At 55.6% G+C, this 56,622-nt stretch carries 59 protein-coding genes and 1 riboswitch (2 of these 60 cut by a window edge); of the genes, 26 read left to right on the forward strand and 33 right to left on the reverse strand.

The genetic code is table 11. The annotated features are described in order from the left end of the window. The 4 genes from pabB to FHW74_RS02040 all read left to right on the forward strand — a co-directional run. A protein-coding gene (gene pabB / locus FHW74_RS02025) for an aminodeoxychorismate synthase component 1 (protein WP_183168915.1) crosses the window boundary here: on the forward strand, window positions 1-297 show its final stretch. The gene continues 1,068 nt to the left of window position 1, outside the view; the window shows 297 of its 1,365 coding nt (coding positions 1,069-1,365); its start codon lies beyond the left edge, outside the window; its stop codon occupies window positions 295-297. A gap of 9 nt (window positions 298-306) precedes the next feature. Next, window positions 307-885, forward strand: a complete 579-nt coding sequence (locus tag FHW74_RS02030; protein WP_183168916.1) for a CoA pyrophosphatase — start codon at window positions 307-309, stop codon at window positions 883-885. Window positions 886-1,065: 180 nt separating this feature from the next. After that, window positions 1,066-2,430 (forward strand): L-serine ammonia-lyase, encoded by a 1,365-nt coding sequence (gene sdaA, locus FHW74_RS02035; RefSeq protein WP_183168917.1) that lies wholly within the window; start codon window positions 1,066-1,068, stop codon window positions 2,428-2,430. A 121-nt stretch (window positions 2,431-2,551) separates the two neighbouring features. Next, window positions 2,552-4,150, forward strand: a complete 1,599-nt coding sequence (locus FHW74_RS02040) for an EAL domain-containing protein (protein ID WP_183168918.1) — start codon at window positions 2,552-2,554, stop codon at window positions 4,148-4,150. On the opposite strand, the gene yoaE is transcribed toward FHW74_RS02040, so the two are convergent. Then, on the reverse strand, window positions 4,151-5,710 hold the full coding sequence (gene yoaE, locus FHW74_RS02045; protein ID WP_183168919.1) for a CNNM family cation transport protein YoaE: 1,560 nt from the start codon (window positions 5,708-5,710) through the stop codon (window positions 4,151-4,153). Window positions 5,711-6,174: 464 nt separating this feature from the next. On the opposite strand from yoaE, the gene manX reads away from it, so the two are divergent. From manX to mntP, 5 genes are all read left to right on the forward strand, one after another. Next, window positions 6,175-7,155 (forward strand): PTS mannose transporter subunit IIAB, encoded by a 981-nt coding sequence (gene manX / locus FHW74_RS02050; RefSeq protein ID WP_183168920.1) that lies wholly within the window; start codon window positions 6,175-6,177, stop codon window positions 7,153-7,155. Between the two features lie 67 nt (window positions 7,156-7,222). Continuing rightward, entirely contained in the window at window positions 7,223-8,023 is an 801-nt protein-coding gene (locus FHW74_RS02055) for a PTS mannose/fructose/sorbose transporter subunit IIC (RefSeq protein ID WP_183168921.1), read from the forward strand. 12 nt (window positions 8,024-8,035) lie between these two features. Next, window positions 8,036-8,896 carry a PTS mannose transporter subunit IID gene (locus FHW74_RS02060; RefSeq protein WP_167509382.1) on the forward strand — a complete coding sequence of 287 codons (861 nt, stop codon included), beginning with the start codon at window positions 8,036-8,038 and terminating at the stop codon, window positions 8,894-8,896. 63 nt (window positions 8,897-8,959) lie between these two features. Further along, complete coding sequence (locus FHW74_RS02065; RefSeq protein WP_183168922.1) at window positions 8,960-9,418, forward strand: DUF986 family protein; 459 nt, start codon at window positions 8,960-8,962, stop codon at window positions 9,416-9,418. A 198-nt stretch (window positions 9,419-9,616) separates the two neighbouring features. Beyond that, window positions 9,617-9,800, forward strand: a riboswitch (yybP-ykoY riboswitch). 1 nt (window position 9,801) lies between these two features. Beyond that, complete coding sequence (gene mntP / locus FHW74_RS02070) at window positions 9,802-10,365, forward strand: manganese efflux pump MntP (RefSeq protein WP_183168923.1); 564 nt, start codon at window positions 9,802-9,804, stop codon at window positions 10,363-10,365. Here mntP and rlmA read toward each other — a convergent pair. The 6 genes from rlmA to mgrB form a co-directional block, all read right to left on the reverse strand. After that, complete coding sequence (gene rlmA, locus FHW74_RS02075) at window positions 10,362-11,174, reverse strand: 23S rRNA (guanine(745)-N(1))-methyltransferase (protein ID WP_183168924.1); 813 nt, start codon at window positions 11,172-11,174, stop codon at window positions 10,362-10,364. The genes mntP and rlmA overlap by 4 nt on opposite strands. A gap of 135 nt (window positions 11,175-11,309) precedes the next feature. Beyond that, complete coding sequence (cspE, locus tag FHW74_RS02080) at window positions 11,310-11,519, reverse strand: transcription antiterminator/RNA stability regulator CspE (RefSeq protein WP_001062678.1); 210 nt, start codon at window positions 11,517-11,519, stop codon at window positions 11,310-11,312. A 39-nt stretch (window positions 11,520-11,558) separates the two neighbouring features. After that, on the reverse strand, window positions 11,559-11,675 hold the full coding sequence (locus FHW74_RS02085) for a DUF2627 domain-containing protein (protein WP_161659985.1): 117 nt from the start codon (window positions 11,673-11,675) through the stop codon (window positions 11,559-11,561). Between the two features lie 510 nt (window positions 11,676-12,185). Next, window positions 12,186-13,181, reverse strand: coding sequence for an MBL fold metallo-hydrolase (locus FHW74_RS02090; protein WP_183168925.1), 996 nt, complete (start codon window positions 13,179-13,181; stop codon window positions 12,186-12,188). 32 nt (window positions 13,182-13,213) lie between these two features. Beyond that, window positions 13,214-13,501, reverse strand: a complete 288-nt coding sequence (locus FHW74_RS02095) for a YebO family protein (protein ID WP_183168926.1) — start codon at window positions 13,499-13,501, stop codon at window positions 13,214-13,216. 72 nt (window positions 13,502-13,573) lie between these two features. Beyond that, complete coding sequence (gene mgrB / locus FHW74_RS02100) at window positions 13,574-13,717, reverse strand: PhoP/PhoQ regulator MgrB (protein WP_183168927.1); 144 nt, start codon at window positions 13,715-13,717, stop codon at window positions 13,574-13,576. Between the two features lie 156 nt (window positions 13,718-13,873). On the opposite strand from mgrB, the gene FHW74_RS02105 reads away from it, so the two are divergent. Beyond that, window positions 13,874-14,110 carry a YobH family protein gene (locus FHW74_RS02105; RefSeq protein ID WP_183168928.1) on the forward strand — a complete coding sequence of 79 codons (237 nt, stop codon included), beginning with the start codon at window positions 13,874-13,876 and terminating at the stop codon, window positions 14,108-14,110. A gap of 30 nt (window positions 14,111-14,140) precedes the next feature. Here FHW74_RS02105 and kdgR read toward each other — a convergent pair whose 3' ends face one another. Beyond that, window positions 14,141-14,932, reverse strand: a complete 792-nt coding sequence (gene kdgR / locus FHW74_RS02110; protein ID WP_183168929.1) for a DNA-binding transcriptional regulator KdgR — start codon at window positions 14,930-14,932, stop codon at window positions 14,141-14,143. A 195-nt stretch (window positions 14,933-15,127) separates the two neighbouring features. Between kdgR and FHW74_RS02115 the strand changes: the two genes are divergently transcribed. Further along, window positions 15,128-16,498, forward strand: coding sequence for an MFS transporter (locus FHW74_RS02115; protein ID WP_183168930.1), 1,371 nt, complete (start codon window positions 15,128-15,130; stop codon window positions 16,496-16,498). Window positions 16,499-16,538: 40 nt separating this feature from the next. On the opposite strand, the gene htpX is transcribed toward FHW74_RS02115, so the two are convergent. The 4 genes from htpX to FHW74_RS02135 form a co-directional block, all read right to left on the reverse strand. Next, on the reverse strand, window positions 16,539-17,420 hold the full coding sequence (htpX, locus tag FHW74_RS02120; protein WP_183168931.1) for a protease HtpX: 882 nt from the start codon (window positions 17,418-17,420) through the stop codon (window positions 16,539-16,541). Window positions 17,421-17,612: 192 nt separating this feature from the next. Then, window positions 17,613-19,658 (reverse strand): carboxy terminal-processing peptidase, encoded by a 2,046-nt coding sequence (prc, locus tag FHW74_RS02125; RefSeq protein WP_183168932.1) that lies wholly within the window; start codon window positions 19,656-19,658, stop codon window positions 17,613-17,615. A gap of 19 nt (window positions 19,659-19,677) precedes the next feature. Further along, the gene (proQ, locus tag FHW74_RS02130) at window positions 19,678-20,364 is read right to left on the reverse strand and encodes an RNA chaperone ProQ (protein WP_183168933.1); all 687 of its coding nucleotides are present in this window, start codon (window positions 20,362-20,364) and stop codon (window positions 19,678-19,680) included. 97 nt (window positions 20,365-20,461) lie between these two features. Next, entirely contained in the window at window positions 20,462-20,959 is a 498-nt protein-coding gene (locus FHW74_RS02135) for a GAF domain-containing protein (RefSeq protein ID WP_183168934.1), read from the reverse strand. Between the two features lie 127 nt (window positions 20,960-21,086). On the opposite strand from FHW74_RS02135, the gene yebS reads away from it, so the two are divergent. The 5 genes from yebS to FHW74_RS02160 all read left to right on the forward strand — a co-directional run bounded on the left by yebS (window position 21,087) and on the right by FHW74_RS02160 (window position 27,139). Next, complete coding sequence (gene yebS / locus FHW74_RS02140; RefSeq protein WP_183168935.1) at window positions 21,087-22,370, forward strand: membrane integrity lipid transport subunit YebS; 1,284 nt, start codon at window positions 21,087-21,089, stop codon at window positions 22,368-22,370. Then, window positions 22,339-24,972: a PqiB family protein gene (locus tag FHW74_RS02145; RefSeq protein WP_183168936.1), complete on the forward strand. Its 2,634-nt coding sequence runs from the start codon at window positions 22,339-22,341 to the stop codon at window positions 24,970-24,972. The genes yebS and FHW74_RS02145 overlap by 32 nt, the downstream gene beginning before the upstream one ends. A 77-nt stretch (window positions 24,973-25,049) precedes the next feature. Beyond that, window positions 25,050-26,486: a 16S rRNA (cytosine(1407)-C(5))-methyltransferase RsmF gene (gene rsmF / locus FHW74_RS02150; RefSeq protein ID WP_183168937.1), complete on the forward strand. Its 1,437-nt coding sequence runs from the start codon at window positions 25,050-25,052 to the stop codon at window positions 26,484-26,486. A 114-nt stretch (window positions 26,487-26,600) separates the two neighbouring features. Continuing rightward, window positions 26,601-26,840, forward strand: coding sequence for a YebV family protein (locus FHW74_RS02155; protein ID WP_125291932.1), 240 nt, complete (start codon window positions 26,601-26,603; stop codon window positions 26,838-26,840). Between the two features lie 107 nt (window positions 26,841-26,947). Further along, on the forward strand, window positions 26,948-27,139 hold the full coding sequence (locus FHW74_RS02160) for a YebW family protein (protein ID WP_183168938.1): 192 nt from the start codon (window positions 26,948-26,950) through the stop codon (window positions 27,137-27,139). On the opposite strand, the gene FHW74_RS02165 is transcribed toward FHW74_RS02160, so the two are convergent. The 4 genes from FHW74_RS02165 to yobA all read right to left on the reverse strand — a co-directional run bounded on the left by FHW74_RS02165 (window position 27,140) and on the right by yobA (window position 30,145). Next, a complete protein-coding gene (locus FHW74_RS02165) occupies window positions 27,140-27,784 on the reverse strand; it encodes a metallophosphoesterase (RefSeq protein WP_183168939.1) in 645 nt (214 codons plus the stop codon). A gap of 745 nt (window positions 27,785-28,529) precedes the next feature. Then, window positions 28,530-28,868, reverse strand: coding sequence for a YebY family protein (locus FHW74_RS02170; protein ID WP_183168940.1), 339 nt, complete (start codon window positions 28,866-28,868; stop codon window positions 28,530-28,532). 25 nt (window positions 28,869-28,893) lie between these two features. Next, the gene (gene copD, locus FHW74_RS02175; RefSeq protein ID WP_183168941.1) at window positions 28,894-29,769 is read right to left on the reverse strand and encodes a copper homeostasis membrane protein CopD; all 876 of its coding nucleotides are present in this window, start codon (window positions 29,767-29,769) and stop codon (window positions 28,894-28,896) included. A 1-nt stretch (window position 29,770) separates the two neighbouring features. After that, entirely contained in the window at window positions 29,771-30,145 is a 375-nt protein-coding gene (yobA, locus tag FHW74_RS02180; protein ID WP_183168942.1) for a CopC domain-containing protein YobA, read from the reverse strand. A 150-nt stretch (window positions 30,146-30,295) separates the two neighbouring features. Here yobA and FHW74_RS02185 point away from each other — a divergent pair, with 150 nt between their 5' ends. Further along, a complete protein-coding gene (locus FHW74_RS02185; RefSeq protein ID WP_183168943.1) occupies window positions 30,296-30,526 on the forward strand; it encodes a DNA polymerase III subunit theta in 231 nt (76 codons plus the stop codon). 107 nt (window positions 30,527-30,633) lie between these two features. Then, the gene (exoX, locus tag FHW74_RS02190) at window positions 30,634-31,302 is read left to right on the forward strand and encodes an exodeoxyribonuclease X (RefSeq protein WP_183168944.1); all 669 of its coding nucleotides are present in this window, start codon (window positions 30,634-30,636) and stop codon (window positions 31,300-31,302) included. Here exoX and ptrB read toward each other — a convergent pair. From ptrB to FHW74_RS02210, 4 genes are all read right to left on the reverse strand, one after another. Next, window positions 31,299-33,359: an oligopeptidase B gene (ptrB, locus tag FHW74_RS02195; RefSeq protein WP_183168945.1), complete on the reverse strand. Its 2,061-nt coding sequence runs from the start codon at window positions 33,357-33,359 to the stop codon at window positions 31,299-31,301. The genes exoX and ptrB overlap by 4 nt on opposite strands. A gap of 82 nt (window positions 33,360-33,441) precedes the next feature. Further along, complete coding sequence (locus FHW74_RS02200; RefSeq protein WP_183168946.1) at window positions 33,442-34,098, reverse strand: tellurite resistance TerB family protein; 657 nt, start codon at window positions 34,096-34,098, stop codon at window positions 33,442-33,444. Window positions 34,099-34,213: 115 nt separating this feature from the next. After that, a complete protein-coding gene (gene yebF, locus FHW74_RS02205; protein ID WP_269772325.1) occupies window positions 34,214-34,558 on the reverse strand; it encodes a protein YebF in 345 nt (114 codons plus the stop codon). 102 nt (window positions 34,559-34,660) lie between these two features. After that, the gene (locus FHW74_RS02210; RefSeq protein WP_183169430.1) at window positions 34,661-34,978 is read right to left on the reverse strand and encodes a YebG family protein; all 318 of its coding nucleotides are present in this window, start codon (window positions 34,976-34,978) and stop codon (window positions 34,661-34,663) included. Between the two features lie 130 nt (window positions 34,979-35,108). On the opposite strand from FHW74_RS02210, the gene purT reads away from it, so the two are divergent. Then, a complete protein-coding gene (gene purT, locus FHW74_RS02215; protein ID WP_183168947.1) occupies window positions 35,109-36,287 on the forward strand; it encodes a formate-dependent phosphoribosylglycinamide formyltransferase in 1,179 nt (392 codons plus the stop codon). A 46-nt stretch (window positions 36,288-36,333) separates the two neighbouring features. Here purT and FHW74_RS02220 read toward each other — a convergent pair whose 3' ends face one another. From FHW74_RS02220 to zwf, 3 genes are all read right to left on the reverse strand, one after another. Further along, on the reverse strand, window positions 36,334-36,975 hold the full coding sequence (locus tag FHW74_RS02220; protein ID WP_002462902.1) for a bifunctional 4-hydroxy-2-oxoglutarate aldolase/2-dehydro-3-deoxy-phosphogluconate aldolase: 642 nt from the start codon (window positions 36,973-36,975) through the stop codon (window positions 36,334-36,336). 39 nt (window positions 36,976-37,014) lie between these two features. Then, window positions 37,015-38,826 carry a phosphogluconate dehydratase gene (edd, locus tag FHW74_RS02225; protein WP_183168948.1) on the reverse strand — a complete coding sequence of 604 codons (1,812 nt, stop codon included), beginning with the start codon at window positions 38,824-38,826 and terminating at the stop codon, window positions 37,015-37,017. A gap of 225 nt (window positions 38,827-39,051) precedes the next feature. Continuing rightward, window positions 39,052-40,527: a glucose-6-phosphate dehydrogenase gene (gene zwf / locus FHW74_RS02230; protein ID WP_183168949.1), complete on the reverse strand. Its 1,476-nt coding sequence runs from the start codon at window positions 40,525-40,527 to the stop codon at window positions 39,052-39,054. Between the two features lie 346 nt (window positions 40,528-40,873). On the opposite strand from zwf, the gene FHW74_RS02235 reads away from it, so the two are divergent. The 3 genes from FHW74_RS02235 to FHW74_RS02245 all read left to right on the forward strand — a co-directional run bounded on the left by FHW74_RS02235 (window position 40,874) and on the right by FHW74_RS02245 (window position 43,961). After that, entirely contained in the window at window positions 40,874-41,740 is an 867-nt protein-coding gene (locus tag FHW74_RS02235; protein WP_183168950.1) for a MurR/RpiR family transcriptional regulator, read from the forward strand. Between the two features lie 130 nt (window positions 41,741-41,870). Then, entirely contained in the window at window positions 41,871-43,313 is a 1,443-nt protein-coding gene (pyk, locus tag FHW74_RS02240; RefSeq protein WP_183168951.1) for a pyruvate kinase, read from the forward strand. 384 nt (window positions 43,314-43,697) lie between these two features. Continuing rightward, complete coding sequence (locus FHW74_RS02245) at window positions 43,698-43,961, forward strand: monooxygenase (protein WP_183168952.1); 264 nt, start codon at window positions 43,698-43,700, stop codon at window positions 43,959-43,961. 38 nt (window positions 43,962-43,999) lie between these two features. On the opposite strand, the gene FHW74_RS02250 is transcribed toward FHW74_RS02245, so the two are convergent. Beyond that, on the reverse strand, window positions 44,000-44,905 hold the full coding sequence (locus FHW74_RS02250; RefSeq protein ID WP_183168953.1) for a LysR family transcriptional regulator: 906 nt from the start codon (window positions 44,903-44,905) through the stop codon (window positions 44,000-44,002). A gap of 73 nt (window positions 44,906-44,978) precedes the next feature. Here FHW74_RS02250 and FHW74_RS02255 point away from each other — a divergent pair, with 73 nt between their 5' ends. Beyond that, window positions 44,979-45,863, forward strand: coding sequence for an HARLDQ motif MBL-fold protein (locus FHW74_RS02255; RefSeq protein WP_183168954.1), 885 nt, complete (start codon window positions 44,979-44,981; stop codon window positions 45,861-45,863). 51 nt (window positions 45,864-45,914) lie between these two features. Here FHW74_RS02255 and lpxM read toward each other — a convergent pair whose 3' ends face one another. The 3 genes from lpxM to znuA form a co-directional block, all read right to left on the reverse strand. Next, window positions 45,915-46,886, reverse strand: a complete 972-nt coding sequence (lpxM, locus tag FHW74_RS02260; protein ID WP_183168955.1) for a lauroyl-Kdo(2)-lipid IV(A) myristoyltransferase — start codon at window positions 46,884-46,886, stop codon at window positions 45,915-45,917. A gap of 125 nt (window positions 46,887-47,011) precedes the next feature. Next, the gene (gene mepM / locus FHW74_RS02265; RefSeq protein WP_183168956.1) at window positions 47,012-48,334 is read right to left on the reverse strand and encodes a murein DD-endopeptidase MepM; all 1,323 of its coding nucleotides are present in this window, start codon (window positions 48,332-48,334) and stop codon (window positions 47,012-47,014) included. Window positions 48,335-48,349: 15 nt separating this feature from the next. Further along, window positions 48,350-49,294 (reverse strand): zinc ABC transporter substrate-binding protein ZnuA, encoded by a 945-nt coding sequence (gene znuA / locus FHW74_RS02270; RefSeq protein ID WP_183168957.1) that lies wholly within the window; start codon window positions 49,292-49,294, stop codon window positions 48,350-48,352. Between the two features lie 78 nt (window positions 49,295-49,372). Here znuA and znuC point away from each other — a divergent pair, with 78 nt between their 5' ends. Continuing rightward, complete coding sequence (gene znuC, locus FHW74_RS02275; RefSeq protein ID WP_183168958.1) at window positions 49,373-50,128, forward strand: zinc ABC transporter ATP-binding protein ZnuC; 756 nt, start codon at window positions 49,373-49,375, stop codon at window positions 50,126-50,128. Next, complete coding sequence (gene znuB / locus FHW74_RS02280; protein WP_183168959.1) at window positions 50,125-50,910, forward strand: zinc ABC transporter permease subunit ZnuB; 786 nt, start codon at window positions 50,125-50,127, stop codon at window positions 50,908-50,910. Before znuC ends, znuB begins: the two co-directional genes overlap by 4 nt. Before the next feature lie 32 nt (window positions 50,911-50,942). Here the strand turns inward: znuB and ruvB are convergent, their stop codons facing one another. From ruvB to aspS, 6 genes are all read right to left on the reverse strand, one after another. After that, a complete protein-coding gene (gene ruvB / locus FHW74_RS02285) occupies window positions 50,943-51,953 on the reverse strand; it encodes a Holliday junction branch migration DNA helicase RuvB (RefSeq protein WP_183168960.1) in 1,011 nt (336 codons plus the stop codon). Between the two features lie 8 nt (window positions 51,954-51,961). Next, window positions 51,962-52,573, reverse strand: coding sequence for a Holliday junction branch migration protein RuvA (ruvA, locus tag FHW74_RS02290; protein WP_125291908.1), 612 nt, complete (start codon window positions 52,571-52,573; stop codon window positions 51,962-51,964). A gap of 122 nt (window positions 52,574-52,695) precedes the next feature. After that, on the reverse strand, window positions 52,696-53,217 hold the full coding sequence (gene ruvC / locus FHW74_RS02295; RefSeq protein WP_183168961.1) for a crossover junction endodeoxyribonuclease RuvC: 522 nt from the start codon (window positions 53,215-53,217) through the stop codon (window positions 52,696-52,698). Window positions 53,218-53,247: 30 nt separating this feature from the next. After that, window positions 53,248-53,988, reverse strand: a complete 741-nt coding sequence (locus FHW74_RS02300; RefSeq protein WP_183168962.1) for a YebC/PmpR family DNA-binding transcriptional regulator — start codon at window positions 53,986-53,988, stop codon at window positions 53,248-53,250. A gap of 27 nt (window positions 53,989-54,015) precedes the next feature. Continuing rightward, window positions 54,016-54,459 carry a dihydroneopterin triphosphate diphosphatase gene (gene nudB, locus FHW74_RS02305; RefSeq protein WP_183168963.1) on the reverse strand — a complete coding sequence of 148 codons (444 nt, stop codon included), beginning with the start codon at window positions 54,457-54,459 and terminating at the stop codon, window positions 54,016-54,018. Window position 54,460: 1 nt separating this feature from the next. Then, window positions 54,461-56,233, reverse strand: coding sequence for an aspartate--tRNA ligase (gene aspS, locus FHW74_RS02310; RefSeq protein WP_183168964.1), 1,773 nt, complete (start codon window positions 56,231-56,233; stop codon window positions 54,461-54,463). Between the two features lie 253 nt (window positions 56,234-56,486). On the opposite strand from aspS, the gene FHW74_RS02315 reads away from it, so the two are divergent. Beyond that, window positions 56,487-56,622, forward strand: partial view of a hydrolase gene (locus FHW74_RS02315; RefSeq protein ID WP_183168965.1) — the beginning only. Its footprint extends 431 nt past the window's final position; only the first 136 of its 567 coding nucleotides appear in the window; its start codon is at window positions 56,487-56,489; its stop codon lies off the right edge, out of view.

Below are 56,622 nucleotides of genomic sequence, written 5' to 3' on the forward strand. Positions count from 1 at the left end.
GCCACCGACCTGCTGCGCGCCAGTTTCCCCGGCGGCTCGATTACCGGCGCACCCAAAGTCCGGGCGATGGAGATTATTGAAGAGCTGGAGCCCCAGCGGCGTAATGCCTGGTGCGGCAGCATCGGTTACATCAGCTTCTGCGGCAATATGGATACCAGCATTACCATCCGCACCGTGACCGCGCAGCATGGGACGTTGTACTGCTCGGCGGGAGGCGGCATCGTGGCGGACAGTGACGAAGCGGCGGAATATCAGGAAACTTTTGATAAAGTTAATCGTATCCTTAATCACCTGTGAAGGAGCCTCATGAGTAATCCGCCGATGACGCTGGACAGTTTTTTAGCCCGTTTTCAGTTATTACGCCCGGAGATCAGCCGCCATTCGATTAATCAGCGCCAGGCTGCGGTGCTGGTGCCCATTGTCCGCCGCCCGGTTCCCGGTTTGCTGCTCACCCAGCGTTCAACGCGGATGCGCAAACACGCCGGACAGGTGGCCTTCCCCGGCGGCGCGCGCGATCCGCAGGACAGTTCTCTGATTGCCGCCGCGCTGCGCGAAGCCCAGGAAGAGGTGGCGATCCCGCAGGAATTGGTCGAAGTGATTGGCGTATTGCCCACCGTGGACAGCGTCACCGGTTTTCAGGTCACGCCGGTGGTGGGCATTATCCCGCCTGACCTGCCTTATCGCGCCAGCGAAGAGGAAGTGTCTGCGGTATTTGAGATGCCGCTGGATGAGGCGCTGCGCCTTGGTCGCTACCATCCGCTGGATATCCACCGGCGCGGTAACGATCACCGCGTCTGGCTGTCATGGTATGAGCACTACTTTGTCTGGGGCATGACGGCGGGCATTATTCGTGAACTGGCTCTGCAAATCGGCATGAAACCTTAACTATAATAACAGCATAATCCCTGTTTTTTGTGGGGTCTGGCGACACTTTATTAGGGAATATTGTCTGAAGCATTAGTTTTATTCATGTGAATAATTAACTGTGCCGAACAATAAACTCTTAAAATAAGCGTTGTTCTAACATCGTCACCCAAAAGGGTGCCCCTGGCAGGAGTTTTTACTGTGATTAGTATATTCGACATGTTTAAGGTGGGCATTGGCCCCTCCTCTTCCCATACCGTTGGACCGATGAAGGCAGGGAAGCAGTTCGTCGATGATCTGGTCGAAAAAGGATTACTGGAAAACGTGACCCGCGTAGCGGTTGACGTTTACGGCTCGCTTTCTCTTACCGGCAAAGGCCACCATACCGATATCGCTATCATTATGGGCCTGGCGGGTAATCTACCTGATACCGTTGATATTGACAGCATCCCGGCGTTTATCCGCGATGTTGAAACCCGCGAGCGCCTGCTGCTGGCTCAGGGCCGCCACGAAGTGGATTTCCCGAAAGACAACGGCATGCGTTTTCAAAGCGACAACCTGCCGCTGCATGAAAACGCGATGCGCATTACCGCTTATAGCGGCGACAAAGAAATCTACAGCAACACCTACTATTCCATCGGCGGCGGATTTATCGTCGACGAAGCCCACTTCGGTAAAGACGCCAGCGGCGACGTTAGCGTCCCGTATCCGTTTAAATCCGCTCAGGCGCTGCTGGATTACTGCAATGACACCGGTTTGTCTGTCTCCGGCCTGGTGATGAAAAACGAGCTGGCGTTGCATACGAAGCAGGAAATTGAACAGTATTTCGGCAACGTATGGCGCACCATGCAGGCCTGTATCGACCGCGGTATGAATACCGAAGGCGTGCTGCCTGGCCCGCTGCGCGTGCCGCGTCGCGCCTCTGCGCTGCGCAGAATGCTGGTGTCCAGCGATAAGAACAATAAAGACCCGATGACCGTGATCGACTGGGTCAATATGTTCGCGCTGGCGGTAAATGAAGAAAACGCCGCGGGGGGCCGCGTCGTGACCGCGCCGACCAACGGGGCCTGCGGTATCGTTCCGGCGGTGCTGGCTTATTACGATCACTTTATCGAACCGGTGACGCCGGATGTGTATATCCGCTACTTCCTGGCCTCCGGGGCGATTGGCGCGCTGTACAAAATGAACGCGTCAATTTCCGGTGCCGAAGTGGGTTGCCAGGGTGAAGTGGGTGTGGCCTGCTCCATGGCGGCAGCCGGTCTGGCGGAAATTCTCGGCGCCAGCCCGGAACAGGTGTGCGTGGCGGCGGAAATTGGCATGGAGCATAACCTCGGTCTGACCTGCGACCCGGTCGCGGGCCAGGTACAGGTGCCGTGCATTGAGCGTAACGCTATCGCGTCGGTTAAGGCGATTAACGCCTCCCGTATGGCGATGCGCCGCACCAGCGCGCCGCGCGTCTCGCTGGATAAAGTCATCGAGACCATGTACGAAACCGGTAAAGATATGAACGCCAAATACCGCGAAACCTCGCGCGGCGGGCTGGCGATTAAAGTCCAGTGTAACTAAGCATTGAGCGCCGCATTCGCGGCGCTTTTTTTATCTGTCGCGGTTTCGTCATAAATAATCCCCACTACACTTTCAATGTTCACTTCTCCACCCTCTGGGGAAGTCTTGAGAGGCTACGGAGATGCAAACAGCCCAGCGCATCATTTACCATTACCGACGCAGACGTCTGATCCTTTGCATCATTCTGGCCATTCTGACGCTTATCGTGACGCTGGGCCTGCGCTATGTCACCGAGCGCAGCGACAACCGCCAGGAAATTGACGAGTACAGCCAACGCGCCGTTACCTCTCTGGAAAAAGTGCTGGAACCTATCGAGGTGGCGCGCAAATCACTGGTGACCTTGCCCGGCATCCCCTGCGATATGACGCAGTATCAGCTACGCGAGCAGGCGGCGCGCCTGCAAACGGTTCGCTCCATCGCGCTGGTAAAAGAGGGTACCCTGTATTGCTCCAGTATTTTTGGTCAGCGCGATATTCCGATTAATCAATTGCAGCCTAAACTGCCTTCGGTCTACCCGCTGATGACGCTTTCCACCGCCGGATCGCTGTTAAAGGGTTCGCCAATTTTGCTGCTGTGGGAGCCGTCGAGCCTGGACGGGCAAAGCGGCGTCATGCAGGTGGTGAATATTGAGCTGCTGGCAGGGCTGACGCTTCAGCCGCGCCCCCCCTTAATCACCCAGGCGGTGCTGAATGTGGCAAATCAATATCTGGTCGGCCCGACCATTTACGATAACCAACTGCCGCTTGCCAGAGGCCACGTTGAGCATCGCTATCATTCCAGCCGCTACCCGTTTGCGGTGATCGCCACCGGCCCGTCACCGGAGAGCGTCGCGCTACAAAGCCTGCCCGCTCAACTCCCGCTGGCGCTGATGCTCAGCCTGCTGATCGGCTATATCACCTGGCTTGCCAGCGCGACGCGGATGAGTTTTTCCTGGGAAATTAACCTCGGCATCGCCGCCCGGGAGTTTGAAGTATTCTGCCAGCCGCTGGTGCGGGCGCGCGACCGGCACTGCGTCGGCGTGGAGATCCTGCTGCGCTGGAACAATCCGCGCCAGGGATGGATCTCCCCGGACGTGTTTATCCCCCTCGCCGAGCAGCAAGATCTGATCGCGCCGCTTACCCGCTATGTGCTGATGGAAACCGTGCGCCAGCTGCATCTTTTCCCGGCATCGGAGCAGTTTCATATCGGCATTAACGTGGCGGCCAGCCATTTTCATCAGGGGGTGATTGTTGATGATTTGCGCCGCATCTGGTTTGCAAAGCAGCCTAAACAGCAATTGATGCTGGAACTCACGGAACGCGATGCGCTACCGGATATGGATTACCGGGTAGTGCGCGAGCTGCACCAGATGGGCGTGGAGCTGGCGATTGACGATTTCGGTACCGGCCAGAGTTCGCTGGCCTATCTGGAGCGCCTGCACCCCAATGTGCTGAAAATTGATAAAAGCTTTACCGCCGCGATAGGTACCGACGCGGTGAACTCCACGGTGACGGATATTATTATCGCGCTGGGCAAACGGCTGCGAATCAATCTGGTGGCGGAAGGGGTAGAAACAGAACAGCAGGAAGGGTATTTGCGCCGTCACGGCGTGGCGATACTGCAGGGATATTTATACGCAAAGCCGATGCCCATCGCCGATTTCCCGCGCTGGCTGGCAGGTGACTTACCGCCACCTGCCACTCACAACGATCGGCCTGTATCCGCTTTAACGCTGCGCTGATTACTCTTCTTCGTCGTGTTCGGGTTCGTCTTTGACCACCCGGACCAGATCCACGCGATAATCGTTAGCTTCAACGATGGTGATGCGCAGCGGCGCAACGTCCAGCACATCGCCGACGCGCGGGATTTGGCCGTTAACCGCAATCACCAGACCCGCTACGGTGGCAATGTCGTCTTCATCGTTCACCAGCGTAGAAACGTTTACATGCTGCTGTAGCGCGTGCAGATCAGTACCGCCTTTAACCAGCCAACCATCGCCATCCGCCACGATTTCCGGGGTTTCGTCCGCATCCGGGAATTCACCGGCAATCGCTTCCAGCACGTCCAGCGGCGTCACCAGGCCCTGCACCACGCCAAATTCGTTATTAACAATAACGAAGCTGCCGCGGGCGCGACGCAGCACGCCTAACAGGTTGATCGGATCCAGGGTTTCCGGCACCACAATCGCCGGAGACTGCGCCGCGATTGCCGCCACGTCCACGCCCTCTTCCAGCGCCACCAGCAGTTCTTTGGCGCGTACGATGCCGATAACTTCATCCAGCTCGCCACGGCATACCGGGAACAAACTGTGCGGCGAGGACAGGAGCTGCTCGCGGATTTCATCTACGCTCAGTTCCGCATCCACCCAACTGATTTCGCCGCGCGGCGTCATAATGCTGCGCAGGGAACGCGACGCCAGGGTCAGTACGCCGTTAATCATGTAGCGTTCTTCATGGGCGAAGGCTTCTTCCGGGATCGGCACCATGGCCGTCCCTTCCGCTTCCGGCTGAACATTCCCTTTTTTGCTGCCGCCCATCAGGCTCAGGATCGACTGCGCGGTTCGGGCGCGCAGCGGCAGCCGCGACTGGTGCTTAACGAAGTTGCGACGGGCAATCTGGTTAAACAGCTCAATCAGGATTGAGAAGCCGATAGCCGCGTACAGATAGCCTTTCGGAATATGGAAACCGAAACCTTCCGCCACCAGGCTCAGACCGATCATCAGCAGGAAGCTGAGACAGAGCACCACCACCGTCGGATGCTGGTTCACAAATCGCGTCAGCGGTTTAGAGGCCAGCAGCATGACCGCCATGGCAATAATCACCGCCGCCATCATCACCGGCAGATGGTTCACCATCCCCACCGCAGTAATCACCGCGTCGAGAGAGAACACCGCATCAAGGATAACAATCTGCAGCACCACTACCCAGAAGCTGGCGTAGCCTTTGCCATGGGCGCCGTCATGCTGCTTATTCTCCAGCCGTTCGTGCAGTTCGGTGGTGGCCTTAAACAGCAGAAACAGGCCCCCGAGCAGCATAATCAGATCGCGGCCAGAGAAGGTGAAATCCATCACGCTGAACAGCGGGCGCGTCAGCGTAACCATCCAGGAAATTAACGACAACAGGCCCAGACGCATAACCAGCGCCAGTGACAAACCGATTAAACGGGCTTTGTCACGCTGCTTCGGCGGCAGTTTGTCCGCGAGGATGGCGATAAACACCAGGTTATCGATACCAAGAACGATTTCCAGTACCACAAGCGTCAGCAAACCCGCCCAAATCGAGGGGTCCATTAATAATTCCATAGCAAGCTCCAGCTGAAGGAATGACTAAACGGCACCGCACAATTCGCGGGCGCAAGAACAGTAGCTAACATTAGGTGTGATGCGTCGGTATGACGAGTGGCCTGAGAACAGGCGGAAGTGAAGTGACGTCGGTGACGGTCCATACGGTGGGCTGCTGCCCGCTACTCCTGATAGTGAATAAGAAGCATACATTAGCAAAGGGAATCAGCCTTTTGCAAAGATTTACCAGAATTTGCAATTTTGCTGACACAGTTATCGTTGATAGTTTTTTGCAGCCATTTTTACGAACCGGCTTAAGCTAAATTACGGATCTTCATCACATAAATTATTTTTTCACTATCTAAAATAAATCACGGATTAGGCATTTGTCTCAATAAACCCCTTATCTGAATCGATTCGGTAAGCCAGTTATGATTCGCGATGCTCTCGTTACGAGGGTGTTAAAACAATAAAGGAGGTAGCACATGACTATTGCTATTGTCATAGGCACTCACGGTTGGGCCGCTGAGCAACTGCTCAAAACCGCCGAGATGCTGTTGGGCGAGCAAGAAAATGTGGGTTGGATTGATTTTGTTCCCGGTGAGAACGCGGAAACACTGATCGAAAAATACACTGCCCAGTTATCGAAACTCGATACCAGCCAGGGCGTGCTGTTTCTCGTCGATACCTGGGGCGGCAGCCCATTCAACGCCGCCAGCCGTATTGTCGTCGATAAAGAGCACCATGAAGTAATTGCTGGGGTCAACATTCCCATGTTGGTTGAAACCTTAATGGCGCGCGACGATAACCCATCATTCGATGAACTGGTCGCGCTGGCGGTAGAAACCGGCCGCGAAGGCGTGAAAGCGCTGAAAGCGAAACCGGTTGAAAAAGCCGCCCCTGCCGCAGCCCCCACCGCGGCTGCCGCGGCACCGAAAGCCGCGACGCCGGCAAAACCTATGGGCCCGGAAGATTATATGGTGATCGGCCTTGCCCGTATCGATGACCGTTTAATCCACGGCCAGGTCGCCACCCGCTGGACGAAAGAAACCAACGTTTCGCGCATCATCGTAGTCAGTGATGAAGTGGCGGCGGACACGGTGCGTAAAACGTTGCTCACCCAGGTCGCCCCGCCCGGCGTGACCGCCCACGTGGTGGATGTCGCCAAGATGATCCGCGTCTACAACAACCCGAAATACGCGCGGGAACGCGTGATGCTGCTGTTCACCAACCCGACCGACGTGGAGCGCGTGGTGGAAGGCGGCGTAAATATTACTTCGGTGAATATTGGCGGGATGGCCTACCGTCAGGGCAAAACTCAGGTGAATAACGCGGTTTCCGTGGACAGCAAAGATATCGACGCTTTCAACAAACTGAACGCGCGCGGCATTGAGCTTGAAGTCCGCAAAGTCTCCAACGATCAAAAACTGAAAATGATGGATTTACTCCGCAAAGTGACGCCATAACCGCGGAACCCGAATGAGGTTTTTCAGCTTTCACACTTAAGTCTGTCAATGTTATAGGAGAAGTACAATGGAGATTACCACTCTTCAGATTGTGCTGGTGTTCATCGTTGCGTGTATCGCGGGTATGGAGTCGGTACTCGATGAATTTCAGTTTCACCGTCCGCTTATCGCCTGTACCCTCGTCGGGGCCATACTGGGCGATATGAAGACCGGTATCATTATCGGTGGTACCCTGGAAATGATCGCCCTCGGCTGGATGAACATCGGTGCGGCGGTAGCCCCTGATGCCGCGCTGGCGTCCATTATCTCAACCATTCTGGTTATTGCCGGCCATCAAAGCATCGGTGCTGGTATCGCGCTGGCGATCCCGCTGGCGGCGGCAGGCCAGGTATTGACCATTATCGTGCGTACTATCACTGTGGGCTTCCAGCACGCGGCGGACAGCGCGGCGGAAAAAGGCAATCTCACCGCCCTGTCGTGGATCCACGTTTCCTCGCTGTTCCTGCAAGCCATGCGTATCGCTATCCCGGCGGTGATCGTGGCGGTGTCCGTGGGCACCAGCGAAGTGCAGAACATGCTGAACGCCATTCCTGAAGTGGTGACCAGCGGTCTGAACATCGCAGGCGGCATGATTGTGGTAGTAGGTTACGCAATGGTCATCAACATGATGCGCGCGGGCTACCTGATGCCGTTCTTCTATCTTGGCTTCGTCACCGCGGCGTTCACCAACTTCAACCTGGTTGCCCTGGGTGTGATTGGCGCGGTTATGGCCATCCTCTACATCCAACTTAGCCCGAAATACAACCGTTCCGCCGCCGCGCCTGCACCGGCCGCTGGCGCTAACGATCTTGATAACGAACTGGACTAACAGGTGAGCGAAATGGTTGATATGACAAAAAGTACGGCGACTACCGGTGAGAAAAAGCTCACCCAAAGCGATATTCGCGGCGTGTTTATTCGTTCTAACCTGTTCCAGGGTTCATGGAACTTCGAACGTATGCAGGCGCTGGGTTTCTGCTTCTCGATGATCCCGGCGATTAAACGCCTTTACCCGGAAAACAACGAGGCGCGCCGCCAGGCAATTAAGCGCCACCTGGAGTTTTTTAACACCCATCCTTACGTGGCTGCGCCGGTTCTGGGCGTAACCCTGGCGATGGAAGAGCAGCGCGCTAACGGCGCAGAAATTGACGATGGCGCGATTAACGGGATCAAAGTTGGCCTGATGGGGCCGCTGGCGGGGGTTGGCGACCCGATTTTCTGGGGTACGGTGCGTCCGGTATTTGCAGCGCTGGGCGCGGGTATCGCCATGAGCGGCAGCCTGCTGGGGCCGTTGTTGTTCTTTATCCTGTTTAACGCGGTGCGCCTTGCGACGCGCTATTACGGCGTGGCATACGGCTACCGCAAAGGGATCGATATCGTTAAGGATATGGGCGGCGGCTTCCTGCAAAAACTGACCGAGGGGGCGTCAATTCTCGGCCTGTTTGTGATGGGGGCGCTGGTCAACAAATGGACGCATGTGAATATCCCGCTGGTGGTCTCGCGGATCACTGACCAGACCGGCGCGGAAAAGGTCACCACGGTGCAAACCATTCTCGACCAGTTGATGCCAGGCCTGGTGCCGCTGCTGTTGACCTTCGCCTGTATGTGGCTGTTGCGTAAGAAAGTCAACCCGCTGTGGATTATCGTTGGCTTCTTCGTAATCGGTATCGTTGGCTATGCGATCGGGCTGCTTGGGCTGTAAGATACGGTTTTCCTGAGGTTTACAACCGGGAGCTTGCTCCCGGTTTTTTATTAGGGAGTTTGCATGACGCTGACGGACTGGGTTCTGATCCTGTTTATTCTGGTGCTGCTGGCCTTTGCCCTCTATGACGACGTCATTATGGCGAGACGCAAAGGCGCCACGCTGTTAACCATCCCCCTGCTACGCCGCAGCCGCGTCGACGGCGCCATTTTCGTCGGGCTGGTTGGCATACTGATTTATAACAATATTGCCTCACACGGCGCGCCGTTAACCACCTGGCTATTAGGCGCGCTGGCGCTGATGGCGATTTATCTTTTTTGGTTTCGTCAGCCGAAAATTATTTTCAAATCTCACGGCTTTTTCTTCGCCAACGCATGGATAGAATATAACCGTATTAAAGCCATGAATTTATCCGAAGACGGCGTGCTGGTGATGCAATTAGAGCAGCGCCGCCTGCTGATTCGGGTAAAAAATATTGACGATCTTGAGAGAATTTATAAACTTCTCGTTAATATTCAATAGGTTAAATAATAGCCTTATCTATATTATCGGCGGTTATTTAACCACCAATATAGCCATGGCTATATTATTTTGAGCCATTGTTAAAACTATTTATTAACCTTTTGATTACCAATCAACTCAAATGAAAATCGTTATCAATTAATTTGAAAAATAACAACTTTTGTGGGTTGTTTTATATTTCCTGAATATGGTACTGTTGCGCCCGTCATTGGGGAGTAGCTAATTTCCACTGTAGCTGGAAATGTACGTGTCAACATACTCGTTGTAACAACGTGGCGCGTACGGACTGGGAGCCCTCTTAGTCAAGCGAGACCATAGGCACATTCACTGCTGATTACCGGGGCAGTGGTTGTGTATATGGATATCCCGGTCAGGACGCTTTGATGAATCTTTCCGCCACCCTTCTTCTCGCATTCGGCATGTCGATGGACGCTTTCGCCGCATCGATTGGCAAAGGCGCGACCCTTCATAAACCTAAGCTCTCGCAGGCGATACGCATCGGCCTGATATTTGGCGTTATCGAAACCCTCACCCCGCTTATCGGCTGGGCGCTCGGCCTTTTCGCCAGCAAATTTGTGCTTGAGTGGAATCACTGGATCGCCTTCGCCCTGCTGATGTTCCTGGGCGTGCGAATGATCATTGAAGGCGTGCGCGGCGGCTCTGAAGAAGAGGCCACGCAACTGCGCCGCCACAGCGTATGGTTATTAGTCACTACTGCCTTTGCCACCAGCATCGACGCAATGGCCGTCGGCGTTGGTCTGGCGTTTCTAAAGGCTAATATCGTCTATACCGCGCTGGCGATTGGCTGCGCGACGCTGATCATGTCTACGCTGGGCATTATGCTGGGCCGCTTTATCGGCCCGCTGCTGGGCAAACGCGCCGAGATCCTCGGCGGGCTGGTACTGATGGGGATTGGCGCACAGATCCTCTGGAGCCACTTCGCTTAACTGTCGCGCTGCCAGACGCGGATATAAAAATCGGTCTCACAATCAAACGCTTCTACAGCGCTCAACGCCACCCACACCTCCGGGCGCGCTCGCCAGGCAAATGGCGTCATTTGCAACAGCGCGACAGCGTGCTCCGCGTTCAGGGTCATTCCATAAGCAAGCTGGATTTCTTCCGTCAAGGTAAACCCGGCTAACGCTTCCCTCTCGGTGGCGTGCAGTTGGATTTCATCGTAAATCAGCCCTTTCAACTGCATCAAATGACGCGGACCGGGAACCACGGTAATCACACATCCGCCTGGCTTCACGGCTCTTGCCAGTTCCTCCGCTTTGCAGGGAGCGTAAATACGGATGACGGCATCCAGCGAGGCGTCTGCGAAGGGTAAACGGTGGCTGGAGGCGACGCAAAAGGTTACATCGGGGTAGCGTTTCGCCGCGTAGCGAATCGCAATTTTTGAAACATCCAACCCGCAGGTTTTTGCCCCCCGGGCTAACGCCACTTCAGCGAACGCGGCGGTGTAATACCCTTCCCCACAGCCAATATCCACAACAGCGCTGGCTTGTTCAGGAAGAAATTTTTCGAGCAAATCAGCGACCCGCTGGCGCAGCGTCTGATAATGCCCGGCCTCAAGAAACGCGCGACGCGCCTGCATCATCTCGGCATTATCGCCCGGCTGTTTTGAGTGTTTAAACTGCACCGGCAGCAAATTTACATAGCCTTCTTTGGCCTTATCAAACTGGTGCCCCTGCGGGCAGGCGTAACTTTTAGGCTTTTCGCTCAGAGAGGCGTGGCAAAGTGGGCAGGTAAACATAACAACTCCGGGTTTTCTAAAGCGCGCAAGTGTAGCCTGAATTGCCACGCAGCGGTAAGGGCAAGAAACAAAAAAGCCTCGCGTAGCGAGGCTTTTTAGAGAAACGATGCACAAGGCACCGCATCAGATATTCGATCAGATAGCAGTAACGTTAACGGCTGCCGGGCCTTTCTGGCCGTCCTGAATTTCGAACTCTACGTTCTGGCCTTCAGCCAGGGTTTTGAAGCCGTTACCCTGGATGGCAGAGAAGTGTACGAACACGTCTTTGCTGCCGTCAGCCGGAGTAATGAAACCAAAACCTTTAGACTCGTTGAACCACTTAACTTGACCTTTGATCTTTGCCATTTTGCAAATTCCTTAAATTGTATTCTTCGCCCGCAGGCTTCATTGAGATAAAACTGAGACATTACTGCATGAGGCACTAATAAAAGGTTCGGCAGAGAAGCAGTATTCAACGACAACGTGTTTACTCAGGACTTCTATACTGAAAATGCCACACATAAACAGAACTATACCTCGTTTGACCCAAAAAATGTTATCACACACAACGTATATAATGGCAAGCCATTTTTAAACGCGTATCGATCTGCCGCACAAATCAATAAGTGACTACGGGCTGCCCCAGAGGCAACACGTAACACGCTGATATGATAAGCCTTGAACACAGGGTCTTTCGGCAACCACGCAGCGAGCAGACAACCTTTTCAACATAGCTTAAACCTGGAATGTCGTCCACGTTACAGGGCAAAATTTGCCATAAAAAATAGGAATCTTGCGATAGAGAGCCAATTAACGGGTTGTGAACAAAGGGTATTGCCCGTTCTGTGGTAATCATCACAACATTACTCAGATTTGCATTACAATTAAACGTAACGAAAATACGTTAAATAATTGCACCAACATAATGACAGACTAATGACAATGCATGAGGAAAGTGCAGAAATAGTTTCCGTTACTTTCGTCAGGATATATTTTCACTTGAGAAATAACTTAATAATTATTTCTTATATGTTACGCTTCGTTGAAGGGCAAATAGCGACCAATTTTAACCGGCTCGAATTTCCCAGATTTCTCAGCGGCAGCATCCAACGCCATGCGCAAATCTTCAGGCGGGCTGTCCAGCGACTCATCCGCCAGTTCAAACACGCCCCAGTGAATCGGCACCGCCAGCGGCCTGTCGAGGTATTGCCATAGTTTAACGGCGCTACTTGGATCCATATGATGCGGGGCCATAAACCAGCGGGGCTCATAGGCGCCGATAGGGATGGCGGCGAAATCAATAGGCCCAAGGCGTTGAGTAATATCATGCAGGAACGGATGATAGCCGGTATCTCCGCAGAACCAGGCCCGAAACCCGGTATGCTCAATAGCCCAGCCGCACCACAATGAGCGGTTGCGATCCCACAGGGTACGCATACTCCAGTGCTGCGCCGGGACGGCGGTGTACACCAGACCGTTGTGCGTGTGCGCCTGCCACCAGTCAAGTTCAACCACCCGGGTAATTCCGGCCCGGGTAAACCAGGCCTTTAATCCCAGAGGAACAAACCAGGTCGCGTGGGGAGAATGACGGCGTAAAAAGCGGACCGTCGCGCTATCCAGATGATCGTAATGGTTATGAGAGATCAGTACGGTATCGACGGACGGGAGTTCCGCCAGGTTAAATGGCAACGGGGATCTACGCTGGGGACCATAAAAACTAAACGGCGAGGCGCGCTTAAAAAAAACCGGATCGGTTAATACCCGCTGCCCCTGTAAACTAAACAGAAGCGAGGCATGCCCCAACCACCATACCCCATCGCCTTGCTGATTAAATTCCGCAGGTTGCCACCACTGTTCAATAAAACCGGCGTAACCTTTTCGGGGTGGGTGCGGATAGCGGTTAGCTTTGCGCTCTTTTTGCCAGCGCTGATAATCTCCCGCGCGCGGGCCTGCCGGATGCAGATTACGAAAGCCGCCCTCAAGATGATGGGGCTGCGACGGATCGTACCAGGGATTTTTCCAGACCACGCAGCATGACCTTTGGCAATGAAAGGAAAGTCTTAACGTTCCGCGACCAGACGAATAAACCCATCTTCTTCGTCTTTCCGGGACTGTTCCGGCGCCTCTTCGGGTTGCTGTTCCGGTTCATTGGCTTCACAGATTCGGCGTAGCAGCACCGTCTGGCGCTTTTGCTGCTCGAGCAACGCTTCCAGCAGGGCAATCTGCTCATTCGCCTTCACGCTGGCGCGATTGACGAAAAACCACACCACTAACCCAACCACCAGAACCAATAGAGAGAACGCCATCGATGCAAGATTGAGCGCACCGGAATTGATCATGTCATTCATAAAAACCACCTCAGTAAAGCGCAGTAGTGTAGCACCGGACGACCGCGATCACATCGGCAATGCAAAAAACATTTACCAGGGAATATATTTGTTAATCACGCAAATTCCGCTGAAGAACTGAACATCCTGATCGCACATCACATTCAACATTTGCGCCCATAAAATCAGACCCAACAGTAACGCAACGATCAGCAGTGCCCATTTCACTTTTTTCACTGACAACTCCAGTTTGACTCAACTTCCAGCCAGATTAGCATGCGGATCTTAAACCAATCATCACGCTACTAATAACCGGGGCAATTAAGAAACATCATATTGAGAATTGCGCCCGCACTGGCATGCTGGATAACGCACGATAACAAGGAGATGTCTATGCGGTTGATTATCCGCTTGATCGCGGTAGTGGCGATCCTGTGGCTGGCGCTGTTGTTCAGCGGCTACGGGATTTTAATCGGCAGCCATCACAACGTGGCGGGTCTGGGGCTGCAATGCAAATACATGACGGCCAGACAGATCGTGACCACGCAGTTTATTCATTCGGAGAGTGGGATTGTCGGGATTTCGCAGTGCCCATTGCTGCGCAAAAGCGAAACCGTCATTGATAATTAACGAAACCGCAGCCTGAGCTGCGGTTTATCATCAGAACGGGTAGTCGTTGTAACCCAACTGTTCGGAAATTTTCCGCGCCGCGCCGTGCAGCATGGCGACGTACTCGTGCAGACGCTCTTCAGAGAAGCGCAGCGTCGGGAAAGAGATACTCAGGCCGGCAATCACAAAGCCAAAGCGGTCGAACACCGGCACCGCGATGCAGCGCAGCCCTTCTTCCTGCTCTTCATTATCTTCGCCAAAACCCTGTTCGCGTACCTTATCCAGCACCGGTAATAGCGCGTCGGTGCTGGTCACGGTGCGCGGGGTGCTCTGCTTGTATTCAACCTCAGCGAGAATTTGCTTCGTTTCTTCGCGGTCGCGCCACGCCAGCAAGACTTTACCGATAGCGGTGCTGTATAACGGGTTGCGGCGGCCCACGCGGGAATACATGCGCAGGTTATACATTGAGTCGATTTTATGAATGTAGACAATGCTGTCTTCATCCAACGCGCCCAGGTGGATTGTCTCTTTTGTCAGGTTAGACAGTTCACGCATCTGGATATCCGCGCTGCGAATCAGATCGACGTTCTGCAACGCTTTCGCGCCTAACTCAAACAGTTTCAGCGTGAGGGAATATTTTTCGGACTCCCCTTCCTGGGCCACGTATCCTAAGGATTTCATGGTCTGCAAAAAGCGGTAAACCGTGCTTTTTGACATCATTACGCGTTGGGATAACTCGGTGATGCCAATTTCACGCTCTTCGCCCAACGCCTGCAAAATACCGAAAACTTTCAACACAGATGAAACAGAATCAGGCTGTTTATCCAAATCTGCGATTGCCATTCATCACCTCAGATCGCATTTGTTTTATAAAAATTAGAACCGGTTTTTATTATAAGGAGCTGGCCTCGCCGCCGCAATGTATCTATGAGCTAACGTTATAAATCTGCGACGCAACACTTAATTATCCCTTACAACGCTTTTCAGGCTAAAGTAGGCGGTTTATGGCTCCTGAATTTCTTTTGAGCGGCACAGTGAATGGAAAAAACACTTTCTGATGGATTACCCATCCCCCAGCGCTACGGCGCAATTCTGACCATTGCTATTGGGATTATGATGGCGGTGCTTGACGGCACCATCGCGAACGTGGCGCTGCCCACCATCGCTCATGAATTAAAGGCCTCGCCGGCCAGCAGTATCTGGATCATTAACGCCTACCAAATCGCCATCGTCACGTCGCTGCTGACGCTCTCTTTCCTGGGCGATATGTTTGGCTACCGCCGCATTTATCAGTATGGGCTGGTGGTTTTCATCCTTGCCTCGCTGCTGTGCGCGCTGTCGCGCACGCTGGAAATGCTCACCATGATGCGCATCCTGCAGGGTTTTGGCGGCGCGGCGCTGATGAGCGTCAATGTCGCATTGATCCGCATGATTTACCCGCAGCACCAGTTGGGCCGGGGGATGGGCATCAACTCGCTGATCGTGGCCGCCTCTGCCGCAGCCGGGCCGACCATTGCCGCCGCGATTTTATCCGTGGCCACCTGGCACTGGCTGTTCTTAATTAATATCCCGCTCGGCCTGGTTGCGCTGGTGCTGGCGCTGCGCTATTTGCCGGCCAATACCCATAAATCTCAACAGCGTTTCGACCTGCCAAGTGCTGTGATGAACGCCCTCACCTTCGGCTTGCTGATTACCGCGCTGGGTAATTACGCCCAGGGCAATTTCGACTGGCTGCTTGCGGCGCAGCTGGTCGCCGTGCTGGTGATTGGCACGGCATTTGTTCGCCGTCAATTGCGCTTGCCGGTTCCGCTGCTGCCGGTGGATTTATTGCGCATCCCGCTGTTTTCACTGTCTATTGGCACCTCGATTTGCTCGTTCACCGCGCAGATGCTGGCGCTGGTGTCGCTGCCGTTCTTTATGCAATCCACCCTCGGGCTGAGCGAAGTGCAAACCGGTCTGTTGCTGACCCCCTGGCCGCTGGCAACCATGGTGGTCGCGCCACTGTCGGGTTATCTGGTGGAGCGTATTCACGCCGGGCTGCTGGGCGGAATCGGCCTGGCGGTGATGGCGGCGGGCCTGTTTGGCCTGGCGTATATGCCCGCGAATCCGAGCGATCTGGATATCATCTGGCGTATGGTGTTGTGCGGCGCCGGGTTTGGACTGTTCCAGTCCCCCAACAACCACACCATTATCTCCGCCGCGCCGCGTAATCGCAGCGGTGGAGCAAGCGGGATGCTGGGTACTGCGCGCCTGCTGGGGCAGAGCATCGGAGCGGCGCTGGTGGCGTTGATGTTTACCCACTTCAGCGGCAGCGGCGAGCACGCCTCGTTGATGCTGGCCGGAATACTGGCGACGCTGGCCGCGCTGGTGAGTCTGTTACGCATCTCGGCGGGTAGCTCCGCCGCATAAAAAAAGCGTGCCGCGGCACGCTTTTTTACTTTCAGAATGATTAATTCAGATACTGCCCGCTACGCAGGGCTTCAATACGTTTATCCAGCGGCGGGTGGGTCATAAACAGCTCGCTCAGCGATTTTGATTTCCCGTTGATGCAAAATGCCATCATGCTGCTGGCTTCCTGCGGTTCGTAGCTGGTTTTCAGGCGCTGCAGCGCGGCGATCATTTTCTCACGGCCCACCAGTTTCGCGGAGCCCGCATCAGCGTGAAACTCACGGTAGCGGGAGAACCACATGGTGATAATGCTCGCCAGAATACCAAACACCAGTTCCAGCACGGTGGCTACCGCGAAATAGATCAGCGGGTTGCCGTTGCTCTGCTCGCCGTCATCGCGGTTGCCGGACAAAAAGCCCGCCGCGATTTGCGCGATGATACGCGAAATAAAGATAACGAAGGTGTTCACCACGCCCTGGATCAGCGTCATGGTCACCATATCGCCATTAGCGATGTGGCTAATTTCGTGTGCGATAACCGCTTCGGCTTCGTCACGGCTCATGTTTTGCAGCAGACCGGTGCTCACCGCCACCAGCGACGCATCACGACGCGCGCCGGTGGCAAAGGCGTTAATGTCCGGCGCGTGGTAAATCGCTACCTGCGGCATCGCAATACCCGCCTGGCGCGACTGTTGCGCGACGGTATCCATCAGCCAGCGCTCGGTGGCGTTACGGGGTTGCTCAATCACTTCCCCGCCCACAGAACGCAGCGCCATCCACTTCGACATCAACAAGGAAACAAACGAACCACCAAAACCAAATAACAGCGCCATTATCAGCAAGCCCTGAACGCTGCTGGACTGAATCCCTGTCAGGCTGAGCACCAGGCCGAATACGACCATGACCGCCAGGTTAGTTAACAGGAAAAGCGCGATACGCATCATAATTTTCTTTTAACCTCAATTTAACAGTCGCGTTATGCGATTACTCACATCGTATGGCTAAATGTGCTGTTTTCAAGCCTGAAACATCGCCAAGTTACTAAAAATACGTAACTTTACATTTTGTCGCATTCTTCTTACGGGAAACAGAGGCAGGTAAAAAAACAGGCACAATTGCTTGTGCCTGTTGGAGAATTACTTACTTGCGGCGGGCTGTTCAGCGGGTTTCGCTTTATCCAGTTTCGCCAGGTCCAGCGCGATATGGACGGTTTCATCAAGATACGGATCGGGTTCCTGATAATCCTTCGGCAGATCGTCGAGTTTCTTAATCGGCGGTTTGCCTTCACGCTTATAACGATCGTTAATCCGCGCCAGGCGAGTCGCGTCATCTTCGTCGTTCTCTTTTTCACGCTGCAACAGGTTCAAAGAGATGAAGTTGCGCTTCTCCTTCAGGGCATTGTAGCGAGCAATGTCCTTAATGATGTACTGGAATTCAGGATCTTTGGCGATGCGTTCATCGTGCGCCTTGAGCAATTCCGGGCCAAACGGCGTTAAGTCACCGGATTTAACGAAGGTCGCGGCATCAACGCTATCCCACGGCAGCGCATTATCTTCAAACTTCTCGCCGGTTTCGGTCTCTTCATTGCCAGTCGGCATGATGATATCCGGGGTTACGCCCTTACGCTGGGTACTGCCACCATTGACGCGATAGAACTTCTGAATGGTGTACTGCACCGAGCCCAACGCCGGCCATTCCGGACGCAGCATCTGATCGTAAATGCGGTTCAGCGAACGGAATTGCTGAACGGTGCCTTTACCGAAGGTCGGCTCGCCGACAATCAGCGCACGGCCATAATCCTGCATCGCCGCGGCAAAAATTTCCGAGGCCGAGGCGCTAAAGCGGTCAACCATCACCACCAGCGGGCCTTTGTAATAGACTACGCCGTCGGTGTCGCTGTCTTCACGCACTTTGCCGTTGTTATCACGCACCTGCACCACCGGGCCGCTCGGGATAAACAGACCAGAGAGCGATACCGCCTCGGTCAGCGCCCCGCCGCCGTTGGTGCGCAGATCGATAATCACCGCGCTGACGTTCTGTTTCTCAAGCTTCTGCAACTGGACCTTAACGTCATCCGTTAAGCCCACGTAGAACCCGGGAATATCCAGCACGCCGACTTTCTGCTTGCCGACGGTTTTCACGGTCATTTTCACCGCGCGATCTTCCAGACGAATGCGTTCGCGGGTCAGCGTTACGGTGCGGGTTTTGGTGCCTTTGCCCGCAGGTAAAATCTCCAGCCGCACCTTACTACCTTTCGGGCCTTTGATCAGCGCCACAACGTCGTCGAGACGCCAGCCGATCACGTCCTGCATCGCCTGCCCGGTTTGGCCGACGCCGACAATGCGGTCGCCCACGGTAATGGCTTTGCTTTTCGCTGCCGGGCCGCCTGCCACCATGGAGTTGATCACGGTGTAATCGTCGTCCATTTGCAGCACCGCGCCAATCCCTTCCAGAGACAGGCTCATTTCGGTATTGAACTGTTCGGTGTTGCGCGGCGAAAGGTAGTTGGTATGCGGATCGATTTCATGCGCGAAAGCGGTCATCGCCAGCGAAAAGACATCTTCGCTGTTGGTTTGCGCCAGGCGACGAATCGCGAATTTGTACCGCTTGGTCAGGGTTTCGCGGATCTCTTTGTCCGTTTTGCCGGTCAGTTTCAGGCTCAGCTCGTCATATTTGACTTTGCTGTCCCATAACCTGTCGAGCTCCGCTTCGGTTTTTGGCCACGGCGCTTTACTGCGATCGAGCTCGTAAGTGTCGTTGCCGGTAAAATCCATCGGACGTTCAAGCACTTTCAGTGCGTACTGAAAGCGCTCGAAGCGGCGTTTTTGCGCCAGATTATACAGATCGTAAAAAACCGTGAGCTTGCCGGTGCGCAGCTCATCGCCCAGCACATTTTTCTGCTTCGCATACTCTTCGACATCGCTGGCCAGCAGCACGTTATGGCTGTAATCCAGCAAATTCAGATAGCGGTCAAAGATTTTGGCGGAAAATGCGCCGTCCAGATCGAACTGACGATAATGGGAACGGGTGAAGCGCGAGGTGACGCGCTCGCTCACCGTCGCGTGCTGCGTCTCTTCCTTCAACACCGGAATTTGCGACGCGTTGGTGATGTCTTCAACAGCAACCGCATGGCCTGCTAACAATAACAGGCCCGCAGCGGTAAGCTTAAGAAATGTGTTCATGCCCGGGTTGGCCTCCGTATCAGAACAATAAATGTTCTGCGCGTACAAGCATCGACATACCAGAAGTCAACTGTACACGGACGCCATCTTTGGTGATTTCTTGTACAGTGGCATCCATCGCATTATTCCCCGCTTTGACTTTAATCGCCTGGCCTACGGACAGGGCGGTAATGTCGGAAACCGGAGTATGACGCTCTTCACGAACGGCCTGAGGCGCTTTAGCGGCCGGTTTTGCCGGACGCGGTTTGCGATCTGCATTTTCAGCACGACGCGGAGCCGGACGCGGTTTGCGCTCACGGCGCGGGGCTTCAGGCTGCTCGCCGGCGGCAATCGCCGCTTCGCGTTTTTTCGCCTGCTGCTCGGCACGCTGTGCCTGGACGCGCGCTTTGGCTTCTTCAAGCTGTTTGCGCGCATGCTCGACATGCTGTTCGTCAAGCTCGCCGCACGGATTGCCATCCAGATCGACGCGAGTCGCGCCAAGTTTGATGCCGTACAGATAACGCCAGCTTGAGGTGTAAAGACGCAGGGCTGAACGCAGTTGGGTTTTGCTGAGATTCATCTCCCCTTCTACGCGCGCGACCAAATCCTGAAAAATGCCGATTTTCAGCGGACGCGCTTCACCTTCAGCGCTAAAGCACTGGGGAAAACGTTCGGCCAGAAAGGCGATAACTTCTTTACTGCTGTTCAACTTAGGTTGATTTTCCATGAAATTTCCTGATTACAACGGACGTTGCCAACGTGGCGCAGGCATGAACAGGCGTCATTATAATGACGCCATCAGCAATTGCCACGTTATCCGTTGCTTATCCTGCACGAGTCGCAAATAATTTTGTGTAATCCGTCCCGGCGAGCACCGTCTCAAGGCGCTCAACCAGTTCACGCAAACCCTGCTCGTCTTCAGTCTGAAAGCGGCCAAACACGGTGCTGTCGATGTCCAGCACGCCTATGATTTGTTGATTAACGGTGATTGGCAATACGATTTCCGCATTACTCGCGGAATCGCAGGCGATATGGCCGTCAAAGGCATGAACATCTTCCACGCGCTGGATACTGTTGGTAGCGACCGCCGTTCCGCAAACGCCTTTGCCCACGGGAATGCGCACGCAGGCGATTTTTCCCTGGAACGGCCCGAGCACCAGCGTGTCGCCTTCCAGCAGATAAAACCCCGCCCAGTTTACGCCCTCTAATCGTTCAAACAGCAGCGCGCTGGTATTAGCAAGCGTTGCCAGCGCACTGGTTTCCCCTGTCATGAGCGCCTGAAAATCACGGTTAAGATCCGCGTAGAATTGTGTTTTGTTCATTTAATAATCACTTAGCTGATAAATACAATAACCTGCCTGTTAAAATAAGCATTAAATGCGCTTATGCTCAAGATGAATCATTTCATGTTTTAATATAAAGATATCCAAATATAACTCTGACCATTAAATGGCCCTGAAACCTAAAACGGCATTAACCAACGCAAAGCTCACGATTCATGCGATGGGTGAGCCTTTGCCTCAGGCACATTATCAGCGATGTCCGCAGTGCGACACGCTTTTTATGTTGCCGGTTGTGAAGTCAACTCAAAGCGCTTACTGCCCGCGCTGTGATGCAAAACTGCTCGATGGCCGCGACTGGTCGCTCACGCGGCTTGGCGCCATGGCGATTACCATGATCGTGCTGATGCCCTTCGCCTATAGCGAACCGCTGCTGCGCATTATTTTGCTTGGCACCCGCATCGACGCCAGCCTGTTGCAGGGCATCTGGCAGATGGCCAGCCAGGGTGACCCGGTGACGGCGGCGATGGTGTTTTTCTGTACCGTGGGCGCGCCCGGCACGCTGGTGGCCGCCATCGCCTATTTATGGTTCGGCAACATCCTCGGCATGAATTTGCGCCCGGTCTTGCTGATGCTGGAAAGGCTGAAAGAGTGGGTAATGCTGGACATCTACCTGGTGGGCATCGGCGTGGCGTCCATCAAAGTCAGCGATTATGCCTATATGCAGCCCGGTATCGGGCTGGTGGCGTTTTTCCTGTTGATGCTGCTGAGCATTCTGACGTTGATCCACCTTAACGTGGAGCAACTGTGGGAGCGATTTTACCCGACCCGCCCGCCCCGTACGCCCAAAGCCACGCTGCGCGTCTGCCTCGGCTGTCATTTTACCGGCGAAGCGGATGAGCGCGGCCGTTGTCAGCGTTGCCACATTCCGCTGCGCGAGCGCCGTCGTCATAGCCTGCAAAAAACCTGGGCGGCGCTGATTGCGGCGATGGTGTTTCTGCTCCCGGCGAATTTACTGCCGATATCGATTATTTATGTCAACGGCGGCCGCCAGGAGGACACCATCCTCTCGGGGATTGTCTCGCTGGCTAACAGCAATATTGCGGTTGCGGCCATCGTGTTTATCGCCAGTATCGCGGTGCCGTTCGTCAAAGTGCTGGTGATGCTGACGTTGCTTATCAGCATTCACTTTAAATGCGAGCAGGGCCTGCGCACCCGTATCCTGCTGCTGCGCTTTGTGACCTGGATTGGCCGCTGGTCAATGCTGGATTTATTTGTGATTGCGTTAACCATGTCGCTGGTGAACCGCGATCAGCTTTTGGCTTTTACTATGGGACCTGCCGCGTTTTATTTCGGCGCAGCGGTAATATTGACTATTCTTGCTGTTGAATGGCTGGACAGCCGCTTACTTTGGGACGCACATGAGTCAGGAAACGCCCGCTTCGACGACTGAAGCGCGAATTAAAACGAAACGCCGCATTTCCCCGTTCTGGTTACTGCCGATTATCGCCCTGATGATCGCCGGATGGCTTATCTGGACCACCTACCAGGAACGAGGCACCACCGTCACTATCGACTTTGTGTCTGCCGACGGCATCGTCGCAGGACGAACGCCCGTGCGCTATCAGGGCGTGGAAGTCGGTACGGTCCAGGATATTCGCCTGAGCGAAGACCTGAACAAAATCGCCGTGACGGTGAGCATCAAAAGCGATCTGAAAGACGCGTTGCGTACCGATACCCAGTTCTGGCTGGTGACGCCGAAAGCCTCGCTGGCCGGGATTTCCGGGCTGGACGCGCTGGTGGGCGGTAACTATATCGGCATGATGCCAGGCAAAGGCGAGCCGCAGGATCACTTCACCGCCCTGGACACCCAACCCAAATATCGGCTGGATAACGGCGATTTGATGATCCACCTGAAGGCCCCTGATCTCGGCTCGCTCAATACCGGCTCGCTGGTCTATTTCCGTAAAATTCCGGTGGGCAAGGTGTATGACTACACCATCAATAATAATTCTCAGGGTGTCACTATCGACGTGCTGATCGAGCGGCGCTTCACCCACCTGGTGAAAAAAGGCAGCCGCTTCTGGAACGTCTCCGGGGTGAAAACCGATATCAGCCTGAGCGGCGCGCAGGTCCAGCTGGAAAGCCTGGCGGCGCTGGTCAACGGGGCGATCGCCTTTGACTCGCCGGAAGGTTCCAAAGAGGCCGATCAGGAGGACGAATACGGTCTGTATGAAGATCTGGCCCACAGCCAGCGCGGCGTGCTGGTAAAACTGGATTTGCCGAGCGGCGAAGGCTTAAAGGCCGACTCCACCAAACTGATGTACCAGGGGCTGGAAGTCGGCACGCTGACCAAACTCGATCTTAACCCCGGCGGCGCCGTCACCGGGGAAATGACCGTCGACCCTGGCGTGGTGAATTTACTGCGTGAAGGCACGCGCATTGAGCTGCGCAACCCGAAAATTTCCCTCGATAACCCGAGCATCAGCAGTCTGTTGACCGGCAGCACCTTTGAACTGGTCCCCGGGGAAGGGAAACCGCGCAACCATTTTGTCATTCTGCCGGGGGATAAAACGCCGTTGCAGCAGCCGGGCGTGGTCACGGTGGCGCTCACCGCGCCGGAAAGCTACGGCATCGACGCCGGTCAGCCGGTGATCCTGCACGGCATTAAAATCGGCCAGGTGCTGGAACGCAGCTTAACCGCCAAAGGCATTAACTTTGCGGTCGCCATCGACCCGCAATATCGCGAGCTGGTCAAGGGCGACAGTAAATTTGTGGTTAACAGCCGCATCGATGTCAAGGTCGGGCTGGACGGCGTGGAGTTTCTGGGCGCCAGCGCCGGTGAGTGGATCAGCGGCGGTATCCGGGTCCTGCCCGGCAGCAAAGGCGAGCTGAAAGAGAGCTATCCGCTGTTTGCCAATCTGGAAAAAGCGGTAGAAAACAGCCTGAGCGACCTGCCGACCACCACCATGACGCTCAGCGCCGCCAGCCTGCCGGATATTCAGGCCGGTTCAGTGGTGCTGTACCGTAAATTCGAAGTAGGCGAAGTGATTTCAGTGCGTCCGCGCGCCAACGCGTTCGACATCGACGTTCACATCAAGCCGCAATATCAAAATCTGGTCACCAACAACAGCGTGTTCTGGGCTGAAGGCGGCGCGAAAGTGCAGCTTAACGGCAGCGGGCTTACCGTTCAGGCGTCGCCGCTGTCGCGGGCGTTAAAAGGGGCGATCAGCTTCGATAACCTGAGCGGCGCGTCAGCCAATACCGATAAAGGCAGCAAGCGCACGCTCTTTCCGTCGGAAACCGCCGCCCGCGCCGTGGGCAGCCAGGTGACTCTGCACGCCTTTGATGCCGGTAAACTGTCCGCCGGGATGCCCATCCGCTACCTCGGCATCGATATCGGCCAAATTGAATCCCTGAAGCTCATCACCGAACGTAACGAAGTGCAGGCCACTGCGGTGCTGTATCCGGAATACGTGAAGACGTTTGCCCGCAATGGCACCCGCTTCTCGGTGATCACCCCGCAAATTTCCGCCGCCGGGGTGGAGCATCTGGATACCATCCTGCAACCCTATATCAACGTGGAGCCGGGTAAAGGCAATCCGCGCCGCGACTTCGAACTTCAGGAAGCGACGATCACCGATTCTCGCTACCTCGACGGTTTGAGTATCGTCCTGGAAGTGCCGGACGCTGGTTCGCTGGCAATCGGTACGCCGGTGCTGTTCCGCGGTATGGAAGTGGGTATTGTCACCGGCATGGTGCTGGGTAATCTGTCCGACCGCGTGATGGTTGGGCTGCGCATCAGCCAGCGCTATCAGCATCTGGTGCGCAATAATTCGGTATTCTGGCTGGCCTCCGGCTACAGTCTCGACTTCGGCATCATTGGTGGCGTCGTGAAAACCGGGACCTTCAACCAGTTTATCCGCGGCGGCATCGCCTTCGCCACGCCGCCGAGCACGCCATTGTCGCCGAAAGCCCAGGCGGGCAAACACTTCCTGCTACAGGACAGCGAGCCGAAAGAGTGGCGTCAGTGGGGCACCGCCCTGCCGCGTTAATCTCCCCCTGCCCCGGTGCGATGCCGGGGCAGTTATGCTACACTGCGCGCCCTTAATTTTACCCGTGGGGCCAGGCTGTGGCGCAAATCCGTTCCGTTTATCTTCCCGATGAATTTCTTTCCGTCATGCGTGATGCCATGCCCGCCGCGCTGTCCATGGAGAGTTTTATCGCCTCCTGCCAGCGCCCGCTGCGCCGCAGCATTCGCGTCAATACCCTGAAAATCAGCGTCAGCGATTTTCTGGCCTTAGTGGCGCCCTATGACTGGCAGCTCAGCCCCATTCCCTGGTGCGAAGAGGGTTTCTGGATCGAGCGTGATGAAGAAGCGCTGCCGCTGGGCAGCACCGCGGAGCATCTGAGCGGCCTGTTTTACATTCAGGAAGCCAGCTCGATGTTGCCGGTCGCCGCGCTGTTCGCGGATGGCGCGCAGTTCACCCGGGTGATGGACGTCGCCGCCGCGCCAGGCTCTAAAACCACCCAAATCGCAGCGCGCATGGCTAATCACGGCGCAATTCTCGCCAATGAATATGCCGCCAGCCGGGTAAAAGTCCTGGCGGCCAACATCAGCCGCTGCGGCATCCAAAACGTAGCGCTGACCCACTTCGATGGCCGGGTGTTCGGCGCAGCGCTGCCGGAATGCTTCGACGCCATCCTGCTTGACGCCCCCTGCTCCGGCGAAGGCGTGGTGCGTAAAGATCCCGATGCCCTGCGCAACTGGTCTGTTGCCAGCAATCAGGAGATCGCCGCCACCCAGCGCGAACTGATTGACAGCGCGTTTCACGCCCTGCGCCCCGGCGGCACGCTGGTTTACTCCACCTGCACCCTCAACCGTGAAGAGAACGAGCAGGTGTGCCAGTGGCTGCTGGATCGCTATCCTGATGCGGTTTGCGTTGAGCCGCTGGGCGATTTGTTCAACGGGGCGCAGCAGGCGTTAACCGGGGAAGGGTTCCTGCACGTGTTCCCGCAGATTTTCGATTGCGAAGGTTTCTTTGTGGCGCGCCTGCGAAAAACCGCCGCCGTCCCCGCCCTTGACGCGCCGGGCTATAAAACCGGTAAATTCCCCTTCACCCCGATGAAAGCCAAAGAGGCGCAGGAAGTCGTGCGCGCGGCCGCAAGCGTTGGGCTTAGCTGGGATGAGCATCTACACTTATGGCTGCGCGATAAAGAGATCTGGCTATTTCCGGCAGACATCGAGCCGCTGATTGGCCAGGTGCGATTCTCACGCATCGGCCTGAAACTGGCGGAAACCTTCAATAAAGGCTTCCGCTGGCAGCATGAAGCGGTGATTGCCTTAGGCGATATTGCGACTCACGGATTTGCGTTAACCGACCAGCAAGCGCAGGAGTGGTATCGTGGCCGGGATGTCTATCCGCACACCGCGCCGCAAGCGAATGAAGTGATTGTTACCTATCAGGATCAACCGCTGGGGCTGGCGAAAAAGGTCGGCTCACGGTTAAAGAACAGTTATCCGCGCGAACTGGTGCGCGATGGCAAGCTGTTTGCCGATGAGATGTAATTCGCCCAAAAAATAATCGCGATAAACTTGCGCTTTTGCTGTTCCTTGTCCAGGCTAGAAAATGGCGACTTTACTGGTCGTACCACCTGCACTGTAATGATGATGGAGAGCACTATGACCAAGACCAGCGTAAAAATCGGCACCTTTGAGATCGATGATGCGGAACTGAGCGGCGAGCAGCCGGGCGAACGTACCTTAACTATCCCGTGTAAATCTGACCCGGACCTGTGCATGCAGCTTGATGCATGGGATGCGGAAACCAGCATTCCGGCGGTACTTAACGGCGAACACTCTGTGCTTTATCGTAAACACTATGACGAAAATTCTGATGCCTGGGTGATGCGTTTTGCCTGATCCCGACATGAGCCCGTCGCCTGAGACGGGTTATTCTTCCCCGTTTGGTTTGCCCTTCGCGCCCTGTCCCCTACAATTACTCTAAACCTTCTAACATTGGGGATGCGATGTTCGCACTGGTTTTATTTGTTTGTTATCTGGACGGTGGCTGTAACGATATCGTCGTTGACGTTTTTAATACTGAACAACAATGTATGCGCGCGATGGATGAACAACGGCTGCGGCACGGCGGCTGTTTTCCGGTGGAAGATTTTATCGACGGCTTCTGGACCCCGGCTCAGGAGTACAGCGATTTTTAGCTACTGGACCCGCAACAGAGTCAACCGGTTGCCGAACACGGCGCCGGTGTCGATATAGTGCAGGTTCCCGCAATCAAGGCAGTCATTTAACGGCGTATGCCCGAAGTAAAACGCATCCGCCCCGCTGATAGACTCATCATGTCCTTTGATACAACGCGATAGCCGCTCACGGCTCCAGAGCACAGGCGTGCGCTTTACCGGCTGCTGCCAGGCATAATGATCGGCGGGATAGTCCGCGTGGGCGACCACGATGCGCTGGTCCGCGCGTTGCAATTCGATGATCAACGGCAAATCGCGCAGCCGCAGCAGTTGCCCTTCGACGCGCTTGCGCGCCGCGCTGTTGAGCGTCGTGAACCAGTTGCCGCCGTTGAGATACCATAATGCGTAATCCCCAGACTCCAGGGCATCCAGCGCCATGGCCTCATGGTTACCCAGCACGCAACGGAACCAGCGCCGCTCGGTTAACGCCAGGCAGCCGGGACTGTTATCCCCGCGGTCGATAAGGTCGCCAACACCGATCACCAAATCCTGCCACGGGTCGAAATGCGCCTCGCGTAACGCCCGGGCAAATTGTCGCAGGCAGCCGTGTAAATCGCCCACGATGTAAATGGCCCGCCATTCGCTGGCGTCGATACGTTGATACATTTCTCCTCCTGTGAACAGCTAAAGTATAGTGCGGGCAGGAGGGACATCGGCAAAAGAGAGGCCATTCACCCCGGCTTCTGACAGCTTTGCCGGTTTTTCTGGAAATTATTGCTATCTTATCAGTGCTATTCAGACATAAAAAAACCTGCTTTCGCAGGTTTTTTTATGTCCCTTCCGGCGCTTATCTCCGGCGCTCATGGTGATGGCGTTAGCTCTGTAAGGGATGAACCGCACAATAGCCGATAAGATTAATCCGATCAAGTTGGCACCAAATGAAAATTATTGTTATTTGATCCCGATTCCAGAAAATCAGCGCACAATGACAGACTGACAGCATAGTGAAACTTATTGGTATCATTTCACTTACAGATTCTTAAAGACGGCAAAAAAGCTCTGGACGCTGCCGGGGTTGTCTGTGTTATGGTTTAAGGCATTCACAGGTAGCGACATTAACCATGGACAAAGGTGCGCTCGAAAAAGGCTTGTAAATCATAGGGATAAAAAAAGACCGAATACGATTCCTGTATTCGGTCCAGGGAAATGGCTCTTGGGAGAGAGCCGTGCGCTAAAAGTTGGCATTAATGCAGGCTGAAATCGCCTTGCCCTTTAAGAATAGATTACGATGTCAGGTTTTCCAGTCCGCGACAAAAGTGGTCCAAAAAAATTCCTCACGTAACGTAATCACTTAATAAAAAACCGCAGCCCTTATTCCACGGTACTGCGGTTTTTTTATGCCCGTGAACGCTTAGCAGAGCGTTTTGGCTTTCTCGATAAACGGCGCAAGGCTCTTTTTCTCGCCGGGTTTCGCCGGGTCGTCTACCTGTATCACGCTGATGGGCTGGCCCGTAGTTTTTCCGGCTTTAACCTGCGCCATAGCTTCGTCGTTGATCGGGTACTGCATCAGGGTGGCCGGATTAATCACAAACAGCGCATTGCCCGGACGGCAGGTGAGCATCACCTCTTCACGGTTGAAGGCCCAGTTGTCTTTACCCATCTCGAAACGGCTTACCGTAATAATCTGCGGCGCAGCGGCGGCCGTTGTCGCGCACGCCAGTAATAGCAGTGAAAGTACTGTTTTTTTCATCGTAAACTCGCAAACATAATCACGGTTAAACGGGCTCCCAGGTGGCGAACAGGCTGACGCAGGCCACCACCAGTAAGCTCAATATCCATTCTACTTTCGTCAGGATGATAAACTGACGTTGCGCCACGCCCGCGGTCTGGCTAAAACGCGGCACCAGCGCATAGCGGTTATACACGGCAATCGCCACCATCATCGCCACCAGCGCGACTTTTACCCACAGCATGATGAGATAATGCGTGTCTACAGGCCAGGGCAAGCCGGCAATCAGCAACGTATTGACGATCCCCGTCACAATCGCAAGCGCAACGGCCAGATGACCGTAGCGCGAAAAACGCATCATGGCGCGGATCGCGCTCTCCCGCCAGCGCGGTTTGCGCGCCAGCCGCATACAGGCCAGTAACGGCAGTAAGCCGCCCATCCACCAGGCAGCGGCAAGCAGATGAATGGCATGGTTGATTTGCTGGAACGCGCCGCGCGCGCCCTCCGCCATCACCGCATGCCCTACCCCTGCCAGCAGTACCACCTGCCCCATCAGCAGTATCATCAGCAATGCGCCAACGCGGTAAGGTTTAAGCAGCAATACCGCCAACGAAATAACGCTGAGAACGATTTGCCACAGCCATACGCCGCCAAACTGCGTAGTTAATACCGCCTGCCAGATGGCGGGGGAAATGACGTCTGCCCAGCCGCCCGCCATCATTCCGCCCTGGATGGCGAGCATCAAGGTCGCGCTGACCAGACTGGCGACCAGCGCACTGCGCCACCACCGCCAGACGCGGCGCGCCAGCACCGGCTTAAACGCGTCGGGAGCCAGCCAGCAGGTGCTGATTGCACACCCCAGCGCCAGTATCAACGCGACGAAATGGATGAACCGCAGCGTAACCCAGGTGGCAACCAGCATGTTATTTCACGCTAAAATGGTAGCTGCCTTTCGTTTTGTGACCGTCGACGGAAACCACATGCCAGTCGACCTGATACTGCCCGGCAGGCAGCGGCGCGCTGAGCGGCACAATCAACTGTTTATTATCCTCCGCCGCCAGTTTGGCTTTGCCGGTGGCGATTTTTTGCTTTTCCGGGCCGACCAGCGTGATACCGCTGAATGCCGGTTCAATTCCTTCAGAGAAATTCAGGGTCAGAGCCTGAGGCGCAGATTCCATCACGGCATCCGCCGCGGGATATTGGTGTTTAAGATGCGCATGGGCCCAGACGGCAGGCGCGGCAAACAGTGAAGCGGTAACGGTAAGAGCACAAACAAGACGAGATGCGGTGAATGCCATATAAATCATTCCTTTTCGTTATGACTGTGGCGCAAAGAATAACCCCGGTGACTCGTCAAGTCGAGTCAGCATGGCACACAGCGACACAGAAACACTTGTCATCCCGACGATGAGCAAGTACCTTTCCGCCTGTTACCAAAGGAGCCCTCTATGAAGCACAACCTTGCTCAACTTCCTCAGGAAGACATGGACAAAGTGAACGTTGATTTAGCCGCTGCCGGCGTGGCGTTTAAAGAGCGCTATAACATGCCCATTGTGGCCGAAGTGGTTGAACGCGAACAACCGGAAGCGTTGCGCGGCTACTTTCGCGAGCGCCTGATCGCCCATCGCCTGGCTTCCGTCAACTTATCCCGCATGCCCTGGGAACCCAAATCCAAATAAGCTTTGCAGCCCGTGACATTGGCTAAAACTGTAAATGCTAATCTATATGCGTACAGGATTTTATTGTCGAACTGACAACCCTGGCGCTTTCGAGTAGAGAGTCTGACATGCTGCGAGTGATCGATACGGAAACCTGCGGGTTACAGGGCGGAGTGGTGGAAATCGCGTCGGTGGACATTATTAACGGCCAGATCGTTAATCCGATGAGCGACCTGGTGCGTCCGGATCGTCCTATCAGCCATCAGGCCATGGCTATCCATCGTATTACCGAAGCGATGGTAGCCGACAAGCCCGAGCTGGACGTGGTTTTACCGACTTACCTCGGCAGCCCGTTTTACGTGGCGCATAACGCCGATTTTGACAGCAGGATGCTGCCCGACATGGGCGGCGAGTGGATTTGCACCATGAAAATGGCGCGCCGTCTGTGGAACTGGCCGGGCATCAAATACAGCAATATGGGCTTGTATAAAGCGCGCAGCTTGCAGGTGGAGACGCCGCCGGGTCTGCACCATCACCGCGCGCTGTATGACTGCTATATCACCGCCGCGCTTTTGCTGGATATCATGCAGCAAACCAACTGGACGCCGGAAGAAATGGTCACCATTACCGGTCGGCCGACCCTGATGACCACCTTTAAATTTGGCAAGTATCGCGGCGAATCCTTTAGCGATATCGCCGAGCGCGACCCGGGTTATCTGCGCTGGATGCTGAAAAACATCAAAGAGATGACCCCGCAGCTGCGCCTGACGCTGAAACACTACCTCGGGGAGGATTAATGCCCCGCTTTCGCCTCCAGAGTCCCCTGGGTCAAGCCGATTAAGAAGGCAAACTCCAGCGCCACGCCTTCATAAGATTTAAAACGGCCCGATTTCCCGCCGTGGCCGGAATCCATTTCGGTACAAAGCAGCAGCAGGCTGTCATCGGTCTTGTATTCCCGCAGCTTAGCGACCCATTTTGCCGGCTCCCAGTACTGTACCTGGGAATCATGCAGACCGGTGGTGACCAGCAGATGCGGGTATTTTTGACGGGTAACCTGGTCGTAGGGGCTGTAGCTCTTCATATAGTGGTAATAGGCTTCGTCCTGCGGATTACCCCACTCTTCAAACTCCCCGGTGGTGAGCGGGATCGACTCATCCAGCATGGTGGTCACCACATCGACAAACGGCACCTGGGCAATAGCGCCATGGAACAGCTCCGGGCGCATATTGATCACCGCGCCGATGAGCATCCCGCCTGCGCTGCCGCCCATACCGTACAGGTAGCGCGGATCGCCGTAGCCCTGGGCCAGCAACGCCTCGCAGACATCGATATAGTCATTAAACGTATTTTTCTTGTGTAAGAATTTCCCCGCCTCATACCACTGCTGGCCCAGTTCGCCGCCACCGCGGATATGGGCGATAGCGTAGACAAATCCGCGATCCAGCAGGCTCAGGCGGCTGGAGCTGAAATCGGCATCCATACTGCTGCCGTAGGAGCCGTAGCCATAGACCAGCAACGGATTCGCGCCGCGCTGGAAATATTTTTTGTGGTATACCAGCGAAACCGGCACTTCGACACCATCGCGCGCCTTGATCCAGACGTGTTCGCTGCGGTAATTAGCGGAATCAAAGCCGTCAATTTCCGTCTGCTTCAGCACCCGCCGCTCGCCGGTATCCATATCCAGTTCGAACAGGGTATCCGGCGTGGTCATGGAGGAATAGCCATAACGCAGCTTCGCGGTTTCCGGCTCAGGATTATAAGCAAGCCAGGTTACATAGGCCGGATCGTCAAAGGCAATGCCGGTGACTTCGCGGGTTTTACGGTTGATTTGCCGCAGGCTGGTCAGGCCGCGCTGACGCTCTTCCACCACCAGCCAGTCGGTGAACAGCGTGAAGCCTTCCAGCATGATGTGCTCGCGCGCGGGGATCAGCGTTTCCCATTTTTCCTCCTTGCGAACCGTACTGCGATAAAGCCCGAAGTTTTTACCGTCGCGGTTAGAACGCATATAAAAGCGGTGCTGATAGTGATCCACCGAATATTCGTGATCTTTACGCCGCTTGAGGAAACAACTGGGCTCGGCATCGGCCAGTTCCGCATCCAGCAACCACACCTCGCTGGTGGTGGCGCTGGAAAGGAAAATATTAATGAAATGCTGGGAAGTGGTTTTGTACAGGCTGACGTAGAACGTCTCATCGCGCTCTTCGTAGATCAATTCATCTTCGCTGGCAGGCGATCCCACGGTATGGCGCCACACCTGATACGGCAGCAGGGTTTTGGCGTGTTTTTTAACGTAATAGAGGGTGCGGGAATCGTTAGCCCAGGCCACGTCGGGCGCGACATGCTCAATCAGCTCCGGATACCAGTTGCCGGTCTCCAGATTGCGAAAACGCAGACCATACTGACGGCGCGACAGATAATCCTCTGCCAGCACCATTGTGGTGTTATCTGGCGTGATAGCCAGCGCGCCCAGGGTATAGAACTCGCTGTGCGACGCGCGCTGGTTGGCATCCAGTAACACATCCCAGTTATCCCACTCCGAGGACAACACCGACTGGCGCTGGTAGACCGGGTATTCGCATCCCACATCATAAACCTGACGATAGCGGTAGCCATTCTTGACGTAGGGGGCAGACGCATCGCGCTGCGGAATGCGCGCAATCATCTCTTTGAGTAGCTGTTCCTCCAGCGCCTGTTGGCTGGCCATAACCCGCCGCCCGTAATCGTTCTCTTGATGGAGATAATCGAGCACTTCTGGATCAGACCGGTCATCATCGCGCAGCCAGTAATAGTTATCGGTGCGCGTGTCGCCATGCAGAGTCATGGTGTGGGGTATTACTTTGGCTTTTGGTGGCATAACGCTCAACTTTTAGGTTAACACCCTTATAAGGTTGGCAAAAACCCAGCGCGTTGCAAGCGTAACGCCACCAAACCAGGCGTTATCCTGGTGCAACCTCCCGTTTACTGACCGCGATATCGTGCTCCACATCCGTGCGAACATCTTCCGGGATGCCCAGCGCATCCCCCAGCGCGTTCAGGTAACTGCGCTCCATAAAGTGATCGGCATTGATGGCGGCGCAACTCAGGAAATAGAGCTCCAGCGCCTCTTCTTCATTCTGGATGCCGTCGGCAAGACGCGCAGGATCAAGGGGGAGCTCAAGAGCCTGCTCGACCAGCGCGCGTCCTTCGTTTTCAATACCGGCGTCGCGCAAATGCTGATCGATGGCCTGGCGCTCGGCATCGTCAATATGCCCATCGCTTTTGGCAGCGAAAACCAGCGCCAGAATTAACCGCTCGGTACGCTTATCAATCGGTGATGTCTGCTGGCCATACTGCGGTTCATCCTGATGGGCCGCGCGGATACGGTCTTTGTACTTATTCCATAATACCGTTCCGGCCACCGCCCCGCCGCCTGCCAGTAGAGCGCCGCCACCGTATTTCGCCAGCAGCTTGCGCGAAGATTTATTCGCCACCAGCAGCCCTGCCAGGCCGCCCAGCGCGCCGGGGCTCAGCAGTTTAGATAACCCCTGCCCCTGCGATAACCCTTTGCCCTGTTCCCCCAGCAATGACTGGAGATGTTGAAGCCAGTTCGCCATATGCGCTCCCACAGTGAAAGTCCGTGTTGTGAGCGTATGCGAGGGGATGTCAAGAAGTGTGGATACAGGCTAAGGAAAGGAAAAGAATCGGCAAGGGCCAGGCCCTTGCACGGGATTACGGACGGTATTCCGCCGTCTGCTTTTTGCAGTCGACCTGCACGGTGTAATGGATGTCGGCACGCATGCCGCGCACCGTCAGGGGGACGGTCCATTTATCATCGCCGCCTTTAACGGCTTCGGGGTTAACCCAGGCGACCGGATCGGCCTGGCCGAGTTTTTCCTGATCGTCCGCCCAGCGCGCGATGCGGTTCTGGAGATAATCGCGTTTCACGCTGGCTGAAATGCCTTTGGCATCCAGTCCTTCACAGCCGGTAAATTTCACACTGCGCGATTCCTGGGGCGCGGCATGCAACCCCACGGAAAATAGCGCGATAAGCGCCAGTAGCCCTTTTTTCATCAGATGCCCTCCGTTGTTAATACCACAGAAAGCCTGGTACAAAACAACCGAAGCGCAAGGGGTTACCCGGCGCGCGCGGGTGAAAACGCTGCTGAATCGACGGGGTTACGCCGCTTTCGGCTTACGCCCACTGGCGATTGCTTCCACCTTCGCGTCGGCGTCCGGCTTTAGCTCCGCCGCGCCTTCCTGCGGCATCTGCCCGGTACGCAGCACCTGCGCCAGGGTATCTTTGTGTTCAGCCAGCCACAGTGACAGCGGCTCCAGCTGGGTTTCCTCAAGATTCACCGGCGCGCTTTGCAGCCAGGACTCAAGGGTCTGTGCTAAGTCGAGCATCTTGTCGTATGCGTCGGCTTCTTTTTTGTTGGCAAAAGACATTTTCTCTTTCCCTTCCCTGACCACAACGTAGTGAATTTCAACAGCCATCATGATGCCTCTTTAACTGGATATGCATACAGTATATCAGAGCCAAAATGAAAAATCAAAACGCCGCACCTGCCCGCGCAATCGTTTTCGTATATACTGGCGGCCTCTTTTTTGGTGCAGGAATCTCGTTATGTTGACAGTAGGAACCGCGCTTCGTCCGGCAGCCACCCGCGTGATGCTGCTCGGCTCAGGGGAATTAGGTAAAGAAGTGGCGATTGAGTGCCAGAGGCTCGGTATTGAAGTGATTGCCGTAGACAGATATCCCAACGCCCCGGCGATGCACGTTGCTCATCGCAGCTACGCCATAAACATGCTGGACGGCGCGGCGTTAAAGGCGCTTATCGGGCAGGAAAAACCGGATTTTATCGTACCGGAAATCGAAGCCATCGCGACCGACACGCTGATTGAACTGGAACAACAGGGCCAGCGTGTGGTGCCCTGCGCGCGCGCCACCCAACTCACCATGAACCGCGAAGGCATTCGCCGCCTGGCGGCGGAAGAGCTCGGTCTGCCCACGTCGAGCTACCGCTTTGCCGACAGCGAAAGCGATTTTCTGGCGGCGGTAGAAGAGATCGGCCTGCCCTGCATTGTGAAGCCGGTAATGAGCTCCTCCGGCAAAGGCCAGAGTTTTATTCGCCAGCGCGAGCAGCTGGCGGACGCCTGGCAGTACGCCCAACAGGGCGGCCGCGCCGGCGCAGGCAAAGTGATTATCGAAGGCGTGGTCAATTTTGATTTCGAAATCACCCTGCTGACCGTAAGCGCCGTGGACGGCGTGCACTTCTGCGCTCCGGTGGGCCATCGCCAGCAAGACGGCGACTACCGCGAATCCTGGCAGCCGCAGCAGATGAGCGAGCTGGCGCTACAGCGCGCCCGGCAGGTAGCGGAAAAAGTGGTGCTGGCATTAGGCGGCTATGGCCTGTTTGGCGTCGAGCTGTTTGTGTGCGGCGATGACGTGGTGTTCAGCGAAGTGTCGCCGCGCCCGCACGATACCGGCATGGTAACGCTAATCAGCCAGGATCTGTCAGAGTTCGCCCTGCATGTGCGCGCGTTTTTAGGTTTGCCCGTGGGCGGTATTCGTCAATACGGCCCCGCCGCGTCAGCGGTGATCCTGCCGCAGCTGACCAGCGATAACGTGCGTTTCAGCAATATTGACGCCGCCGTGGGCGCCGGTTTGCAGGTACGCTTATTCGGCAAGCCGGATATTCAGGGAGCACGCCGTCTCGGGGCCGCGCTGGCCTGCGCTGAAGACATTGAAACCGCCATCGAACGCGCGAAAGCGGCGGCAGCGGCGGTACAGGTGGAAGGCTAAAACCAAAAAGGCAGGCTTGCGCCTGCCTTCACGTTACGTCATTCCGTTACTGCTGCGCGCCTTCTACCGCTTCGCGCGCCAGTTTGGTAATGCGATCCCAGTCGCCCGCTTCCATTGCGTCTGCCGGCACCAGCCAGGAGCCGCCGATGCACAGCACGCTTTTCAGCGCCAGGTAATCGCGGTAGTTAGCCGGAGTGATACCGCCGGTTGGGCAGAAACGCACCTGAGAGAACGGGCCCGCAATGGCCTGCAGCGCTTTGGTGCCGCCGTTGGCTTCCGCCGGGAAGAATTTAAACTCTTTCAGGCCGTAGTCCATACCCAGCATCAGTTCTGAAACGGTGCTGATACCCGGGATCAACGGGATAGAACCTTCAGTTGCCGCTTTCAGCAACGGCTCGGTCAGACCCGGGCTAATCGCGAACTGCGCGCCCGCTTCGGTCACTTCCGCCAGTTGGGCCGCATTGATAACGGTGCCCGCGCCGATGATCGCGTCCGGCACTTCTTTGGCGATGGCGCGAATAGCGTCCATAGCGCACGGGGTACGCAGGGTCACTTCCAGTACACGCACGCCGCCTGCGATCAGCGCTTTCGCCAGCGGTACGGCATGTTCCAGTTTGTTAATCACAATTACCGGTACAACCGGACCGGATTTCAGGATCTGTTCAGCACTTGTTTTCCAGCTTTTCATCAGAGCATCTCTCTCGCCATAGTGAATTCAGTGAAGCCTTTAAAAACGAATACAGGTTGCGCCCTGCTCGGCGCCGGACAAATTCTCGCGCAGCGCGCCGAACATCTCACGGCCGGTGCCCACGCGTTGCGGGCTAAGATCCGGCTGGAACGGCGCGCGTTGGGCCAGTTCCGCCTCATCGACTAACAGCGTTAACTCGCCCGTCTGTCCGTTTACGCGGATCAGGTCGCCGTTGCGTACTTTCGCCAGTAAGCCGCCGTCGTAGGCTTCTGGGGTGACATGGATGGCAGAAGGCACTTTGCCGGATGCGCCGGAGAGGCGGCCATCGGTCACTAACGCAATTTTGAAACGGCGGTCCAATAATACACCAAGCGGAGGCATAAGTTTATGTAATTCTGGCATCCCGTTGGCTTTTGGCCCCTGATGGCGCACCACCACTACGCAATCTTTATCCAGCAGGCCCGCTTCAAACGCCGGAACCACGTCATGCTGGCTTTCAAACACCACCGCCGGCGCTTCGATAATCTGGTATTCCTGCGGCACAGCGGAGGTTTTCATCACCGCGCGGCCCAGGTTGCCGCTCAGCACTTTGGTGCCGCCGTGAGCGGAGAAAGGTTTGTCGATGCTGGCGATCACGTCGTTATCCAGCGATGCTGCCGCGCCGTCACGCCATTGCAGTTCGCCGTTGTTCAGCCAGGGTTCGAGGGTGTAGCGATGCAGGCCGTGACCCACCACGGTTTCCACATCTTCATGCAGCAAACCGCCTTTCAGCAATTCACGCATCAGCACCGGCACGCCGCCCGCCGCCTGGAAGTGGTTAATATCCGCCGGGCCGTTAGGGTACAGACGCGCCAGCAGCGGTACCACCGCCGAGAGATCGGAGAAGTCATCCCAGTTAATGATGATGCCCGCCGCGCGCGCCATCGCCACCAGGTGCATAGTGTGGTTGGTGGAACCGCCGGTCGCCAGCAGCGCGACGATACCGTTAACCACCACTTTTTCGTCGATCATTTTACCCAGCGGCATCCAGTTGTTGCCGTTGCCGGTCAGGCGCGTTACCTGGCGAGCCGCCGCAGCGGTCAGCGCTTCACGCAGCGGCGCATCCGGCTGGACGAATGAGGAGCCCGGCAGCTGCATGCCCATAAATTCCACCACCATCTGATTGGTGTTGGCGGTGCCGTAGAAGGTACAGGTGCCTGGCGCGTGATAAGACGCCGCTTCCGACTCCAGCAGCGCCATGCGGTCCACTTTACCTTCGGCGTACAGCTGGCGGATGCGCACTTTTTCTTTGTTCGGCAAGCCGCTCGCCATCGGGCCTGACGGCACAAACACCGACGGTAAATGACCGAACGACAAAGCCGCCATCGCCAGCCCCGGGACGATTTTATCGCACACGCCGAGGAACAGCGCGCCATCGAACATATTGTGCGACAGGCCCACCGCGGCAGACATGGCGATCACTTCACGGCTCAGCAGGGAAAGCTCCATGCCGTCCTGCCCTTGCGTCACGCCATCACACATTGCCGGAACGCCACCCGCCACCTGGCCGACGGCATTCACCGAGTGCAGGGCTTTGCGGATTTGGTCGGGATACGTTTCGTAAGGCTGATGGGCGGAAAGCATGTCGTTATAGGAGGTTATGATGCCGATATTGTTACGCAGCATGCTTTTGAGCGCGGCTTTATCTTCCGGCTGACAGGCGGCGAAACCATGGGCCAGGTTGCCGCAGGCCAGTTCGGCGCGATGCACGGTTTTGGCCTTCGCCGCCTCGATGCGCGCGAGGTAGGTTTCGCGGGTGGCTTTAGAACGCGCAATAATGCGATTTGTTACCCGTAACATTTCTGAATTCATAACGGTCCTCATAATTTATTTGCATAGGGGGCCTGTTTTATTCACTTTTCCGTTACGGCTAATTAACGGTGAACAGGCCTGGCAAGGGCATAATCGTTTCAGTCAGTGTAAATAAAAAAGCCCCGTGGGTGAATCCGCACGGGGCTTTAAAATGCAAAAAAGTATAAACCTGATGTCCCAGGTCATGTTACCGGTAAAATAACCCTAAAGGATAAGCACCTGCGGTTATTCAAACTCGTTCCATGAACGGCCGTCCCGGGTGATCATCGCGACCGAAGCCACCGGCCCCCAGGTACCCGCCTGATAAGGCTTCGGCGCGTCGTTATCCGCCGCCCAGGCTTCGGTGATGGAGTCGACCCACTTCCACGCTTCTTCCACTTCATCGCGGCGCACGAACAGCGCCTGGATACCGCGCATGGTTTCCAGCAGCAGGCGCTCGTAGGCGTCCGCCAGATGCGATTCGTTGAAGGTCTCGGAGTAACTCAGGTCCAGCTTGGTGGTTTGCAGGTTGTGCTTGTGATCGAGTCCCGGCACTTTATTCAGGATCTGAATATCCACACCCTCATCCGGTTGCAGGCGGATGGTCAGCTTGTTCTGCGGAAGATCCTGCCAGGAGTCTTTAAACAGGTTCAGCGCCGGGTTTTTAAAGTACACCACCACTTCAGAACATTTGGTCGGCAGACGCTTGCCGGTACGCAGATAGAACGGCACGCCCGCCCAGCGCCAGTTATCGATATCGACGCGGATGGCGACAAAAGTCTCGGTGCTGCTCGACTTATTAGCGCCCTCTTCTTCCAGGTAGCCCGGCACTTTTTGCCCCTGGGCGAAGCCGGAGGTGTACTGGCCGCGCACGGTTTTTTCCCGCACGTTGCTACGGTCGATGCGGCGCAGGGATTGCAGCACTTTGACTTTTTCATCGCGGATATGGTCAGCGGTGAGGTCAGACGGCGGCGACATGGCAATCATGCACAGGATTTGCAGCAGATGGTTCTGGATCATATCGCGCATCTGGCCTGCCTGGTCGAAGTAACCCCAGCGACCTTCAATGCCGACCTCTTCCGCTACGGTGATTTCCACGTGGTCGATGGTGCGGTTATCCCAGTTATTGGCGAACAGGGAGTTAGCGAAGCGCAGCGCCAGCAGGTTGAGAACCGTCTCTTTGCCCAGATAGTGGTCGATACGGTAAACCTGACACTCCTCAAAGTACTCGCCCACCTGGTCGTTAATTTCCCGGGAGGTTTCCAGCGAGGTGCCGAGCGGTTTTTCCATCACGACACGTGCCGGTTTGGCGTTGAGTTTCGCCTCGCCCAGCCCTTTGCAGATGGCGCCAAAGGTGCTCGGCGGCATGGCGAAGTAGTTGATGGTGACGCGGTTTTTCTGGTCAAGCAGTTTGCCAAGACGCGTAAACGCGGCAGTATCGTTGACATCGAGATTACAGAAATCGAGGCGGCTGCTGAGTTTGTCCCACAGCCCTTCGTTAATCTTCTCTTTCATGAAGGTTTCTAACGCTTCACGAACGATACGGGTGTAGGTTTCTTTATCCCACTCCGCGCGGCCAACCCCAAGAATGCGGGTATCAGGATGGATTTGGCCTGCTTTTTCCAGCTGGTACAGGGAAGGCAGCAGTTTCCGACGCGCCAGATCGCCTTTTGCGCCGAAAATGACCAGGTCACATGCCTGGGCTGTTTGCGTTACCGCCATGTCATTCTCCTCGTTTGAATGATCCTGGTTCTGAGCCAGGTTATCTGTAATTTTCTTACACCGCACTCTACTGCTTTTAACCGGTTTCTGAAACCTTTGCTGTGGTGGCGTCACTATACCGGGATTTGCAGCGCCATTTTTTCCGTATGGTGCCCGCATCCTGGCCGGTTTTTACACAATGAAACCGCTTAACAAAATCAGACACGGATCAAGGTATGAAAAAAAACAACGACATTTTTGGTCATTTGTCCCTTCCCGTGTGAGCTCAGGAGTATATTCTTGCTAATTCGCTTTCCGGTTTCATCACTTTTAGAAATCGCTTTTTTCCATGAGTTAATGATAAATCATGAATATGCTGGAAAAAATCCAGTCACAACTGGAACAATTAAGCAAATCTGAGCGCAAAGTCGCTGAAGTGATCCTCACCTCTCCCTCGCGGGCCATTCACCTCAGTATCGCTCGCCTCGCCAACACCGCTGGCGTCAGCGAGCCGACGGTTAACCGGTTCTGCCGTAGCCTTGATACCAAAGGTTTTCCTGATTTTAAACTCCATCTGGCGCAAAGTCTGGCGAACGGCACCCCGTACGTAAACCGCAATGTCGATGAAGACGACAGCGTCGAGGCCTACACCGGTAAAATTTTCGAGTCGGCGATGGCGAGCCTTGACCACGTGCGGCAATCGCTGGATATGAACGCGGTCAATCGCGCCGTGGATCTGCTCACCCAGGCAAAACGCATCGCCTTTTTCGGGCTCGGTTCGTCGGCGGCGGTGGCTCACGACGCCATGAATAAATTTTTTCGCTTCAACGTGCCAGTGATCTATTCCGATGACATCGTGGTACAACGCATGAGCTGTATGAATTGTAGCGCCGACGATGTGGTGGTGCTGATTTCTCACACCGGCCGCACCAAAAATCTGGTGGAACTGGCGCAGTTGGCCCGTGAAAACGATGCCATGGTGTTAGCGATTACCTCCGCCGGCACGCCGCTGGCGCGGGAAGCGACACTTGCATTATTGCTGGATGTTCCAGAAGATACCGATATTTACATGCCGATGGTCTCCCGTTTGGCCCAGCTTACGCTGATTGATGTGCTTGCAACCGGTTTCACGTTGCGGCGCGGGGCGAAATTCAGGGATAACTTGAAGCGAGTCAAGGAAGCGTTGAAGGAATCGCGGTTTGATAAAGAGCTTTACGTTCCTGACAATAAATAGCGGTATTTCGATAACAAAGCTGTACTTATAAAACCATTCGGTTAAGGTTTTGGCTGCGCCAGCTGGCGTGCCCACCTGCCGAGTTTATGTTCACGCAACACCAAAGTTGTTTCAGTCAACGGAGTATTACATGTCCAGACGGCTTCGCAGAACCAAAATCGTTACCACGTTAGGCCCGGCAACGGATCGTGATAATAATCTGGAAAAGATTATTACCGCAGGCGCTAACGTCGTTCGAATGAATTTCTCCCACGGCACTCCTGAAGACCACAAATTACGTGCAGACAAAGTCCGCGAGATCGCGGCCAAACTGGGTCGTCACGTCGCCATCCTGGGTGACCTCCAGGGCCCGAAAATCCGGGTATCGACCTTCAAAGAAGGCAAAGTATTCCTCAATATCGGCGACAAATTCCTGCTCGACGCCAACCTGGGTAAAGGTGAAGGCGATAAAGAAAAAGTCGGTATCGACTATAAAGGCCTGCCCGCTGACGTGGTGCCAGGCGACATCCTGCTGCTTGATGATGGCCGCGTGCAGCTAAAAGTCCTGGAAGTCCAGGGCATGAAAGTCTTTACCGAAGTCACCGTTGGCGGCCCGCTGTCCAACAACAAAGGCATCAACAAACTCGGCGGCGGCCTGTCGGCAGAAGCGCTGACCGAAAAAGACAAAGCCGATATCCTTACCGCCGCGCAAATCGGCGTGGATTATCTGGCGGTTTCCTTCCCGCGCTGCGGCGAAGATCTCAACTATGCGCGCCGCCTGGCGCGTGATGCTGGCTGCAACGCCAAAATCGTCGCCAAGGTGGAACGCGCCGAAGCGGTATGCGATCTGGACGCAATGGACGACATCATTAACGCCTCTGACGTGGTGATGGTTGCCCGTGGCGACCTCGGCGTTGAAATCGGCGACCCGGAGCTGGTGGGTATCCAGAAAACCCTGATCCGCCGCGCCCGTAAGCTGAATCGCGCGGTGATCACGGCGACGCAGATGATGGAGTCAATGATCACTAACCCGATGCCGACCCGTGCGGAAGTGATGGACGTGGCCAACGCCGTTCTGGATGGCACCGATGCGGTGATGCTGTCGGCGGAAACCGCCGCGGGCCAGTACCCGGCAGAAACCGTCGCGGCCATGGCGCGCGTGTGCCTCGGCGCGGAAAAGATCCCGAGCATCAACGTCTCCAAACACCGTCTTGATGTGCAGTTCGATAATGTCGAAGAAGCCATCGCCATGTCCGCCATGTATGCGGCTAACCACCTGAAAGGCGTCACCGCGATCCTGACCATGACCGAGTCTGGCCGTACCGCGCTGATGACCTCGCGCATCAGCTCCGGGCTGCCGATTTTCGCTATGTCCCGTCATGAGCACACCCTGAACCTGACGGCGCTGTACCGCGGCGTGACCCCGGTGTACTTCGACAGCGCCAACGAAGGCGTGGCGGCAGCGCACGACGCGGTAACCCTGCTGCGCGATAAAGGTTACCTGGTCTCTGGCGACCTGGTGATCGTGACCCAGGGCGACGTGATGGGCACCATCGGCAGCACCAATACCACTCGTATCCTGACGGTTGAATAATCCTGCCGGTGGTTAAATAAAAGGGCTTCCTGAAAAGGAGGCCCTTTTTAATGGTGTTTGTGGTGCAGGCGTGACAAACAAATACTTCTTCTGTTTAAAATCAGATTTTCCTCAACTCCCAATCCAGCAAAATTTATCACCTTTAATTTGTGAATCTATTTTATTTGTCTTCTTCTGGGGTTGCGTTAATACATAATCCTGTAACTGTACATTGTGTAACAAAAATAATACCAATCTTTTTAAATTCATCGCCTATGCTTAGATGTGGTGATTGTGTTGTCGATATAATAACCACTAAGGAACGTTTACATTGAAGTATTTTTATTAATCCATTGATTTTTATCTAATAAAAAATATGGGCAAGTGTTGTAGCAGGAAAAGAATATGCGAGTAAAAATGACCGCCAGCAGAATGGCTAAATTTCATCTTACACTGGCGCTGGTATGGGCAGCGCTGACAGTACCCACATTAATATGGTGGAAAGACAGTATTCTGTGGGTTTCCTTAATGAGTATTTACGCCATTGTAATTGGGCATTTAGCCGCCTACAGCGCCGCTCATGCTGAAAAAGCGGCCAGCAAAGCGCTCAATGAAAGCGGCGAGGCGAATAAGCGCATCGACCAACAAAATAGCGAAATGGCGGGGTAAACACCATGCCGGTTAATAACTAACCGGCCATAATATCATTAGCGCTGATAATAGCGGGATAACACCTGCTTCAGGCCGCTTATTATTGTCCGCTTCCAGGCTACGGTCGATTTTCGGTACTGCAAAAACAGGTTGCCCTGCGCCTGAAACCCCAGCAGCGGCAGGGTAGAAATTTGCTCTTTATCCACCAGCGTCGTGAACCACGGCGTCGGGATCACCGCGAGGAGTGGCGCGCTGCGCAGTGCCGGGGCAAGCTGGCTGTAATCCTGGCAGATAAAAGCCAGATGCCGCGCCACGCCCTCACGCGCCTGCTGACGGTCCAGTTCGTTAATCGCCTGCGGCCAGGGGTGGCAGTAAAAGTGATTGAACGCCTGAAGCGTTAATAAGTCGATGCTCTCTCGCCCCTGCATTTGCTGCTGTAAGGGCGGGCCCCAGGCCACAATCAGCCGCGTGCTGCCGACGCGTTCATAGTGCAAGGCGCTGAGTTGCTGTTGATGATCCCCAACCGCAATCACTAAATCGACTTTCCCTTCCACCAACTCATCGCGCCAGGCCCGGCGTTCAAACGGCACGCACTCGATCACCGCATCGGCGTTCTGGCCGCGGCGCGCCAGTTCCGGCGTCAGCAGCACATTAAGCGCGGGCGGCAGCGCCACGCGAAACCGGCGCTGGGCATGAGGTTCCTCACTGAATAACTCCTCATTCAGCGAGACGAACAGCGGAACCAGTTTCTCTTTAAGGCTCAGGGCGAACAGCGTAGGAACCTGCTGGTTGCCTTCACGGCGAAATAGCGGATCGTCCAGCGATTCCCGCAACCGGTTTAGCGCATGGCTCACGGCAGAGGCGCTAAGCCCCAACTTCAGTGCCGTCAGGCTGGTGGAGCCGGTGCTTAACATCACGTACAACACTTTGAGGAGATTTAAATCTAATTGCAGGATATTCACTGATCAGAAACTCAATTGCACAGCATTAAATTTAGGCTCATTATACTTCGGCTCCTTATTAAAAGGAGAAGTTATGAAACGTTCCGCACTGATAATGGCCTGCCTGATGTCGTTTTCTACCTTTACCAGCCATGCCGCGCTGGATCCAAACCAACCGCTAGCGGAAGCGCCTCCCTACTCGCTGTTTGTTGACTGGGCGAAACCGGTGAAACCGTTGCGGATTGCTGAGAGTGTCTGGTATGTGGGCACTGAAAACTTGTCCTCGGTGCTGATCACCACGCCGCAGGGGCACATCCTGATCGACGGCGCGCTGGATTCGAGCGCCGCGCAGATCCGCCAAAACATCCGCGCCCTGGGCTTTGATCTCGGGGATATACGTCTGATCCTCAATAGCCATGCCCGTCTCGACCAGGCCGGAGGCATTGCAAAACTGAAAACATGGAGCGGCGCGAAGCTGGTCGCCAGCCAGCCCAATGCCGAACAGATGGCGCGCGGGGGTAAAGATGATTTTGCGCTGGGGGATGCCCTGCCGTTTCCCCCGGTGAAAACCGATATTATTGTTGATAACGGCGATACGCTGCGCGTAGGCGATGTTACCGTTAAGGCGTTACTGACGCCGGGCCACCTGCCAGGCAGCACCTCCTGGTTATTTACCCTGGCGGACGGGAAAACGATGATTTATGCCGATAGCCTTGCCACGCCCGGCTACTACCTGGTCGATAATAAAAATTATCCGACGCTTCGCGCGGATATTGAGCGCAGCTTCCGCACGCTGGCGGCGCAGCAGGTCGATATTTTTCTCGCTAACAAAGGTGAGCGTTTTGATCTGGCGGGGAAAATGGCCCGGCTGGCGGCGGGCGATAAAGATGCGTTTATCGATCGCGATGGACTACAGCGTTATGTCGCGCAGTCGCAACAGCGTTTTGCGGCGCAGTTGAAGCAGCAGACAGCACAGTAATGTTTTGATGACGGTGCCGGTCGCTTTGTGCTCCCGGCATCGGATTACGCGTTATTTCTTTTTCGGCCACAGATCCTTGCGCTTGTAAGGTTCAATTTCCCCTTCTTTGCGCGTTTTCAACAGCTTCAGGATCCAGGTGTACTGTTCGGGATGCGGGCGAACAAAAATTTCCACTTCCTCGTTCATACGCCGGGCAAGGGTGTGATCGTCGGCATCCACCAGATCGTCCATCGGCGGGCGAACATAGATTTCCAGCTTATGGGTTTTATCGTTATAGACCGGAAACAGCGGAACGACGCGCGCCCGACAGAGCTTCATCAGACGGCCCAGCGCCGGCAACGTGGCTTTATAGGTGGCGAAAAAGTCCACAAACTCACTGTGTTCCGGGCCGTGATCCTGATCGGGGAGGTAATACCCCCAGTAACCCTGGCGAACGGAGCTGACAAAAGGTTTAATCCCGTCGTTGCGTGCATGGAGACGGCCACCAAAATGGCGGCGCGTTTTATTCCACATATAGTCAAAAACCTGATGGCCCTGATTATGGAACATGGCGGCAACTTTCTGCCCGCGCGAGGCCAGCAGCATAGCCGGAAGATCCACGCCCCAGGCGTGCGGCACCAGGAAAATCACTTTTTCATTATTGCGCTGCATCTCGTCGATAATTTCCCGGCCATGCCATTCGACGCGTTTTTCGATCTTATCCGGTCCGCGCAGCGCCAGTTCCGTCATCATCACCATCGCCTGCGGCGCGGTGGCAAACATGCGGTCAATAATGGCCTCACGCTTTTTTTCTGAATACTCCGGGAAGCAGTACAGCAAATTGATTTGGGCGCGGCGACGCGCGCTTTTGCCTAAACGACCGCCAAAGCGGCCCAGTTTCGCCAGTAGCGGATCGCGAAACGACGGCGGCGTTAATGCGGTGGCAACCATTGCGGCGATGCCCAGCCATGCGCCCCAGTAGCGCGGATGCAGAAATTCGTTTTTAAACTCGGGAATAAATTCGTTAGGGGATTTTTTTTCCATGCCCTTTTCCGTCTGACGCCCAACAGAATGGGCAAAATAATCCGTTATTTTAGCGTCTGATGGCGTGGGAGACAAAAGAAAAGCCGACACCCGGAAGGATGTCGGCTTTGTCTTAAACGGCAGGATTAATCAAAACGCAGCTGCGGCACCACATCTTTGACCTGCGCCAGGTAATCCGAACGGTCTTTACCGGTCAGGCCCTCAGAGCGCGGCAGTTTTGCCGTCAGCGGGTTCACCGCCTGCTGGTTGATCCACATTTCAAAATGCAGGTGCGGCCCGGTTGAACGGCCAGTGTTACCCGACAGCGCGATGCGATCGCCGCGTTTCACTTTCTGGCCCGGTTTCACCAGCAGCTTTTTCAGGTGCATATAGCGCGTGGTGTAAGTGCGACCGTGACGCACGGCGACGTAATACCCCGCCGCGCCGCTGCGTTTGGCGACCACCACTTCGCCGTCACCGACGGCCAGCACCGGTGTACCCTGCGGCATGGCGAAGTCCACGCCTCGGTGCGGCGCAACGCGGCCCGTCACCGGGTTAAGGCGGCGCGGGTTAAAGTTGGATGAGACGCGGAACTGTTTCACCGTCGGGAAACGCATAAAGCCTTTCGCCAGCCCGGAACCGTTGCGGTCGTAGAATTTCCCGTCTTCGGCGCGCACCGCGTAGTAATCTTTGTCGCCGGAGCGTAAACGTACACCCAGCAGTTGGCTCTGCTCGCGCTTGCCGTCGAGCATTTCGCGCGACATCAGCACCGCGAACTCATCACCTTTTTTCAGCTTGCGCAAGTCCATCTGCCATTGCATGGCTTTGATAACCGCGCTGATTTCGCTGCTGGTTAAACCGGCGTCTTTGGCGCTGGCGACAAAACTGCCGTTCACGGTGCCTTTCAGCACATTGTTAACCCAGTCACCTTCGGCGATTTCGCTGCTCATTTTGAAGCCGCCGTCGACGCGGTCGTAAGTGCGGGTTTCACGGCGCGACATCTCCCAGGTCAGGCGTTGCAGTTCGCCGTCCGGGGTTAACGTCCAGGAGATTTGCTGACCGATTTTCAAATTACGCAGATCTTTATCGACGTTCGCCAGGGTGCTGATATCCCCCATTTCGATGCCGTACTGGTTCAGCACGCTGCTCAGCGTATCGCCGGTTGAAACCACATATTCGTGAACCCCGGTTTCGCCGGCGGTTTTATCGTCCAGTTCGTCCTGCGGGATGGATTCATCTTCTTCCGGCGGAGCCTGATCGATAGGCTCACTCGCTTCCGGCAGCAGGGAGCGCACTTCGCTCTTCTCAAGCTCAATGGTTTTAACAATCGGCGCCGCTTCGGGGTGATAGATGTACGGTCGCCAGACGGCGACCGCAAGTGTAAGAAAAGTTAGTGACCCCAACATCACGCGATGGGGGCGTGGCAAGTTGTTAAATGCCAGGGCGACAGAGCGGGCTATCTGTTGCACGTATTCACTTCCTCGTTAATCTCCTTTCAGGCAGCTCGCATACTGGTTTGCCAACTGGGTCAGGAAGTCGCTATAGCTATCCTTGCCCAATTTCACCTCAGTTCCCAGCGGATCGAGTGTTCCCATACGAACAGACGTCCCCCTGGCAACGGCTTCGATTACCGCTGGCCTGAATTGTGGCTCAGCAAAAACGCAGGTTGCTTTTTGCTCAACCAACTGTGTTCTGATTTCATGTAAACGCTGCGCACCAGGCTGGATTTCAGGGTTAACGGTAAAGTGACCCAGGGGCGTAAGACCGTAGTGTTTTTCATAGTAGCCGTAGGCGTCATGAAAAACGAAATACCCCTTCCCTTTCAACGGTGCCAGCTCATCGCGAACCTGCTTATCGGTTTGGGCTAATTGTGCCTCAAAGTGCTGCAGATTGGCGTCTAGTTTGGCCTTACTTTGCGGCATAAGTTCCACTAATTTTCCATGGATTGCAACCGCTGAAGCCCGCGCGATCTCAGGCGAAAGCCAAATATGCATGTTATATTCACCGTGATGGTGATCGTGGTCACTGTTTTCAGCGCCGTGATCGTGACCGTGCTCGTCCTCATGGTCATGATCTTCACCTTTCATGAGCAGCGGTTTCACGTCAGGCAATTCGCCCATCGTCACCTTTTTTTGCTCAGGAAACTGGCTGACCTGCTTCTGCATAAAGGCTTCCATGTCCGGGCCAATCCAGACAACTAAGTCCGCGTTTTGTAAGCGTTTTACATCAGAGGGGCGCAGCGCATAATCATGCTCGGAGGCACCATCGGGAAGTAATACTTCTGTATCAGTCACGCCATCGGCGATGGCTGAGGCGATAAATCCGAGGGGTTTAAGCGAAGCGACGACCGCCGCCTGCGCATTTGCCACAAATCCACCCCATACGGCTGCAGAAAGTGCAGCGCAAAGAAACGTCTTTTTATGTAACATTATTTAACTATCCGTCGTTAATCGGCTCGGGAATGTGATATTATAACATTCGATAACTTCTGCAACGCTTAATTTCTCATGACCAATTTAGTTTCACTGGAAAATGTCTCCGTCTCGTTTGGGCAGCGCCGCGTGCTGTCTGACGTGTCGCTCGGCCTGAAGCCTGGGCGAATCCTGACGCTGCTCGGCCCGAATGGTGCCGGGAAATCCACGCTGGTACGCGTGGTATTAGGGCTGGTAGCACCCGACGAAGGGGTGATCAAGCGTGACCGTCATCTGCGCATCGGCTACGTGCCGCAAAAACTGCACCTCGACGCGACGTTACCGCTGACGGTGAGCCGCTTTATGCGTCTGCGCCCCGGCGCACGCAAACAGGATATCCTGCCCGCGCTCAAACGCGTGCAGGCCGGGCACCTGATTGACGCGCCAATGCAAAAATTATCCGGTGGTGAAAACCAGCGCGTGTTGCTGGCTCGCGCGCTGCTCAATCAGCCGCAGTTGCTGGTGCTGGATGAGCCAACCCAGGGGGTGGACGTCAATGGCCAGGTGGCGCTGTACGATCTGATCGACAAACTGCGCTGCGAGCTGGACTGCGCGGTGCTGATGGTGTCCCACGATTTGCATCTGGTGATGGCCAAAACCGACGACGTGCTGTGCCTGAATCACCATATTTGCTGCTCCGGCACGCCGGAAGTGGTGTCGATGCACCCGGAATTTATTTCAATGTTCGGCCCGCGTGGCGCGGAACAGCTGGGCATCTATCGTCACCATCATAACCATCGCCACGACCTGCAAGGTCGGATTGTCCTGCGCCGGGGAAACGGTCACTCATGATTGAATTATTACTGCCCGGCTGGTTTGCCGGGATGCTGCTCGCCTGCGCCGCAGGGCCGTTGGGATCGTTTGTGGTCTGGCGTCGCATGTCCTATTTTGGCGATACCCTCGCCCACGCCTCGCTGTTGGGCGTTGCCTTTGGCCTGCTGCTGAACGTCAATCCCTTTTACGCGGTGATCGCCGTGACGCTGCTGCTGGCGGTGGGGTTAGTGATTCTGGAAAAACGCCCGCACCTGGCGATTGATACCCTGCTGGGGATCATGGCTCATAGCGCCCTGTCGCTGGGCCTGGTGGTGGTAAGCCTGATGGCCAATATCCGGGTGGATTTAATGGCCTACCTGTTTGGCGATCTGCTGTCGGTAACCCCGGCGGATATTATTTCTATCGCCATTGGCGTGGCGATTGTGATCGCGGTGCTGGCGTGGCAGTGGCGCAGCCTGCTGGCGATGACCATCAGCCCGGACCTGGCCTTTGTCGACGGCGTTAAGCTCCAGCGGGTCAAAATGCTGCTGATGCTGGTTACGGCGTTAACGATTGGCGTAGCGATGAAGTTTGTCGGCGCGCTGATTATCACGTCTCTGCTGATTATTCCGGCGGCGACCGCGCGGCGCTTTGCCCGCACGCCGGAGCAGATGGCGGGGATTGCCGTGATTATTGGCATGATCGCCGTGACCGGCGGGCTGACCTTCTCGGCGTTTTACGATACGCCAGCCGGCCCCTCGGTAGTGCTGGCGGCGGCGCTGATGTTTATTCTCACCATGATGAAAAAAAGCGCGGCGTAATAATAAGGGCGGAACTTTCCGCCCTTATTATATTATGGCATCGCCGGCGGGGTGATGCCGAAATGCTGCCAGGCGCGCACCGTCGCCATACGGCCACGCGGCGTGCGTTGTAAAAAGCCCTGCTGGATCAGGAAGGGTTCCAGCACATCTTCGATGGTTTCCCGCTCTTCGCCAATCGCTGCCGCCAGGTTATCCAGCCCCACCGGCCCACCAAAGAACTTATCAATAATCGCCAGCAGCAGCTTGCGGTCCATATAGTCAAAGCCTTCGGCGTCAACGTTAAGCATATCCAGCGCCTGGGACGCCACGTCCTGGGAAATCACGCCGTTATGGCGCACTTCGGCGAAGTCCCGCACCCGGCGCAGCAGGCGGTTGGCGATACGCGGCGTACCGCGCGCGCGTCGCGCCACTTCCAGCGCCCCTTCGTCGCTCATATCCAGCCCCATATGCTGGGCGCTACGATTAACGATATGCTGCAAATCCGCCACCTGATAAAACTCCAGCCGCTGGACGATGCCGAAACGGTCGCGCAGCGGTGAAGTCAGGGATCCGGCGCGGGTGGTCGCGCCAATCAGGGTAAAAGGCGGGAGATCGATTTTGATGGAGCGGGCCGCCGGGCCTTCGCCAATCATGATATCCAGCTGATAATCTTCCATCGCCGGATACAGCACCTCTTCCACCACGGGCGACAGACGGTGGATCTCGTCAATAAACAGCACGTCGTGCGGTTCAAGGTTGGTGAGCATGGCGGCGAGATCGCCCGCTTTTTCCAGCACCGGGCCGGAGGTGGTGCGCAGATTAACGCCCAGCTCATTCGCGACGATACCGGCCAGCGTGGTTTTACCTAACCCCGGCGGGCCGAAAATCAGCAAATGGTCCAGCGCATCGCCGCGCAGCCTGGCCGCCTGGATAAAGATTTCCATCTGCGAACGCACCTGCGGCTGGCCGATATACTCTTCCAGCAGCTTCGGGCGGATGGCCCGGTCTATGATCTCTTCCTGGGTTATGTTCGCAGCGGAAACCAGGCGGTCTGCTTCTATCATCCGTTACCTCACAATGCCGCGCGTAATGCTTCGCGAATAAGGGTTTCGCTGTCCGCATCAGGACGCGCCAGTTTGCTCACCATACGGCTCGCTTCCTGCGGTTTATAACCCAACGCCACCAGCGCGGCAACGGCTTCTGCTTCAGCGTCGTCTTTGGCCGGGCTGGCAGGCGACGTAAGCACCAGATCGGCAGCCGGGGTAAACAGGTCGCCATGCAGGCCTTTAAAGCGGTCTTTCATTTCCACCACCAGGCGCTCGGCGGTTTTCTTGCCGATACCCGGCAGTTTCACCAGTGCGGCGGGCTCTTCACGCTCAACGGCGTTGACGAACTGCTGGGCCGACATACCGGACAGGATCGCCAGCGCCAGTTTCGGGCCGACGCCGTTCACTTTGATTAATTCGCGAAACAGGGTACGTTCCTGCTTATTATTAAAGCCGAACAGTAGCTGCGCGTCTTCGCGCACCACAAAATGGGTGAACACCACCGCTTCCTGGCCCGTTTCCGGGAGCTCATAAAAGCAGGTCATCGGCATATGCACTTCATAACCGACACCGCCCGCTTCCAGAAGTACCAGCGGGGGTTGTTTTTCCAGAACGATGCCTCTGAGTCTGCCTATCACAATACGCTCCTGCGGTTAGCGGCTAAAAATGTTTCCTGACGTTCACGCGAGGTGTGCGTGAGATGTGCGTGAGGAAGATAAGGCTATCATATAAAAAAGGCTGGATAGATATCCAGCCTGATTTATCTTAACCGCCCTCTTGCCAGATTAAGCCGCGACTCGCTCATCTGGGTCGCGTTCTGGCTGATGTGGCAATGGGTGATGGCGATGGCCAGCGCATCCGCCGCATCCGCCTGCGGATTGGCGGGCAGTTTCAGCAGGGTGCGCACCATATGTTGCACCTGGCTTTTTTCCGCGCTGCCGATGCCCACCACCGTCTGCTTAACCTGACGGGCGGCGTATTCAAACACCGGCAGATCATGATTGACCGCCGCGACAATCGCCACGCCGCGCGCCTGGCCGAGCTTGAGCGCCGAATCGGCGTTTTTCGCCATAAAGACCTGCTCGATGGCGAAATAGTCCGGCTGGAACTGGGTAATGATTTCGCAAACCCCCGCGTAGATTAATTTCAGCCGCGAGGGTAAATCGTCCACTTTGGTACGGATACAGCCGCTCCCCATATAGGTAAGCTGCCTGCCGACCTGGCGGATTACGCCATAGCCGGTAACGCGCGACCCCGGATCAATACCGAGAATAATGGCCATCACGCGCCTCCGGTTTGACTACTGCAATAATCACAACGTTGCGGCGACTTCGTCGGAGATCTCACCGTTATGGTAAACCTCCTGCACATCATCGCAGTCTTCCAGCATGTCGATCAGACGCAGCAGCTTCGGCGCGGTTTCCGCGTCCATATCGGCTTTGGTAGACGGGATCATGGAGACTTCGGCGTTGTCGGCTTTCAGGCCGGCGGCTTCCAGCGCATCGCGCACCGCGCCCATCTCTTCCCACGCGGTATAAACGTCAATCGCGCCGTCATCGAAGGTCACGACGTCTTCAGCACCGGCTTCCAGCGCCGCTTCCATGATCACGTCTTCATCGCCCGCTTCGAAAGAGATCACCCCTTTCTTACTGAACAGATAGGCGACAGAACCGTCAGTGCCCAAATTGCCGCCGCATTTGCTGAAAGCGTGGCGCACTTCCGCCACGGTGCGGTTACGGTTGTCGGACAGGCATTCCACCATGACCGCCGTACCGCCAGGGCCGTAACCTTCATAAATGATGGTTTCCATGTTCGCGTCTTCATCACCGCCCACGCCGCGCGCGATGGCACGGTTCAGGGTGTCGCGGGTCATGTTGTTCGACAGCGCTTTATCAATCGCCGCGCGCAGACGCGGGTTGGAGCCCGCATCGCCGCCGCCTAAACGCGCCGCGGTAACCAGCTCGCGAATAATTTTGGTGAAAATCTTACCGCGTTTGGCATCCTGTGCCGCTTTGCGGTGTTTGGTGTTGGCCCATTTACTGTGACCTGCCATAAATATTTCCTCAAAGAGCGCGCCTTCTCAGGCTGCGTTAATTACAAATTCTTCAATCGCTTGCCGGTTGCTCCACGATTTGGTGAGCGCGGCGGCTTGCGCAGCATCCACCCAGCGGTAGGTTAAGTGTTCGGTAAACACAATCTCCCGCTCGCTCGGCAGCTCCAGACAAAACCAGGATTCGGTATTGCGCATAATTCCCGGCGCGTAGCGATGACGTAAATGACTAAAAATTTCAAACTCCACCGTGCGTTGACAGTCCATCAAGGTCAGTTGCTCAGCGGCAACGTCAATCGAGACCTCTTCCTTTACTTCACGCGCGGCGGCCTGCGGCGCGGTTTCCCCCTCTTCCAGGCTGCCGGTCACCGACTGCCAAAAATCCGGGTCATCGCGCCGCTGCAACATCAGCACCCGCTTCGTATCTCTCGCATAAATTACCACCAGGACAGAAACGGGACGCTTAAAGGCCATATCAGTTTTTCTCTTCCTTCTTCACGACCGCGATACCCAGCTCTTCCAGCGCGGCCTGGTTGGCGAAGCTTGGCGCTTCGGTCATCAGACACGCCGCCGCGGTGGTTTTCGGGAAGGCGATAACATCGCGAATATTGTCGGTGCCGGTGAGCAGCATGGTCAGGCGATCCAGACCAAATGCCAGCCCCGCGTGCGGCGGGGTGCCGAATTTCAGGGCATCGAGCAGGAAGCCGAATTTCTCGCGCTGTTCCTGTTCGTTAATGCCCAGGATGCCGAACACGGTCTGCTGCATTTCGCCACTGTAGATACGCACGGAGCCGCCGCCCACTTCGTAACCGTTGATCACCATATCGTAGGCGTTCGCCACGGCATTTTCCGGCGCGGCTTTCAGCTCGGCGGCGGTCATGTCTTTTGGTGAAGTAAACGGGTGGTGCATCGCGGTCAGGCCGCCTTCGCCGTCTTCCTCAAACATCGGGAAGTCGATGACCCACAGCGGCGCCCAGGCGTTTTCGTCGGTGATTTTCAGATCTTTGCCCAGCTTCAGGCGCAGCGCGCCCAGCGCGTCGGAGACGACTTTTTTGTTGTCTGCGCCGAAGAAAATCATGTCGCCATCCTGGGCTGCGGTGCGCTCAAGGATAGCGTTGATGATGTCAGCGTTAAGGAATTTGGCAATCGGGCTGTTAATACCGTCAAGACCGGCGCTACGCTGGTTAACTTTAATGTACGCCAGGCCTTTCGCGCCATAGATGGTCACGAATTTGCCGTATTCGTCGATCTGCTTACGGGTCAGCTCGGCGCCGCCCGGTACGCGCAGGGCAGCCACGCGGCCTTTAGCGTCGTTGGCCGGGCCAGCGAAGACGCTGAATTCGACGTCTTTCACCAGATCGGCCACGTCCACCAGCTCCATCGGGTTACGCAGGTCCGGCTTATCGGAACCATAGCGGCGCTCGGCTTCGGCGAAAGTCATCACCGGGAACGAACCCAGGTCCACGCCTTTCACGTCCAGCCACAGATCGTGAACCAGCTGTTCCATCACTTCACGCACCTGCGGCGCGGTCATGAATGAGGTTTCCACATCGATCTGGGTAAATTCCGGCTGGCGATCGGCGCGCAGGTCTTCGTCGCGGAAGCACTTCACAATCTGATAGTAACGGTCAAAGCCGGACATCATCAGCAGCTGTTTAAACAGCTGAGGCGATTGCGGCAGCGCGTAGAATTTGCCTTTATGAACGCGAGACGGCACCAGGTAGTCGCGCGCGCCTTCCGGCGTGGCTTTGGTGAGCATCGGGGTTTCGATATCAAGGAAACCGTGGTCATCCATAAAGCGGCGCACGAAGCTGGTGATTTTCGCACGGGTTTTCAGGCGCTGAGCCATTTCCGGGCGACGCAGATCCAGGTAGCGGTACTTAAGACGCGCTTCTTCGGTGTTCACCTGGTTGGAGTCCAGCGGCAGCGGCTCGGCGCGGTTGATGATGACCAAATCTGAGGCCAACACTTCGATTTCGCCAGTCGCCATCTCGCGATTGACGTTCTTGTCATCGCGGGCACGCACCGTGCCGGTAACCTGAATACAGAACTCATTACGCAGTTCAGAGGCCAGCTTCAACGCATCCGCGCGGTCAGGATCGAAAAATACCTGCACGATGCCTTCACGGTCACGCATGTCGATAAAAATAAGGCTACCGAGATCGCGACGACGGTTAACCCAACCACACAGCGTCACTTCTTGTCCCACATGGGACTTATTGAGCTGCCCGCAATATTCTGTACGCATGAGATATCCCTTAATTTTGCCGCAGGCCGTTTGTCACCTGCCCCGCAGGCACCACTGTCGCAGCTTTACACTGGATGAAAAAAGGCGGCTATTATACTGGAATTTCCGCACTACGATAAGCCCGAACCCGTCTGGTCGCGCGATTGCTATGCGCCGAACGGTCGATTCTCACAAAAATTAACAAAATTTGCCGCCCGATCCGCCGTCAGGTGCAGGTAAGGTAACGAAAATTTCCCATAATGAAGAGATGACTATGCTGACGTTAAACCCCGCCGCCACCGCCTTAGTGATAATCGATTTGCAGGAAGGGATTCTGCCGTTCGCCGGTGGCCCGCACAGCGCCGACGAGGTGGTTGCCCGCAGCGCGCGGCTGGCGGAGCATTTTCGTG

It is taken from the genome of Atlantibacter sp. RC6, from assembly GCF_014193285.1.
In the GTDB taxonomy this organism is placed as follows: Bacteria; Pseudomonadota; Gammaproteobacteria; order Enterobacterales; family Enterobacteriaceae; genus Atlantibacter.

Bases quoted from the DNA above. Each gene is read 5' to 3' on its own strand.
- FHW74_RS02030 (WP_183168916.1), top strand. From the start codon at position 307: ATGAGTAATCCGCCGATGACGCTGGACAGTTTTTTAGCCCGTTTTCAG.
- FHW74_RS02040 (WP_183168918.1), top strand. From the start codon at position 2,552: ATGCAAACAGCCCAGCGCATCATTTACCATTACCGACGCAGACGTCTG.
- yoaE (WP_183168919.1), bottom strand. From the start codon at position 5,710: ATGGAATTATTAATGGACCCCTCGATTTGGGCGGGTTTGCTGACGCTT.
- manX (WP_183168920.1), top strand. From the start codon at position 6,175: ATGACTATTGCTATTGTCATAGGCACTCACGGTTGGGCCGCTGAGCAA.
- FHW74_RS02055 (WP_183168921.1), top strand. From the start codon at position 7,223: ATGGAGATTACCACTCTTCAGATTGTGCTGGTGTTCATCGTTGCGTGT.
- FHW74_RS02060 (WP_167509382.1), top strand. From the start codon at position 8,036: ATGGTTGATATGACAAAAAGTACGGCGACTACCGGTGAGAAAAAGCTC.
- FHW74_RS02065 (WP_183168922.1), top strand. From the start codon at position 8,960: ATGACGCTGACGGACTGGGTTCTGATCCTGTTTATTCTGGTGCTGCTG.
- mntP (WP_183168923.1), top strand. From the start codon at position 9,802: ATGAATCTTTCCGCCACCCTTCTTCTCGCATTCGGCATGTCGATGGAC.
- rlmA (WP_183168924.1), bottom strand. From the start codon at position 11,174: ATGTTTACCTGCCCACTTTGCCACGCCTCTCTGAGCGAAAAGCCTAAA.
- cspE (WP_001062678.1), bottom strand. From the start codon at position 11,519: ATGGCAAAGATCAAAGGTCAAGTTAAGTGGTTCAACGAGTCTAAAGGT.
- FHW74_RS02085 (WP_161659985.1), bottom strand. From the start codon at position 11,675: ATGTGTGGCATTTTCAGTATAGAAGTCCTGAGTAAACACGTTGTCGTT.
- FHW74_RS02095 (WP_183168926.1), bottom strand. From the start codon at position 13,501: ATGAATGACATGATCAATTCCGGTGCGCTCAATCTTGCATCGATGGCG.
- FHW74_RS02105 (WP_183168928.1), top strand. From the start codon at position 13,874: ATGCGGTTGATTATCCGCTTGATCGCGGTAGTGGCGATCCTGTGGCTG.
- kdgR (WP_183168929.1), bottom strand. From the start codon at position 14,932: ATGGCAATCGCAGATTTGGATAAACAGCCTGATTCTGTTTCATCTGTG.
- FHW74_RS02115 (WP_183168930.1), top strand. From the start codon at position 15,128: ATGGAAAAAACACTTTCTGATGGATTACCCATCCCCCAGCGCTACGGC.
- htpX (WP_183168931.1), bottom strand. From the start codon at position 17,420: ATGATGCGTATCGCGCTTTTCCTGTTAACTAACCTGGCGGTCATGGTC.
- prc (WP_183168932.1), bottom strand. From the start codon at position 19,658: ATGAACACATTTCTTAAGCTTACCGCTGCGGGCCTGTTATTGTTAGCA.
- proQ (WP_183168933.1), bottom strand. From the start codon at position 20,364: ATGGAAAATCAACCTAAGTTGAACAGCAGTAAAGAAGTTATCGCCTTT.
- FHW74_RS02135 (WP_183168934.1), bottom strand. From the start codon at position 20,959: ATGAACAAAACACAATTCTACGCGGATCTTAACCGTGATTTTCAGGCG.
- yebS (WP_183168935.1), top strand. From the start codon at position 21,087: ATGGCCCTGAAACCTAAAACGGCATTAACCAACGCAAAGCTCACGATT.
- FHW74_RS02145 (WP_183168936.1), top strand. From the start codon at position 22,339: ATGAGTCAGGAAACGCCCGCTTCGACGACTGAAGCGCGAATTAAAACG.
- FHW74_RS02155 (WP_125291932.1), top strand. From the start codon at position 26,601: ATGACCAAGACCAGCGTAAAAATCGGCACCTTTGAGATCGATGATGCG.
- FHW74_RS02160 (WP_183168938.1), top strand. From the start codon at position 26,948: ATGTTCGCACTGGTTTTATTTGTTTGTTATCTGGACGGTGGCTGTAAC.
- FHW74_RS02165 (WP_183168939.1), bottom strand. From the start codon at position 27,784: ATGTATCAACGTATCGACGCCAGCGAATGGCGGGCCATTTACATCGTG.
- FHW74_RS02170 (WP_183168940.1), bottom strand. From the start codon at position 28,868: ATGAAAAAAACAGTACTTTCACTGCTATTACTGGCGTGCGCGACAACG.
- copD (WP_183168941.1), bottom strand. From the start codon at position 29,769: ATGCTGGTTGCCACCTGGGTTACGCTGCGGTTCATCCATTTCGTCGCG.
- yobA (WP_183168942.1), bottom strand. From the start codon at position 30,145: ATGGCATTCACCGCATCTCGTCTTGTTTGTGCTCTTACCGTTACCGCT.
- FHW74_RS02185 (WP_183168943.1), top strand. From the start codon at position 30,296: ATGAAGCACAACCTTGCTCAACTTCCTCAGGAAGACATGGACAAAGTG.
- exoX (WP_183168944.1), top strand. From the start codon at position 30,634: ATGCTGCGAGTGATCGATACGGAAACCTGCGGGTTACAGGGCGGAGTG.
- ptrB (WP_183168945.1), bottom strand. From the start codon at position 33,359: ATGCCACCAAAAGCCAAAGTAATACCCCACACCATGACTCTGCATGGC.
- FHW74_RS02200 (WP_183168946.1), bottom strand. From the start codon at position 34,098: ATGGCGAACTGGCTTCAACATCTCCAGTCATTGCTGGGGGAACAGGGC.
- FHW74_RS02210 (WP_183169430.1), bottom strand. From the start codon at position 34,978: ATGGCTGTTGAAATTCACTACGTTGTGGTCAGGGAAGGGAAAGAGAAA.
- purT (WP_183168947.1), top strand. From the start codon at position 35,109: ATGTTGACAGTAGGAACCGCGCTTCGTCCGGCAGCCACCCGCGTGATG.
- FHW74_RS02220 (WP_002462902.1), bottom strand. From the start codon at position 36,975: ATGAAAAGCTGGAAAACAAGTGCTGAACAGATCCTGAAATCCGGTCCG.
- edd (WP_183168948.1), bottom strand. From the start codon at position 38,826: ATGAATTCAGAAATGTTACGGGTAACAAATCGCATTATTGCGCGTTCT.
- zwf (WP_183168949.1), bottom strand. From the start codon at position 40,527: ATGGCGGTAACGCAAACAGCCCAGGCATGTGACCTGGTCATTTTCGGC.
- FHW74_RS02235 (WP_183168950.1), top strand. From the start codon at position 40,874: ATGAATATGCTGGAAAAAATCCAGTCACAACTGGAACAATTAAGCAAA.
- pyk (WP_183168951.1), top strand. From the start codon at position 41,871: ATGTCCAGACGGCTTCGCAGAACCAAAATCGTTACCACGTTAGGCCCG.
- FHW74_RS02245 (WP_183168952.1), top strand. From the start codon at position 43,698: ATGCGAGTAAAAATGACCGCCAGCAGAATGGCTAAATTTCATCTTACA.
- FHW74_RS02255 (WP_183168954.1), top strand. From the start codon at position 44,979: ATGAAACGTTCCGCACTGATAATGGCCTGCCTGATGTCGTTTTCTACC.
- lpxM (WP_183168955.1), bottom strand. From the start codon at position 46,886: ATGGAAAAAAAATCCCCTAACGAATTTATTCCCGAGTTTAAAAACGAA.
- znuA (WP_183168957.1), bottom strand. From the start codon at position 49,294: ATGTTACATAAAAAGACGTTTCTTTGCGCTGCACTTTCTGCAGCCGTA.
- znuC (WP_183168958.1), top strand. From the start codon at position 49,373: ATGACCAATTTAGTTTCACTGGAAAATGTCTCCGTCTCGTTTGGGCAG.
- znuB (WP_183168959.1), top strand. From the start codon at position 50,125: ATGATTGAATTATTACTGCCCGGCTGGTTTGCCGGGATGCTGCTCGCC.
- ruvB (WP_183168960.1), bottom strand. From the start codon at position 51,953: ATGATAGAAGCAGACCGCCTGGTTTCCGCTGCGAACATAACCCAGGAA.
- ruvC (WP_183168961.1), bottom strand. From the start codon at position 53,217: ATGGCCATTATTCTCGGTATTGATCCGGGGTCGCGCGTTACCGGCTAT.
- FHW74_RS02300 (WP_183168962.1), bottom strand. From the start codon at position 53,988: ATGGCAGGTCACAGTAAATGGGCCAACACCAAACACCGCAAAGCGGCA.
- nudB (WP_183168963.1), bottom strand. From the start codon at position 54,459: ATGGCCTTTAAGCGTCCCGTTTCTGTCCTGGTGGTAATTTATGCGAGA.
- aspS (WP_183168964.1), bottom strand. From the start codon at position 56,233: ATGCGTACAGAATATTGCGGGCAGCTCAATAAGTCCCATGTGGGACAA.